Annotated in this window: 50 protein-coding genes and 2 pseudogenes (2 of these 52 only partly in view); 17 read left to right on the top strand and 35 right to left on the bottom strand. The window is 63.3% G+C overall.

Features of this window, described 5'->3' with window-relative positions:
* The 9 genes from F2P46_RS12700 to F2P46_RS12660 all read right to left on the bottom strand — a co-directional run.
* Window positions 1–733, bottom strand: the 5' portion of a protein-coding gene (locus tag F2P46_RS12700; RefSeq protein ID WP_166889756.1) for a hypothetical protein. Its footprint begins 476 nt before the window's first position; 733 of the gene's 1,209 nt are visible here — the first part of the coding sequence; it begins with the start codon at window positions 731–733; its stop codon lies off the left edge, out of view.
* Window position 734: 1 nt separating this feature from the next.
* On the bottom strand, window positions 735–2,156 hold the full coding sequence (locus tag F2P46_RS12695) for an MBOAT family protein (protein WP_166889753.1): 1,422 nt from the start codon (window positions 2,154–2,156) through the stop codon (window positions 735–737).
* A 99-nt stretch (window positions 2,157–2,255) separates the two neighbouring features.
* Complete coding sequence (locus F2P46_RS12690; protein ID WP_166889751.1) at window positions 2,256–3,458, bottom strand: hypothetical protein; 1,203 nt, start codon at window positions 3,456–3,458, stop codon at window positions 2,256–2,258.
* Between the two features lies 1 nt (window position 3,459).
* Window positions 3,460–4,884, bottom strand: a complete 1,425-nt coding sequence (locus tag F2P46_RS12685; RefSeq protein ID WP_166889748.1) for an MBOAT family protein — start codon at window positions 4,882–4,884, stop codon at window positions 3,460–3,462.
* 133 nt (window positions 4,885–5,017) lie between these two features.
* On the bottom strand, window positions 5,018–6,220 hold the full coding sequence (locus tag F2P46_RS12680; RefSeq protein ID WP_166889745.1) for a hypothetical protein: 1,203 nt from the start codon (window positions 6,218–6,220) through the stop codon (window positions 5,018–5,020).
* Window positions 6,217–7,962, bottom strand: coding sequence for a hypothetical protein (locus F2P46_RS12675; protein WP_166889742.1), 1,746 nt, complete (start codon window positions 7,960–7,962; stop codon window positions 6,217–6,219). Before F2P46_RS12675 ends, F2P46_RS12680 begins: the two co-directional genes overlap by 4 nt.
* A 20-nt stretch (window positions 7,963–7,982) precedes the next feature.
* On the bottom strand, window positions 7,983–8,375 hold the full coding sequence (locus tag F2P46_RS12670) for a GtrA family protein (RefSeq protein ID WP_166889739.1): 393 nt from the start codon (window positions 8,373–8,375) through the stop codon (window positions 7,983–7,985).
* Window positions 8,376–8,423: 48 nt separating this feature from the next.
* Window positions 8,424–9,368, bottom strand: coding sequence for a glycosyltransferase family 2 protein (locus F2P46_RS12665; RefSeq protein WP_166889736.1), 945 nt, complete (start codon window positions 9,366–9,368; stop codon window positions 8,424–8,426).
* Window positions 9,369–9,523: 155 nt separating this feature from the next.
* Window positions 9,524–11,041, bottom strand: coding sequence for a DEAD/DEAH box helicase (locus F2P46_RS12660; RefSeq protein WP_166889734.1), 1,518 nt, complete (start codon window positions 11,039–11,041; stop codon window positions 9,524–9,526).
* A 475-nt stretch (window positions 11,042–11,516) separates the two neighbouring features.
* Between F2P46_RS12660 and F2P46_RS12655 the strand changes: the two genes are divergently transcribed.
* Window positions 11,517–14,681 carry a ligand-binding sensor domain-containing diguanylate cyclase gene (locus F2P46_RS12655; protein ID WP_166889731.1) on the top strand — a complete coding sequence of 1,055 codons (3,165 nt, stop codon included), beginning with the start codon at window positions 11,517–11,519 and terminating at the stop codon, window positions 14,679–14,681.
* Between the two features lie 533 nt (window positions 14,682–15,214).
* Here F2P46_RS12655 and F2P46_RS12650 read toward each other — a convergent pair.
* Window positions 15,215–15,970 carry a hypothetical protein gene (locus F2P46_RS12650; RefSeq protein ID WP_166889729.1) on the bottom strand — a complete coding sequence of 252 codons (756 nt, stop codon included), beginning with the start codon at window positions 15,968–15,970 and terminating at the stop codon, window positions 15,215–15,217.
* Window positions 15,971–16,079: 109 nt separating this feature from the next.
* Window positions 16,080–16,697, bottom strand: a complete 618-nt coding sequence (locus F2P46_RS12645; protein WP_166889726.1) for an LON peptidase substrate-binding domain-containing protein — start codon at window positions 16,695–16,697, stop codon at window positions 16,080–16,082.
* Between the two features lie 209 nt (window positions 16,698–16,906).
* Between F2P46_RS12645 and F2P46_RS12640 the strand changes: the two genes are divergently transcribed.
* Window positions 16,907–18,643: a hypothetical protein gene (locus F2P46_RS12640; protein ID WP_166889723.1), complete on the top strand. Its 1,737-nt coding sequence runs from the start codon at window positions 16,907–16,909 to the stop codon at window positions 18,641–18,643.
* Here F2P46_RS12640 and F2P46_RS12635 read toward each other — a convergent pair.
* The gene (locus tag F2P46_RS12635; RefSeq protein ID WP_166889720.1) at window positions 18,618–19,085 is read right to left on the bottom strand and encodes a hypothetical protein; all 468 of its coding nucleotides are present in this window, start codon (window positions 19,083–19,085) and stop codon (window positions 18,618–18,620) included. The two genes, F2P46_RS12640 and F2P46_RS12635, sit on opposite strands and share 26 nt — an antisense overlap.
* 37 nt (window positions 19,086–19,122) lie before the next feature.
* Window positions 19,123–19,302, bottom strand: coding sequence for a DUF6726 family protein (locus F2P46_RS12630; RefSeq protein WP_166889717.1), 180 nt, complete (start codon window positions 19,300–19,302; stop codon window positions 19,123–19,125).
* A 128-nt stretch (window positions 19,303–19,430) separates the two neighbouring features.
* On the opposite strand from F2P46_RS12630, the gene F2P46_RS12625 reads away from it, so the two are divergent.
* Both F2P46_RS12625 and trpS read left to right on the top strand, forming a co-directional pair.
* Window positions 19,431–20,138 carry an amino acid racemase gene (locus F2P46_RS12625; RefSeq protein WP_166889714.1) on the top strand — a complete coding sequence of 236 codons (708 nt, stop codon included), beginning with the start codon at window positions 19,431–19,433 and terminating at the stop codon, window positions 20,136–20,138.
* 261 nt (window positions 20,139–20,399) lie between these two features.
* Window positions 20,400–21,419, top strand: coding sequence for a tryptophan--tRNA ligase (gene trpS / locus F2P46_RS12620; RefSeq protein WP_166889711.1), 1,020 nt, complete (start codon window positions 20,400–20,402; stop codon window positions 21,417–21,419).
* Between the two features lie 27 nt (window positions 21,420–21,446).
* On the opposite strand, the gene F2P46_RS12615 is transcribed toward trpS, so the two are convergent.
* The 5 genes from F2P46_RS12615 to F2P46_RS12595 form a co-directional block, all read right to left on the bottom strand.
* A complete protein-coding gene (locus F2P46_RS12615; protein WP_166889708.1) occupies window positions 21,447–22,163 on the bottom strand; it encodes an ABC transporter substrate-binding protein in 717 nt (238 codons plus the stop codon).
* Window positions 22,130–22,672 carry a hypothetical protein gene (locus F2P46_RS12610; protein WP_166889705.1) on the bottom strand — a complete coding sequence of 181 codons (543 nt, stop codon included), beginning with the start codon at window positions 22,670–22,672 and terminating at the stop codon, window positions 22,130–22,132. Before F2P46_RS12610 ends, F2P46_RS12615 begins: the two co-directional genes overlap by 34 nt.
* Window positions 22,673–22,725: 53 nt before the next feature.
* Entirely contained in the window at window positions 22,726–25,161 is a 2,436-nt protein-coding gene (locus F2P46_RS12605; RefSeq protein ID WP_229509252.1) for a TonB-dependent siderophore receptor, read from the bottom strand.
* A 79-nt stretch (window positions 25,162–25,240) separates the two neighbouring features.
* A complete protein-coding gene (locus F2P46_RS12600; protein ID WP_166889698.1) occupies window positions 25,241–26,191 on the bottom strand; it encodes a FecR domain-containing protein in 951 nt (316 codons plus the stop codon).
* Window positions 26,188–26,706 carry a sigma-70 family RNA polymerase sigma factor gene (locus tag F2P46_RS12595; RefSeq protein WP_166889695.1) on the bottom strand — a complete coding sequence of 173 codons (519 nt, stop codon included), beginning with the start codon at window positions 26,704–26,706 and terminating at the stop codon, window positions 26,188–26,190. The genes F2P46_RS12600 and F2P46_RS12595 overlap by 4 nt, the downstream gene beginning before the upstream one ends.
* Before the next feature lie 188 nt (window positions 26,707–26,894).
* Between F2P46_RS12595 and F2P46_RS12590 the strand changes: the two are divergent.
* The 6 genes and pseudogenes from F2P46_RS12590 to F2P46_RS12565 form a co-directional block, all read left to right on the top strand.
* Window positions 26,895–27,718 (top strand): annotated as a pseudogene (locus tag F2P46_RS12590) (alpha/beta fold hydrolase); the annotation flags it as partial.
* A 105-nt stretch (window positions 27,719–27,823) separates the two neighbouring features.
* A pseudogene (locus F2P46_RS12585) lies at window positions 27,824–29,235 on the top strand (catalase); the annotation flags it as partial.
* Window positions 29,236–29,417: 182 nt separating this feature from the next.
* The gene (locus tag F2P46_RS12580) at window positions 29,418–30,197 is read left to right on the top strand and encodes a hypothetical protein (RefSeq protein WP_166889692.1); all 780 of its coding nucleotides are present in this window, start codon (window positions 29,418–29,420) and stop codon (window positions 30,195–30,197) included.
* 83 nt (window positions 30,198–30,280) lie between these two features.
* A complete protein-coding gene (locus F2P46_RS12575) occupies window positions 30,281–30,691 on the top strand; it encodes a YbaN family protein (RefSeq protein ID WP_166889689.1) in 411 nt (136 codons plus the stop codon).
* Between the two features lie 72 nt (window positions 30,692–30,763).
* A complete protein-coding gene (locus tag F2P46_RS12570) occupies window positions 30,764–31,759 on the top strand; it encodes an Rpn family recombination-promoting nuclease/putative transposase (RefSeq protein WP_166889686.1) in 996 nt (331 codons plus the stop codon).
* Between the two features lie 74 nt (window positions 31,760–31,833).
* Window positions 31,834–32,853: an Rpn family recombination-promoting nuclease/putative transposase gene (locus F2P46_RS12565; protein ID WP_166889683.1), complete on the top strand. Its 1,020-nt coding sequence runs from the start codon at window positions 31,834–31,836 to the stop codon at window positions 32,851–32,853.
* 324 nt (window positions 32,854–33,177) lie between these two features.
* Here F2P46_RS12565 and F2P46_RS12560 read toward each other — a convergent pair whose 3' ends face one another.
* Window positions 33,178–33,888, bottom strand: coding sequence for a GAF domain-containing protein (locus F2P46_RS12560; protein WP_229509251.1), 711 nt, complete (start codon window positions 33,886–33,888; stop codon window positions 33,178–33,180).
* A gap of 295 nt (window positions 33,889–34,183) precedes the next feature.
* Here F2P46_RS12560 and F2P46_RS12555 point away from each other — a divergent pair, with 295 nt between their 5' ends.
* Window positions 34,184–35,725, top strand: coding sequence for a methyl-accepting chemotaxis protein (locus F2P46_RS12555; protein ID WP_166889677.1), 1,542 nt, complete (start codon window positions 34,184–34,186; stop codon window positions 35,723–35,725).
* An 89-nt stretch (window positions 35,726–35,814) separates the two neighbouring features.
* Here F2P46_RS12555 and F2P46_RS12550 read toward each other — a convergent pair whose 3' ends face one another.
* Window positions 35,815–36,195 carry a translational machinery protein gene (locus tag F2P46_RS12550; protein ID WP_166889675.1) on the bottom strand — a complete coding sequence of 127 codons (381 nt, stop codon included), beginning with the start codon at window positions 36,193–36,195 and terminating at the stop codon, window positions 35,815–35,817.
* A 585-nt stretch (window positions 36,196–36,780) separates the two neighbouring features.
* Window positions 36,781–38,154: a hypothetical protein gene (locus F2P46_RS12545; protein ID WP_166889672.1), complete on the bottom strand. Its 1,374-nt coding sequence runs from the start codon at window positions 38,152–38,154 to the stop codon at window positions 36,781–36,783.
* A gap of 126 nt (window positions 38,155–38,280) precedes the next feature.
* Between F2P46_RS12545 and F2P46_RS12540 the strand changes: the two genes are divergently transcribed.
* Window positions 38,281–38,949: a hypothetical protein gene (locus F2P46_RS12540; protein WP_166889669.1), complete on the top strand. Its 669-nt coding sequence runs from the start codon at window positions 38,281–38,283 to the stop codon at window positions 38,947–38,949.
* Window positions 38,950–38,958: 9 nt separating this feature from the next.
* On the opposite strand, the gene F2P46_RS12535 is transcribed toward F2P46_RS12540, so the two are convergent.
* The gene (locus F2P46_RS12535; RefSeq protein WP_166889666.1) at window positions 38,959–40,485 is read right to left on the bottom strand and encodes an FAD-dependent oxidoreductase; all 1,527 of its coding nucleotides are present in this window, start codon (window positions 40,483–40,485) and stop codon (window positions 38,959–38,961) included.
* A 566-nt stretch (window positions 40,486–41,051) separates the two neighbouring features.
* Entirely contained in the window at window positions 41,052–41,942 is an 891-nt protein-coding gene (locus tag F2P46_RS12530) for a LysR substrate-binding domain-containing protein (RefSeq protein WP_166889663.1), read from the bottom strand.
* A 107-nt stretch (window positions 41,943–42,049) separates the two neighbouring features.
* Here F2P46_RS12530 and F2P46_RS12525 point away from each other — a divergent pair, with 107 nt between their 5' ends.
* A complete protein-coding gene (locus F2P46_RS12525; protein WP_166889660.1) occupies window positions 42,050–43,471 on the top strand; it encodes an aspartate aminotransferase family protein in 1,422 nt (473 codons plus the stop codon).
* Window positions 43,472–43,579: 108 nt separating this feature from the next.
* Window positions 43,580–44,056: a helix-turn-helix transcriptional regulator gene (locus F2P46_RS12520; protein WP_166889657.1), complete on the top strand. Its 477-nt coding sequence runs from the start codon at window positions 43,580–43,582 to the stop codon at window positions 44,054–44,056.
* A 24-nt stretch (window positions 44,057–44,080) separates the two neighbouring features.
* On the opposite strand, the gene F2P46_RS12515 is transcribed toward F2P46_RS12520, so the two are convergent.
* Window positions 44,081–44,815, bottom strand: a complete 735-nt coding sequence (locus F2P46_RS12515) for a siderophore-interacting protein (RefSeq protein ID WP_166889654.1) — start codon at window positions 44,813–44,815, stop codon at window positions 44,081–44,083.
* 25 nt (window positions 44,816–44,840) lie between these two features.
* Between F2P46_RS12515 and F2P46_RS12510 the strand changes: the two genes are divergently transcribed.
* Window positions 44,841–45,323 (top strand): MarR family winged helix-turn-helix transcriptional regulator, encoded by a 483-nt coding sequence (locus tag F2P46_RS12510; RefSeq protein WP_166889650.1) that lies wholly within the window; start codon window positions 44,841–44,843, stop codon window positions 45,321–45,323.
* Between the two features lie 47 nt (window positions 45,324–45,370).
* Here the strand turns inward: F2P46_RS12510 and F2P46_RS12505 are convergent, their stop codons facing one another.
* Complete coding sequence (locus F2P46_RS12505) at window positions 45,371–46,339, bottom strand: hypothetical protein (protein ID WP_166889647.1); 969 nt, start codon at window positions 46,337–46,339, stop codon at window positions 45,371–45,373.
* A gap of 279 nt (window positions 46,340–46,618) precedes the next feature.
* Between F2P46_RS12505 and F2P46_RS12500 the strand changes: the two genes are divergently transcribed.
* The gene (locus tag F2P46_RS12500; protein ID WP_166889611.1) at window positions 46,619–47,797 is read left to right on the top strand and encodes a hypothetical protein; all 1,179 of its coding nucleotides are present in this window, start codon (window positions 46,619–46,621) and stop codon (window positions 47,795–47,797) included.
* Between the two features lie 54 nt (window positions 47,798–47,851).
* Here F2P46_RS12500 and F2P46_RS12495 read toward each other — a convergent pair whose 3' ends face one another.
* The 10 genes from F2P46_RS12495 to F2P46_RS12450 form a co-directional block, all read right to left on the bottom strand.
* Window positions 47,852–48,322, bottom strand: coding sequence for a hypothetical protein (locus F2P46_RS12495; RefSeq protein ID WP_166889608.1), 471 nt, complete (start codon window positions 48,320–48,322; stop codon window positions 47,852–47,854).
* A 681-nt stretch (window positions 48,323–49,003) separates the two neighbouring features.
* Window positions 49,004–50,227, bottom strand: coding sequence for a type II secretory pathway protein (locus F2P46_RS12490; protein ID WP_166889606.1), 1,224 nt, complete (start codon window positions 50,225–50,227; stop codon window positions 49,004–49,006).
* Between the two features lie 86 nt (window positions 50,228–50,313).
* Window positions 50,314–51,420, bottom strand: coding sequence for a zonular occludens toxin domain-containing protein (locus F2P46_RS12485; protein WP_166889603.1), 1,107 nt, complete (start codon window positions 51,418–51,420; stop codon window positions 50,314–50,316).
* 4 nt (window positions 51,421–51,424) lie between these two features.
* Window positions 51,425–51,718 (bottom strand): DUF2523 family protein, encoded by a 294-nt coding sequence (locus tag F2P46_RS12480; protein ID WP_166889600.1) that lies wholly within the window; start codon window positions 51,716–51,718, stop codon window positions 51,425–51,427.
* 1 nt (window position 51,719) lies between these two features.
* A complete protein-coding gene (locus F2P46_RS12475) occupies window positions 51,720–53,030 on the bottom strand; it encodes a hypothetical protein (RefSeq protein WP_166889597.1) in 1,311 nt (436 codons plus the stop codon).
* A 174-nt stretch (window positions 53,031–53,204) separates the two neighbouring features.
* Entirely contained in the window at window positions 53,205–53,432 is a 228-nt protein-coding gene (locus F2P46_RS12470) for a major capsid protein (protein WP_166889466.1), read from the bottom strand.
* Between the two features lie 50 nt (window positions 53,433–53,482).
* On the bottom strand, window positions 53,483–53,767 hold the full coding sequence (locus tag F2P46_RS12465; protein WP_208296610.1) for a hypothetical protein: 285 nt from the start codon (window positions 53,765–53,767) through the stop codon (window positions 53,483–53,485).
* A 26-nt stretch (window positions 53,768–53,793) separates the two neighbouring features.
* Window positions 53,794–54,117: a single-stranded DNA-binding protein gene (locus F2P46_RS12460; protein ID WP_166889595.1), complete on the bottom strand. Its 324-nt coding sequence runs from the start codon at window positions 54,115–54,117 to the stop codon at window positions 53,794–53,796.
* A 156-nt stretch (window positions 54,118–54,273) separates the two neighbouring features.
* Window positions 54,274–55,320 carry a phage/plasmid replication protein gene (locus tag F2P46_RS12455; RefSeq protein ID WP_166889592.1) on the bottom strand — a complete coding sequence of 349 codons (1,047 nt, stop codon included), beginning with the start codon at window positions 55,318–55,320 and terminating at the stop codon, window positions 54,274–54,276.
* Window positions 55,321–56,021: 701 nt separating this feature from the next.
* The gene (locus tag F2P46_RS12450) at window positions 56,022–56,225 is read right to left on the bottom strand and encodes a hypothetical protein (RefSeq protein ID WP_166889589.1); all 204 of its coding nucleotides are present in this window, start codon (window positions 56,223–56,225) and stop codon (window positions 56,022–56,024) included.
* A gap of 310 nt (window positions 56,226–56,535) precedes the next feature.
* On the opposite strand from F2P46_RS12450, the gene F2P46_RS12445 reads away from it, so the two are divergent.
* A protein-coding gene (locus tag F2P46_RS12445) for a hypothetical protein (protein WP_166889587.1) crosses the window boundary here: on the top strand, window positions 56,536–56,996 show its 5' portion. 217 nt of this gene lie beyond the right edge of the window; the window shows 461 of its 678 coding nt (coding positions 1–461); its start codon is at window positions 56,536–56,538; its stop codon lies beyond the right edge, outside the window.

Genomic DNA, 56,996 nt, shown 5'->3' with positions numbered 1-56,996 from the left:
GGTCGAGCGGACGCTGCCAGAAATGGCTCAGGCTGGCGCGCGCCACCTGGTCCAGGCCGTCGCCGGTCCAATGGAACCAGGTTTTCGGGAAGAGCAGCGCGCTCTTTTTGATCTCGCGCATTTCGCGCACCGGATAGTACATGTTTTCCCTGGCCGGCTGCTCCAGTTGCGGCGACGCCAGCACGCCCGCAGTCGCCGTGTCGGGGCTGGCGCAGGCGCGCTCCAGGAAGCGCGGCACGTCTTCGGGATACACCACCGGCGCCGAGGGCACCACCATCAGCTTGGGCGCCAGGCCGGCCTGGTGGAAGGCGCTGAACATGCGGTTCAGGTGCGGGATGGTCGAGGCGCGCGCGGGCGTGCCGCCGCAGGCCGCCATCACCGCCTGGAACGGCGGCATGTTGGTGCCGTGCGCCGCCAGGAAGTAGCGGCCGTGGCGCCCGGCCGCCATCTGCACCGTCGGAAATTCGCGGAACAGCTTGAAGCGCATGCGGTTGTTCAACTGGAGCAGGTCGACCCGGTAGCCGAAATGGTCGTTGATCCAGGCGTCGAGCTTGGGCGGCGCTTCCAGCAATTGGGCAGTGGTCGCGGGGCGCGCGGGCAACTGCGCCAGGTTGGGGTCGGGCGGCTTGGTGCGCGCGTTGTACAGCGACATCACGGCCGGCACCGACAGCAGGGCCACCACGGCGAACTTGCCGGCATTGCGGCCAAGCATTGCGAGAACAGGGTTGCGCATATCAGAAGCGGAAATAGATGAAGGGATTGTAGGTGCCGGCCGCCAGGCTGGCGATGCACAGCAGCGCCAGCGACGCGGTCAGCACGGCGTGGCCGCCATGCACCAGCACGGCCGGCAGGCGCGCGGCCGGGGCCGCGCCCGCCGCCCCGGGCGCCGCCGGCTGGGCCGCGCGCCAGCGCCAGCAGGCCAGCAAGGCGCCCACCACCAGCGCCAGCAGCGCGCTGGTGCCGACATCCATGCGCCACGAATGCGCATGGACCTGCTCGACATGGGCGCCGAACATGCTGCCCAGGTAATTGAGCGCGTGCGGCACATCGTTGGCGCGGAAAAACACCCAGCCGATCATCACGCACAGCAGGGTCCAGGCCTGGCCGACGATGGCGGGCAGGCGCGCCAGCAGGGCCGCGCCGCCCAGGCGCTCCAACACCAGCAGGGCGCCGTGCCACAGGCCCCAGATCACGAAAGTCCAGGCCGCGCCATGCCACAGGCCGCACAGGAAGAACACCAGCGCCAGGTTGAAGTAAGTGCGCAGCGGCGCGCCGCGGTTGCCGCCCAGCGGAATGTACAGGTAATCGCGGAACCAGCTCGACAGGCTGATGTGCCAGCGGCGCCAGAAATCGGTGATCGAGGTGGCCGAGTACGGGCGGTTGAAGTTGGGCGGATAGCTAAAGCCGAGCATGTGGCCGATCCCTATCGCCATGCTGGAGTAACCGGCGAAGTCGAACAGGATCTGGATCGAATAGCAGGCGATGCCGATCCAGGCCGCCGGCGCGTCGAGCTGGGCGGGATCGATGGCGAAGACGTGGTCGGCGGCTTGTCCCACCGAATTGGCGATCAGCACCTTTTGCGCCAGGCCCAGCACGAACAGGCGAAACCCCATCCACAGGCGCGCGTTGCTGATGGTGCGCTGGTCGACTTCGTGGGCGATCTGGCGGTAGCGCACGATCGGGCCGGCGATCAGTTGCGGGAACATGGCCTTGTACATGGCGAAGCGCAGGAAGCTGCTTTGCGCGGTGATGTCGCGGCGGTACACGTCGATCAGGTAGGAAATGCCCTGGAACACAAAAAACGAAATCCCCAGCGGCAGCACGATGGCCGGCAGCGCGCCTTCGCGCAGGCCGATGGCGTTCAGGATGCCGGCGAAAAAGCCCAGGTATTTGTAATAGCCCAGCATCGCCAGGTTCAGCCCGATCCCCAGGCCCAGCAACACCTTGCGCTGGCCGCCAGCGCGCGCGATCAGCCAGCCGAAGCTGTAGTTGAGGAAGGCCGAGAGCATCAGCAGCGGCACGAAGCGCGGCTCGCCCCAGGCGTAGAACAGCAGGCTGCCGATCAGCAGGACGGCGTTTTTCCACGGCAGCAGGTAATACAGCAGCAGGAAGCAGGGGAAGAAGTAGAACAGGAAAACGGCTGAACTGAAAACCATGGGTGTCTCGTCAGAAGAAAACCGCAGCGGCGGCGGCCCGCTCGGGACACGCCGCCTGGCATCGGGTGGTGCTAAACATCGACCCGGACGGACCGGGGGTCAGGGCTTGGCCGCCGGCGCGCCCGGCAGGATCGGCTCGGTCCCGAGGCGCAGCACGTCATACATGGCGCCACCGTCGTGATACAGGAGCAGGATATCGGTGTCGGCCCGGTTGCGGTAGATATACGCCTTCATCGCTTCGACCTGTTGCGCCGTCAGCTTGGCGGTATGGCTGGTGCAAAAATGCTCGACCTCGCCGTAATAGCGTGCGTACCACTGCGAGGCCTTCTGGCCGAACGAATCCGACAGGATCAACAGGCGGCGCTTGGGCGCGTTCGGGTTGTGGAAGCGGCTGATGTCGCCCAGCACGCGGCCGACGCCGTCGATCTCCGGATAGCAGTCGGGGCCGAAACAGGGCTTGATGCCGGAGGCTTCAAAGTTCGGCTCGATCAATTCGCTCGTGAGCTTGATGCCGATGATCATGTGCCCGAGGTCCGAGTCGCCGATGTGCTTGTACACCTTCAACGGCGGCTGGTCCAGCGGGGTCTGCCAGAACGCGGTCAGGGACAGGCGCGCGACCTGGTCCAGGCCGTCGCCGGCCCAGTGGAACCAGGTCTTGGGAAACAGGGTCGTGTTCTTGGCGATCTCGCGCATTTCCTTGAGCGGATACAAGATCGACTGGCGCGCTTCGGGCAACAGCTCGGGCGAAGCCAGCACCCGCGCGGCCGCCGTGTCGCTGCTGCTGCATTCCGCCACCAGGCTGCGCGGCACGTCTTGCGGATACACCGCCGGGGACGAGGCCACCACCAGCAGTTTCGGGTCCAGCCCGGCCGCGTGGAAGGTGCTAAACAGCTTGTTCAGGTAGGGAATGGTGGCGTCGGTGGCCTTGCCCTTGCCGCACACCGCCGTCATGGCCTGGTAAGGGCCGGCGTTCTTGGCGTGCGCCGCCATGAAATAGCGCCCGTGCTGGCCGTACGCCACCTGCACCGTGGGAAACTCGTGGAACAGCTTGAAGCGCACGATGTTGTCGGCCATGATGAAGTTGGCGCGAAAACCGAAGTGATCGCTCACCCACGCCGTCACCTTGGGCGGCAGTTCCACCAGTTCGCCGAAGGTGTGCGGACGCGCCGGCAGCGGCGTCAGGTTGGGGTCGTCCGGCAGGCGCAGGGCGCGCAGCGACAGGCAGGCCGGCACGGCCAGCAGGGCAATAATGATGGCCTTGGCGGTGTGCCGGCCGATGCGCGCAAACACAGTCGGCCGCATGTCAGAACCTGAAATAGATGAAGGGATTGTAGGTGCCCGCCGCCAGGCTGGCGATGCACAGCAGCGCCAGCGCGGTGGTGGCCAGCACGCTGGCACCGTTGACCAGCACGCCGCTGCGCGGTGCCACGATGGCCGGCACCGCCTTCGCTTCAGCCTTCTCGCCCGCCTTCGGACGCAGGCGCCAGCAAGCGAGCACGATGCCGATCGCCAGCGCGCACGCTGCGGTGCGGGTGAGGTCGTGCTGCCACGGGTGCAGCACGGCCACGCCATCGTAGGCGCCGAACATGCTGCCCAGGTACTTGAGCGCGTACGGCACGTTGTCGGCGCGGAAGAACACCCAGCCGATCATCACGCACAGCATGGTCCAGGCTTGTCCCACCACACCAGGCAGGCGCGCCAGCAGGGCCGCGCCGCCCAGGCGTTCGAGCACCAGCAGGGCGCCGTGCCACAGGCCCCAGATGACGAAGGTCCAGGCCGCGCCGTGCCACAGGCCGCACAGGAAGAACACCAGCGCCAGGTTGAAGTAAGTGCGCACTGGCGACGCGCGGTTGCCGCCCAGCGGAATGTACAGGTAATCGCGGAACCAGCTCGACAGGCTGATGTGCCAGCGGCGCCAGAAATCGGTGATCGAGGTGGCCGCATACGGACGGTTGAAGTTGGGTGGATAGGTAAAGCCGAGCATGTGGCCGATGCCGATCGCCATGTTGGAGTAACCGGCGAAGTCGAACAGGATCTGGATCGTGTAGCAGGCGATGCCGATCCAGGCGCCGGGCGCGTCGAGCTTGGACGGGTCGACGGCGAAGATGCGGTCGGCCGGCAGGGCGACGTAATTGGCGATCAGCACTTTTTGCGCCATGCCCAGCACGAACAGGCGAAATCCCATCCAGATCCGTTCATTGGTGAGCGAACGCTGGTCGACTTCGTGGGCGATCTGGCGGTAGCGCACGATCGGGCCGGCGATCAGTTGCGGGAACATGGCCTTGTACATGGCGAAGCGCAGGAAGCTGCTTTGCGCGGTGATGTCGCGGCGGTACACGTCGATCAGGTAGGAAATGCCCTGGAACACGAAAAACGAAATCCCCAGCGGCAGCACGATGGCCGGCAGCGCGCCTTCGCGCAGGCCGATGGCGTTCAGGATGCCGGCGAAAAAGCCCAGGTATTTGTAATAGCCCAGCATTGCCAGGTTCAGCCCGATCCCCAGGCCCAGCAACACCTTGCGCTGGCCGCCGGCGCGCGCGATCAGGTAGCCGAAGCTATAGTTCAGGAAGGCCGAGAGCATCAGCAGCGGCACGAAGCGCGGCTCGCCCCAGGCGTAGAACAGCAGGCTGCCGATCAGCAGGACGGCGTTTTTCCACGGCAAAACGTAATACAGCAGCAGGAAGCAGGGGAAGAAGTAGAACAGGAAGACGGCCGAACTGAAAACCATGAGATGTCTCGTCAGATAAAAACGGCGGCGATGGCGGCGCCGGATAAGCGCGCGATTATAGCATCGCCTTGTTGTAAAAAATCAAAAGTTGCCAAATCGCAATCAAAAAAATTACACGCCGGCAAGCTTGATGTCAGCCCTGCTTCGGCAGCGCCGCCGGCAGCATGCTGTCGGTCCCGAGGCGCAGCGTGTCGTACATGGCGCCGCCATCGTGGTACAGGATCAGGATGTCGGTCTGGGCCGGATCGCGGTACAGGAAGGTTTTCAAGTCGGCAATTTGTTGCGGCGAGAGCTGGTCGACCCGGTTGGTGGCCATGTGCTCGACCTGGCGGTAGTAGCGCGCATACCAGGGCGCGATCTTCACGCCGAAGGAGTCGGAAATGATCAAGAGGCGGCGCGCCGGCGCCTGGGGATTGTCGAAGCGGCTGACGTCTTGCAGGATGCGCGCGGCCGCCACTTCGGGAAAGCAATCGAGCCCGAAACAGGCCTTGATGCCGGACCCTTCCATGTCGGGCTCGACGATCTCGCTTTTCAGGGTGATGCCCTCGAACAGGTGCGACACGTCCGACTGCGCCACGCTTGAGCGGGTGCGCAGCGGCGGCCCCTGGTCGAGCGGGCGCTGCCAGAAATGGGTCAGGCTCAGGCGCGCCACCTGGTCCAGGCCGGCGCCGGTCCAGTGAAACCAGGTGTTGGGGAACAGGGTCGCGCTTTTCTTGATCTCGCGCATTTCCTTGAGCGGATAAAACATATTGCCCGAGGCCTCGACTGCCAGTTCCGGCGCGGCCAGCACGGTGCTCACCGCGGTGCGCTCGCTGGAACACTCGGCCACCAGCGCCGCCGGCACGTCTTCCGGATACACGGCCGGGGCCGACGGCACCACCAGCAGCTTGGGCTGCAGCCCGGCCGCATGGAAGGCGCCGAACATCTTGTTCAGGTAAGGAATGGTGGTGGCGTTGGCCACGCCCTTGCCGCACACCGTGGTGATGGCCTGGTATTGGGCCACATTGGTGCCGTGCGCGGCCAAAAAGTAGCGCCCGTGCTGGCCGGCCGCCATCTGGATCGTCGGAAATTCATTGAACAGGTGAAAGCGCACGAAGGTGCCGAGGCGGATGAACAACTTGCGTCCGCCGAAGTGGTCGTCAACCCAGGCGGTGAGCTTGGGCGGCGCGGCGGTCCAGTCGGCCAGGGTGCGCGGCTTGGGCGGCAGTTGCGTCAGGTTGAGGTCGGCCGGCTTGTTCAGGGCGCGCTCGATCGACAGCACCGCCGGCAGCGCCAGCAGGAACACGATCACGATCTTGGCCGCGTGGCGGCCCGGGCGGGGGGAAATGGCGCTCATGGCAGATGTCCTACTTCGCACAGTTGATAAGCATCGCTGGCGCCACCGCCGAAACGGGCGTCGTACACGACGCAGCTCGCTTCGTTGAAGGTGAGCCGGTAGCGCTGGAGGATCTTGTGGCCGGCGTCGTACAGGCGGCGCTGGCGCTGTTCGGTGTCGGCGTCGGGCGCGGCGGCGCCGCTGCGCGGTCCCAGCGGCAAGCCGCCGGCGGTGAGCATCACGAACAAGGGACCGCGGCGCGCGGCCACCATCTGGGCGACGCGCTCGGCGAAGGCGGGCGACTCGGGAAAGCCCGAACCGAGCGCGGCAAACGCCAGGCGGTTCGGGAAATTCGGCACCAGCCACGACATCGGCGGGTCGCCATGGACGGTAAACACCATGCTCTGCTCCGGCTCGGCAAACGCCGGCACCTGCACCGTGAAACTTTTCTCGCCATTGTAGTGATGCCCCCAGTCCACGCGCGGCAGGCCGGCAATGGCCGAGAGCACGATGCACCAGGCGCCGATCGCGCGCGCCACCGGCAAGGTGCACACGCGGTGCAGCAGCAGCCACAGCACCAGCGGCGCGAGCAGTTCGAGCGGCACCATGTAGCGGTAAATGCCGAACAGCTTGAGCCAGATCAGGTAGGAGAGCGCGAAAAACACCAGCAGCAGGCGCGCGCCGGGGGCCTCGCCGTGCGCGACGATGCTCGTGGCGGGCCCGGGCGCGGCCAGCCACAGGCGGCGCAGGTGCTGCGCGATCAGCGCGAGGAAGGCGATGTAGACCAGCGGCCAGATGATCTGGGTCATCGGCAGCTCGATCACGCGCTTCGAATTGAAGGTGAAGATGAAGGGCCACAGCAGCGCTTCGAGCGCGCTCTTGGGCACCCAGCCCATGTCGGCCACGGCGATCGGCGAGGCCAGCGGCGCCTTGAAGATATTGTTAAATTGGGGGAACAGGGGATTGCCGAACTGCTTCCACATCAGCCAGTACCAGTGGCCGGCGGTGGCGCCGATGCCGGCCAGGGTGCCCAGGCCGAACACAAAGGCCGTGCTAAAGCGCCGCCACAAGGAGACGCGCAGGGTCAGCAGCGCCAGGCACAGGGCCAGCGCATAATTCGCATTGGTCAGCTTGAGCCCGGTGCCGGCGCCGATGATCAGGCCGGCGAGAGCGGCGATCAGCGCGGCGCGCACGCCGCCGGCCAGCAGTTGCGGCCACTGGCGCAGCAGCAGCGCAATGGCGCCCAGCACGGTGAGCGAGGTGAGGTTGTCGCCCATGGTGTTGCCGAGCTGGGTCAGGAAAGAAAAGCCCATGCAGCCGGCCACGCCCAGCAGCAGCGGCAGGCGGTAGCGCGCGGTGGCGAACGCGGCCGGCTCGCCAGCCACCAGGACCTGGCGCACGATCACGATCAGCAGCACGAAATTGAGTCCGTGCAAATAGCCCATCACAAACCCGGTCACCCGGGTCGGAAAATGCGAGGCCAGGCCGTAATACAGCAGGTCGATGGTGGGATTGAAATAGCTCTGGAACTGGCCCGGATTGAGGTCGAAACCGATCTTGTCGTTCAGGAAGGCGTACGGGTTATACCAGTGATAGTTACGCAAATCCCAGTTGGCGTCCTGCCCCAGCAGCACCGACACCAGGCCGGCCAGCAGCGGGCCGAACCACATGGACAGGCGCAGCAGCTTGACACGGTCGAGCCCATCCCACAGGCGCAGCACGCCGGCGTCCACACGCGAAATTGCCCGAGTCACGACATTCATGCGATTCCTGCGATAAGTAATTACGATTTACGTTGAAAAACAAACCAGCGCGCGCCGATGAAATTGACCGTCATGCCGGCCAGCGAACCGGCGCACACGCCCCAGTAGGGGCTGTACGGCAAGGTGGGAAAACACCAGACGATGGCGCTGTAGGTGGCAAAATTGACCAGCCCGCCGCCGCTCATGGCCAGCAGGTAACGCCACCATTCGGTCCACAGCGAGATGCCGGCCGGATGGAAGGTGTAGCGACGGTTGATCTGCCAGGTGGCGAACACGGCGCACAGGAAGGAGAGCACGCGCCCGGCATACGGATCGAGGCCGGCGCCGCGCGCCAGCGCCAGCACGGCCAGGTCGACCAGCAAGCCCGCCACGCCGGCCACGCCGAAGCGCAGCAGCTGGACCCCGAGCTTCATGCCCGAGGCGCGGCGGCGGTGGCGAAGGCGCCGCCATGGGCGCCCCGCTCAGACATGTTTGACACGCGGCCCCGAGATGGCCAGGTAGGCGAAACGCTTCTGTTCGATGCGGCCCTTGGTCACGGTGTCGAGGATCAGGCCGCAATTGAGCGAGATCACGCCGAACAGGCTCAGCGCGACCGACAGGATCGCGGTCGGCAGGCGCGGCACCAGGCCGGTCGCCAGGTAGGTCTGCAACAGCGGGACGGCAAAGCCGACCGCCGCCAGCATGAAGGCGAAAAACGCCAGCGAGAAAAAGGCCAGCGGCTTTTCGGTCTTGAACAGCTTGATGATGGTCCACAGGATGCGCACGCCATCGCGGTACGTGTTGAGCTTGCTGACCGAGCCTTCCGGACGCGAGCGGTAGATGGTTTCGACCTCGGCCACCGGCATGCGCAGTTCGAGCGCGTGCACGGTCAGCTCGGTTTCGGTTTCGAAGCCGGCCGAGTGCGCCGCGAAGGACTTGGCGTAGCGCCGCGAAAACACGCGGTAGCCCGACAGCATGTCGGTGAAGGTATCGCCGAACACCGCCGCGACCGAACCGGTCAGCAGGCGGTTGCCGAAGCGGTGGCCGAAGCGGTAGGCTTCCTGCTCGGTCGACACGCGCGTGCCGACCACCATGTCGAGGCCTTCGTCGACCAGCTTTTCGGCCAGCTTGGGCGCCACGCTGGCGTCGTAGGTATTGTCGCCGTCGACCATGATGTAAATGTCGGCGTCGACATCGGCGAACATGCGCCGGATCACGTTGCCCTTGCCCTGCAGGGGCACATTGCGCACCACGGCGCCGGCTTCGCGCGCCAGGCGCACGGTGGCGTCTTTCGAATTGTTGTCGAACACATACACCACCGCCTGCGGCAGGCAGGCGTTGAAGTCGCGAACAATCGCGGCAACCGTCAGTTCCTCGTTATAACAAGGCACGAGGATGGCGATGCTTTGATTAATTAATTTGTTCATCGTTATACAGTGATAAAAAAGAGAAACGCCGCAGCGCGTGACCGGGGACCACACGCAGGGCGGCATTACATTTGGGCAAATTATACATCCAGGCAACACTTTGAGGGGCCAGGCCGGGACGCGCCATGCTGGCGCGGCCGCCTCGGCCCCGGTGCTTACTGCTTGGGCGAGCCGCCGAGCAGCACGGCGATTTTCTGCTTGGGCTTGGTGCTGGCGCTGACCTGATCGGCCACGACCGGCGTGCTCTTCTTGGCCGGTTCGTACGGGGTCAGGAACCAGGGATCGACTTTTTCGCGGCGCGGATACGGACCGGAGCGGCCCGGCGCGCCGCTGCCGGAACTGCGCTCGGCACTGAAACTGCGCTCGCCGCCGCGTTCGCGCTCGGGCGGACGGCTCGACGAACGCGGAGCGCCGGCGCCGGCGCTGTCATCGCGGCGCGGACGGCGTTCGGCGGACGACTCCAGGCGCCCCGCGCCGGTCGTGCTCGCTGGCACAAAGCCAGGCAGCTCGCCGCGCGTGATGGTTTGCTTGATCAGTTTTTCGATATCGACCAGCAAGCGCTCGTCCTTGTCCGAAAACACCGACAAGGCGTCGCCCGAGGCGCCGGCGCGGCCGGTGCGGCCGATCCGGTGCACATAATCTTCGGCGTTGTACGGCAGGTCGAAGTTGATCACGCACGGCAGGTCGGAAATATCGAGCCCGCGCGCGGCCACGTCGGTTGCGACCAGCACGTCGATCTCGCCCTTTTTAAAGGCGTCGAGCGCGGCCATGCGTTCCTGCTGGGTCTTGTCGCCGTGGATCGCGGTGGCCTTGATGCCGCCCTGCTCCAGGTGGCGCGACAGGCGCGACGCGCCGATCTTGGTGTTCGAAAACACCAGCACTTGCTTGAGGTCGCGCCCGCGGATCAGGAATTCGACCACGTCGCGTTTGGCTTCGTCGGCCACCTTGTAGACGATCTGGGTGACCTTGTCGGCGGTGGCATTGCTGCGCGCCACTTCGATGGTCACCGGGTCGGTCAGGAAACTGTTGGCCAGCTTCTTGATCTCCGGCGAGAACGTGGCCGAGAACATCAGGTTCTGGCGCTTCTTCGGCAGCAGGTTGATGATGCGCTGCAAGTCCGGCAGGAAGCCCATGTCGAGCATGCGGTCGGCTTCATCCATGACCAGCATCTGGACCTGGCCCAGGCTGACGTTTTTCTGTTCGATATGGTCGAGCAGGCGGCCGGGGGTGGCGATCACGATTTCCACGCCGCCCTTGAGGATGATGGTCTGGCCCTTCATGTCCATGCCGCCGAACACCACGGTCGAGCGCAGCGGGGTGTGCTGGGCGTAGGCCTTGACGTTCTCGGCCACCTGCACGGCCAGCTCGCGCGTCGGGGTGAGCACCAGCGCGCGCACCGGATGGCGCGCCGGCGACATGCTCGGGCTGGCGTGCGCCAGCAGCAGCTGGATGATCGGCAGCGAAAAGCCGGCGGTCTTGCCGGTGCCGGTCTGGGCCGCGCCCATGACATCGCGTCCCTGCAGCACGATCGGAATGGCCGCGGCCTGGATCGGCGTCGGATGGATATAGCCCTGGTCCGTCAGTGCGCGCAGGATCTCCGGCGCAAGGCCGAAATCGGCGAACTTGACGGTGGGTGCACTGTCGGCTTCGATGGTAATCGGTGTTTCAGACATAAGTTTTCCGGGCGTAAGTTCAATCTGCTCTACGCCCGGACAGGCCGACGCGGGGAACTTCCAGGATGGACGGGGACGAGCCGGCTGGCAGCCTGTCAGGCTTGGGGAGTCGAAGCGAAAAAATAGCTGGGCGAGACCCTATTTCGACGATTTCGCAGTGCCAATAGCGAGCTATTGGCCGAGAAAGCGGTGAGATATGGCCCGTCCAGATATTTTTGCAGCCGACGATCCCAAGTCTGGCAGGCTGCCAGTGGCAAGACCGATGGCCAGCTCGAATAGTGCCACGACAGCGTCGGCAGAACCGGGCGTACGGACGTAGATGCAATAATAGTGCCGTAAACGATACCCTAAATCCCGGCAACTGTACATCGATAATACATCTTGAAAGAGGTATTGCCGCACAGCCAACTTGGTTTACACTGCCCGGGTTCCCCGGCATTCCCGGGGTGGCCGGTACTGTAGACACCTATTTGCCATGCTCAGCGTATTTACCGCCTTCGCGCGTCACCCCTTCGCCCTGCCGCGCCTGCTGCTGTGCGCCCTCCTGTGCCTCATGTCGGTCGCCGCCCTGCCCGGCGTCGCCCAAGCCGGCACCGCCCCCACCTCGGCGCTGCGCTTCAAGCGCCTGCCCTCGTTCGATTCGAGCGAGCTGTCGATCCTGGCGCTGCTGCAGGACCGCCAGGGTTTCGTGTGGATCGGCACCCACAGCGGCGGGCTGTACCGTTACAACGGCTACCACGCGGTCAAGTACGTGAGCAACGCCAACAGCGGCGGCAACCTGCCGCACGACCGCGTCTCCGACCTGTACGAAGACCCGGCCGGCGCGATCTGGGTGGCGACCCAGAACGGGCTGGCGCGCTTCAATCCCGAGACCAACAATTTCACCCGCTTCGTGCCGGCCCCCGGCCCGGCCTCGCAGCGCATCGTCAAGAAGATCATCGGCGACGGCAAGGGCGGCATGTGGCTGGCCACCTGGGGCGGCTTGCAACACTTCGATCCGGCCAGCGCCCGCTTCACCCTGCACCTGCACGACGCGGCGCGCCCCGGCAGCCTCGCTTCGAACGACCTGAACGCCATCGCCCTGGACGCCGGCGGCGGCCTGTGGGCCGCCACCTGGCCGGGCGGGCTCGATTACCTGGCGCCCGGCGCGCGCGATTTCACGCACTTCCGGGTCGACCGGCCGGAGGCGCCCGATCCCAAGCTCAACATCGTGCGCGCCCTGCACTTCGCGCCCGACCAGACGCTCTGGATCGGCACCGAGACCGGGGTGGTGAGCTGGCGCGCCGGCCAGCCGTGGAACACGCGGCGCCAGGTGGACTCGCCCGCGACCCGCATCAACACCTTGTACGGCGACCGCAACGACACCGTCTGGGCCGGCACGCTCGGCGCCGGCCTGCTGCGCTGGGATAAACAGCGGGAGCGGCAGGAACAAGCCGGCGCCCAGGCCGTGCATTACGTGCACCGCGCCAACGATAGCTACAGCCTGCCGTCGGACGATATCCGCGCCGTCATGCACGACCGCAGCGGCATGCTGTGGATCGGCTCGATCACCGACGGCATCAGCCTCGTCAACCTGAACAGCGAAGGCTTCCAGCGCTTCATTCCCTTCGACGTCGATGCCAACAACCTGCGTCCCAACAATGCCATGCGCGCCATGGAAGGGGCGCCCGACGGGCGCTTGTGGCTGGCCAATAACGCCGGCCTGTCGCTGTTCGACAGCGCCAGCGGCGCCGTGCTGCGCAGCTACCGCGCCGACCCCAGGGCGGGTCCGGGCGCGGCGGCACCGGGCGCGCCTGGCGGCGCCCTGAGCAGCAATATCGTCTACAGCCTGTACCAGCAGCCGGACGGCCCCTTGTGGATCGGCACCTCGGCCGGCCTGAACCGCCTCGACGCGCTCGACGCGCCGCTGCGGGTGGTCAGTTTCGGCTCGGTCGGCAGCGACTTCATCAACACCATCGCCCCGGCCGCCGGCGGCGCCCTGTGGATCGGCACCGGTCTGCACGTGCTGCGCTACGACCCGGCCAGCGGCCAGAGCACGCCCTACCCGTCCGACCCGGCGCGCGCGGACAGCCGCAGCGTCAGCGGCACCACCAGCATCGTCGAAGACCGGCTCGGGCGCGTGTGGATGGGCTCGGAATGGGGCGGCGGCGGGCTCGACGTGCTGGACCAGGCCACGGGGCGCTTCCGCCACCTGCGCCAGCGCGCCGGCGATGCGCGCTCGCTGTCGGACAACAACGTGGTCGCGTTGTACCAGGACCCGCAGGGACGGCTGTGGGCCGGCACCGCGCGCGGCGTGAACCAGGTCATGACGGACGCGGCCGGGGCGATCAGCTTCCGCCGCTACGACGGGCCCGACAGCGTGGGGCCGCTGAAGATCCTGGCGATGCGCAGCGACCGCGCCGGCCAGTTGTGGCTGAGCACCGCGAACGGCTTGCTGCGGCTCGACCCGGACAGCGGCAAGGTGGCGCGTTTCTCCGCCGCCGATGGCATGTCGGAAGGATTTTCCTCGGGCGCCGCGCACGCCGCGCCGGACGGGCGCCTGTATTTCGGCGGAGTCAAGGGGATCACCGGGGTCAGTCCGCAAGCGGTGCGCAGCGTGTCCTCGCCGCCGCAAGTGGCGATCACCGACATCAGCGTGTTCAACCGCTCGCTGCGCGACGGGCGCGCGGTGCCGGGCCTGAAACTCGACGGCCCGGTGACGGCGCCAAACAACCTGACCCTGGCCGGCGACGGCTCGGTGTTTTCGATCGAATTCGCGGCCCTGCACTTCACCGATCCGGTGCGCAACACCTACGAATACCGGCTCGACGGTTTCGACCGCGCCTGGGTGCAGACCGACGCGGCGCACCGCAGCGCCACCTACACCAACCTCGATCCGGGCAGCTACACGTTTTCGGTGCGCGCCGCCAACCACCAGGGCGTGCGCAGCGAGAACGCGGCCAGCATGACGGTGACGATCCTGCCGCCGTGGTGGAAAACCTGGTGGTTCCGCACCATCCTCGCGCTGCTGGCGCTGGGGCTGCTGAGCGCGGCGTACCGCGCGCGGGTGCGCGACCTGACCCGGCGCCAGAAGCAGTTGCAGCACATGGTGGCCGAGCGCACCGCCGAACTCGAAGCGAGCAACGCCAAGCTGGCGGCGCTGTCCTCCACGGACGGGCTGACCGGCATCGCCAACCGGCGCGGCTTCGACCATGCGCTCGAAGCCGAATGGCGGCGCGGCGCGCGCAACGGCTATCCGGTGGCGCTGGCGATGCTCGACGTCGACCATTTCAAGAGCTACAACGACCATTACGGACACCAGGCCGGCGACCAGTGCCTGCGCGCGGTGGCCGGCGTGATCGCGGCGCACGCGCGCCGTCCGTCCGACCTGGTGGCGCGCTACGGCGGCGAGGAATTCGCGCTGCTGGCGCCGGCCACCAGCGTGGCCGAAGCGCACGAACTGGCCTGCGCGCTGTGCCTGGCGCTGGAACAGCTGGCGCTGCCGCACGCCAAGTCGCCGTACGGGGTGGTGACGATCAGTATCGGGGTGGTGTCCTTGATGCCGGACGAGAACGGCGCGCCGGAGCAACTGGTCGAACATGCCGACCGCGCCATGTACCGCGCCAAGACCGAAGGGCGCAACCGGGCCTTGTGCGCCTGAACAGGTGCATCGCTGAGCGGATTGGGAAACCAGATTTGGCTTAGCGCATTCGGGACCGGGCCAGGATCACGATCTACAATGGTTCCTATATGACTGAACATAAACGAACAGTTCATTTTGCCTTGAATGTGCAGCTTACCCCTGCGGGAGTGTCGCACCCACGCAAAGCGACACCGCTGGCCGCCGTCCTGGCGCGCCGCAGCAAGGAAGAGATACTAAGCTCCCTTGAAGCGCGAACGAAAAAGCGTGCCGCCACAAAGTAGGAGCGCTTACGCCATAGTCGCAGTACGGCCGGGCTTTCACAGCATTTTTGTTCCTGACCGCCACTGGCCCTGCGACGATTGTCAGTAAACCCCATTTGATACGGCACGAAGCCCTTGTTGTCGGGTCGCGTATAGCTCGCACATATTGGTCGACTTACACTATCTGGGGCGTTGACATTGAGACGCGTGCGTGCGGCGAGCCGGATCGCTACGCACACGAATCACGAGCAGTCTGATTTTCCCGATGTCCTGGCAAGCTTGTTGCCGCCCTCAGCGCTTCCAGCTGCGGTCGCGCGCAGCGCGTTCCGCGAGCGGGTCGAGCGGCTCGTCGGCGCGGCGCGCGATCGCGCTGGCGAGCGCCTGCGGCATGCCGTCGCCGGGGCTGCGGTACTCGCCCGGCGCGCCATCCATGCTGGCGAACAGGTCGATCTGCCAGCCGCCGCCATCGATGCGGCAGGCCAGCCCGCCACCGTTGGCAACCCGGAAACTGCGGCAGTAAGCGCCTTCTTTGGACAAGTAACTGCGCTCGATCCGCACCGGGGCGTCGGCCGCCGGGGCGCCCGACAATTGCTGGGTCAGCGCCAGCGCCAGCGCGCCGCGCGCCATCAGGGCCGCGCCGTCGCCGTCGCCCAGCACCAGCGGGACCGGCTGGATTGCATAGCCGAGGCCGGCGCCGGCCAGTAGCGCGGCCGACAGCATGCCGCCCAGCTTGGCCCAGGCCGGCCACGACCAGATCTGCGGCGTTTCTTCGGCCACCGGCGCGGGCGTGCCGGCCACGCGCGCATTGCGCACCGCGTGCAGGTGCACCACCTTGGCCGAGCGCGGCGCCTGCGGCTGGCGCTGGGCCGCACCATCGGCGCTGCCCGGACCGAAACCGGCAAAGGCGTTGCTGTGCTGGGTCAGGAGCAGGCGCACCCGTGCCGCCAGCAGCGGGTCCTCGCGCAGGGCCGCCTCGACCGCCTGGCGCGTGTCCTCGCCCAGCGCGCCGTCGGCGTAGGCCTTCAGGATTTCATCGGAAAAGCTCATACTGCCATCCTCGTCTGATCGGGGCGCCCGTGCGGCAGGGGCAAAAGTCGCTTCCTGCTATCTTAGCATTGCGCCATGGCCGCGCAAGAGGCGGACTCCGGAACACGGTTCAGGACGTGATCAGGCCATGTTCGTCCAGCATATCGTGCAACAATTCGAGCCGGATGACCGGGTTGTCCAGCATCAGCAAGCGGTATTTCTGGTCGTTCGGCAGCGGCAGCAGGTCGCACCAGCGGTTGGCGACCCAGCCGCAGTCGTCCAGGCGGAACGGCGGCAGCACCGGCCAGCGCTGTTCGGGCACCTCGTCGAGCGAGGCCAGCACGCGGTCGAGCGCGTCGGCCGCGCCCTGCAGCTCGGACGGCACCGGCACCGGGTGGTCGTCTTCGAGCAGTTCGGTCTCGGCCATCCACAAGCCGTTCGGGCGGCGCTCGCTGGCCAGGATGCGAAAGCGCGCGCCGCCGCGGCAACTGACCTGCATCAGCCCGGGCGCGCTCATGGCGCTGTCCTGCACCGAGGCCAGGGTGCCGGCCGGGTGGAAACGCTCCTGTCCCTCGGGCGTGCGCACCTCGTGGCCCTCGGTCAGCAGCACCACGCCGAACGGACTGCCGCTGGCGATGCACTTGCCCACCATGTCAAGATAGCGTACTTCGAAAATCTGCAAAGGCAGCACGCCGTCCGGAAACAGGACCGTACCAAGAGGAAACAGAGGGAAAGAGAGGGTCGCCATCACCCCATGATGCCAGAATCCGGGCCGGCAGCGAAGCACGATTGTCCGGCCGCGTGCTGGCGTGTGTGTATCGCCATTTTACTTTTTTTACATCAAGCAACCCCTTTTTGGGGCCGCTTCCGTTACATTCCATGTCCCGCCAATGCGCAATAGTCGCTGCGGGAAAATAACAAGAGACAAAAAAAGACAACCACCAGGAGAGCCACCCCATGTCGCACCTTTTCGCGGCCGGACTGGCGTTGCTGCTGCTCGCGGGCTGCCAGCAGCGCACCAGCGAGCCGGCGCCACCGAAAACCCTGCACGCGTTCGAGGACGACGCGCAGCTGGAGGCGTTTTTCAAGGACCATCCGGCAGCGGCCGCGCCGCTGCCGGATGACCCAGCGCCGCCGGCCGGCAGCGCCCTCGCCGCCGAGCACGGGCGGCACCTGGTGCTGCTGCGCCACGGACGCCTGTTTACCGTCGAGATCGGCAAGGACCAGCTCAAGCCGGTCGGGGCGGTCGATGCCTTCGCGCCCGGCGCCGCCGCCATGAGCCGCCATGACGCGCTGATCGTGTCGGATGACACGGTGGCGCTGATCGGTTACAGCGAGCCCGAGCGCAGCACCGGGATCAACCTGTTCGACATCGACGCCGGCGGCCGCCTGGCGTTTCGCGCCAGCTACCTGCTGCGCGCCGGCGATGGCGGCGCGCCGGGCACGGTCGCCGTCAGCCAGGTCGACAGCAAGCTGGTGCTGTACGCGGCGCGCCCCCCCGATGCGCCCGGCGCCGACCCGCTGGCCGCGCTGCCGGCGCTGCGCGCGGGGGCGGCGCCGTTCCAGCGCATCGCCCCGGCCAGCCGCGTGTACCGCCTCGACGCCGCCATCGACAGCGGCCTGGCCTTGCACAGCGTCACCGTGTGCGACCTGGCCACGCGCGCGCTGCGCTGCGACGCCAGCGTGCTGCTGGCGCCGCGCGCGCGCGCCTTTTACATGGCGCCGCAAGCGCTGTACGTCTGGACGCTGCCGTACGCGGGCGACGCCGGCGCCGGCCTGGTGCGCATGCCGCTCAACGGCGGCGCCCCAGGCGCGCTGCGCGTGGCCGGCGCGCCGTACGACCAGTTCTCTTTCCACGAAAGCGCGGACGCCCACCTGAACGTGCTGGTGGGCGCGGACGGAGCCACCCGTTCCTGGCGCGGCCAGGCCGGCGCCAACGCCCTGGCCTTGCTGCGCCTGCCGCTGCAAGCGTTTTCCGACGGCAGCGAGCGCGCGCCCATGGCCAGCTACAAGGACTTGCCCGATTTTTCCTCGGCGCCGATGCGCAACCGCTTTATCGGCCCGTGGCTGGTGTATGGCGGCGCGGCCAGCACGGCCGACGGGCGCGCGCCGCTGTTCGCGCTGCGCTGGGATGGCAGCGGCGGCTTGCAGCGCCTGCAACTGGCGCACCCGGTCGAGCGCATCGCGGCCATGGGCGTCGATGCGGTGGTGGCCGGCCAGGCGCGCAGCGCGCTGCACCTGAGCAGCATCAGGCTGGGGCCGGGGCCGGACCAGCAAGCCACCCTGGCCAGCACCTATGTCCATCCGAACGCGCGGGAGACGCCGGCGCGCGTCCAGGAGCCGTATTACGCTACCCAGCGGCCCGGCCAGGGCACGCTGAGCCTGGCGATCGTGGAAGCTGCGCAGCCGGATCGCAGCGAGGGCGCGGTAGCCGGCGCGGTAGCCGACGCGGTAGCCGACGCGGCCTCGGTGCTGTACCTGCGCAACACCGCGCTCAAGCTGCGCGAGCTGGGCGCGCTCAAGGCCGGGCACGACGCGCCCGGCGGCGCCGTCGTGTGGTACGGCAACGCCCGTCCGCTGTTCGCGCAGGGACGCCTGTTTGCGCTGCTGGGCGATGAATTGGTGGAAGGCAAGCTGAAAAATGGCCGCCTGCGCGAAGCGCGGCGGATCAACTACGCTCCGGCGGCCCCTTGATGGCGTAAGCGCGCAGCGCTTGTTCGAGCGCGTACAGGCGCCAGCGCAGGCGGTCCGGCCCGGGATTCGGATGGATGCTCACGAGCACCGTCAGTTCACCGCTGACGCGCGCGCTGCACGGCAGTTGCAATTCGGTGGCGCGCTCGAAGGGCAGGCGGAATTCCTGGCCCGGCATCAGGCGCAGGCCGCCGACCTGGTGCGGCACGCTGTCGCTGTTCCTGAGCAGCAGCACGTCGCGCAAACCCACGGTCAGGCGCACCACCGGCGGCAGCACCTCGGCCTTGTCACCGGCGCGGCGGCGTTCGGCGGCGTGTTCGGGAATGTCGAGCAAGAAATCGCGGCTGCCGGGGCGGATCGGCGCCATCGCGGCCCAGACCAGCGACAGCAGGAATGCGGCGAGCAGGAGCGAAGCGAGCCAGTGGCGGCGCAGGTGCTGTTCCATGCTCAACGGCCCGCCGGCGGGCTCGCCCGGCGCAGCGTCAAGGATCGATCACCGCAGCGCAGGCGTCGGTCGGCAGCGCCGCCACATGCCCGACCACGGGAACCATCTTGATCACGGCCGAACCGACGCGGCAAGGCGCCGCCATCACGCCGCAACCGCTCAGTACGGCAGGCAGCAGGAGGATGGTGGCGATACGGCAAACCAGGCGGGCATTCATCGTGAAATCCGGGAAAAGTGAGGGTGAGAAAGAATTGTAAATGGCGCGCTACAATGGCGACAACCATTTAGAGGTAACAAAACGTTTGTGCGCCACATAGTGCGCCACATAGTGAAAGGATGGAATCGATGACGTCAACCACCCGGGAGCGACATATCGGCATCGTCGCCTGCTCTGCCGAGGGGGCGGCGCTGTGCTACCGCACCATCTGCCACGAGGGCGCGCGCCAGCTCGGCCCCTACGAGCATCCGCAACTGACCATGCATTCGCACGCGCTGGCCGCCTATATGCGCTGCATCGACGCCGACGACTGGGCGGGCGTGGGCGAACTGATGCTCTCGTCGGCGCACAAGCTGGCCAGCGCCGGCGCCGATTTCCTGATCTGCCCCGACAACACGATTCACCAGGCGCTGGCGCCGATCCTGGCGCGCTCGCCCCTGCCCTGGCTGCACATCGCCGACGTGGTGGCCGACGAAGCGCTGGCGCGCGGCTACAAGCGCATCGGCCTGACCGGCACCCGCTGGCTGGTCGAGAGCGAAGTCTACCCCGAACGTTTCGCCGCGCACGGCCTGGCCACGGTGCGTCCCGGCCTGGCGGCGCGCATGGAAATCAACCGCATCATCATGGACGAACTGGTCAACGGCGAATGCAAGCCGGCGGCGATCGCCTATTTCCAACAAACCATCGCTAAAATGAAAGATGGCGCTTGCGACGCGGTCGTGCTGGGCTGCACGGAAATTCCGCTGATCATGAACAACGGCAATTCGCCCCTGCCCACGCTCGACTCGACCCGGCTGCTGGCGCGCGCCGCGCTGCGTCATGCGATCGGGCAATAATGACAGGCGGCCTGCGCGGCCTGCGCGGCCTGCGCGGCCCGACCCGACCTGCGCGGCCCGACCCGATTGACACGACCGCTTAAAACTGCGACGATACGAGCATGACAACGTTTAACTCACATGCCCGGTATTTGAATTGGTGGCTGCGCTGACATCGCGCGGCGCTTGCACCATCATGTGTTTTCCATGAACGCCGCCTCGATTGGGCGGCGTTTTTCATGAGCGTTTACCGATAGGGGCACCCACCCAAGGACTATCGAAATGTCTTCACCCGCATCGACCGCAGCACCCATCATCCTGACCGGCGACCGCCCGACCGGCCCGCTGCACCTCGGCCACTACGTCGGCAGCCTGCGCAACCGCGTCACTTACCAGCGCGATTACCGCCAGTTCATCATGCTGGCCGACGCCCAGGCGCTGACCGACAATATGGACGACCCGTCCAAGGTCCAGCGCAACGTCATCGAAGTCGCGCTCGACTACCTGGCGACCGGGATCGACCCGGCCCAGTCGACCATTCTGATCCAGTCGCAGATTCCCGAACTGGCCGAACTGACCTTTTACTACCTGAACCTGGTGACGGTGGCGCGCCTCGAGCGCAACCCGACCGTCAAGGAAGAAATCCGCCTGCGCGGCTTCGAACGCGACATCCCGGCGGGATTTTTGACCTATCCGGCCAGCCAGGCGGCCGACATCACCGCCTTCAAGGCGGTGCTGGTGCCGGTCGGCGAAGACCAGGTGCCGATGATCGAGCAAACCAATGAAATTGTGCGCCGCTTTAACCGCATCGTCAATAAAGAGGTGCTGGTCGAAGCCAAGGCGCTGGTGCCGGAAATCGGCCGCCTGCCGGGCATCGACGGCAAGGCCAAGATGAGCAAGTCGCTCGGCAACACCATCAACCTGTCGGCCAGCGCCGACGAAGTGCGCGCCGCCGTCAAGAAGGTCTACACCGACCCGCTGCACCTGCGCGTGGCCGATCCCGGGCATATCGAAGGCAATATCGCGTTCGCCTACCTGGACGCCTTCGATCCGGAAAAGGACGCTTTGGCCGAGATGAAGGCGCACTACCAGCGCGGCGGCCTGGCCGACAGCATCGTCAAGGCGCGCCTGGAAGCGTGCCTGCAAGAGTTCCTGGCGCCGATCCGCGCGCGCCGCGCCGAGCTGGAAAAGGACCGTGGCCACGTGATGCAGATCCTCAAGGAGGGCACGGCGCGCGCGCGCGAAGTGGCGGCGCAAACGGCCGATGAAGTCAAGCGCGCGATGGGCCTGAGCTACTTCTGAGTTACTTTTAAGCTGCTGGCGCCGCCCTCAGCGGTAGCGCGCCAGGATGGCGTCCACGCTGCCATCGTCGATCAGGCCGTTGATGGCCTGGTTGACCTGCCCGAACGGCACCCCGGCCTTTTTCGAAAACGCGCACTGCGCCTTGAACGAGGCGAACACCAGGTCCTGGCGCAGCTTCAGGGCATGGTTGGTACGCATCTGGTAGGCCAGCGTGGCCTGCCCGATCACGGTATGGAGCACCTTGCCGGCCATCAGTTTGCGTAAATTCTCTTCCATGGTGGCCGATTCGCTGCGCTGGAAGCGCAATCCCAGCACTTGCTCGACACGCGGATAGCGGTAACCGGCCACCGTGCCGACCGGGCGGTCGCGCAGGTCGGCCAGCGAGCGCACCGGCGGCGCGTCCAGCTGCGAGGCGACCACTTCGGCGTCGGCAATGAACGGACGGCTCCAGTCGTATTGCCCGTCGATCCAGAACGGGCGCACATAACAGATCCCATCGGCCATGCCGGCAGCGAGCGCGTCGCTCACTTGCTCGCTGGCCACGCTGACGTAGACGACGCCGCGTCCGAGCCGGTGCCCGATGGCGTCGCCGAGGTCCTTCAGGATGCCGCCGCTGAGCTTGTTATTTTGAAACTGGGCCAGCGGCATGTTCTGGTTCAGGGGCGCGATCATGACCAGGTCCGGGGCAGCGGCGGCCGCGAGCGGGACAGTCAGTGCGAGGAAGCAGGCGGAGCGCTTGAACATGGGGTGGCCAGGTGGTCGGACGGTGTGTCCAATGTACCATCGGCATCACGCTCGCACGCATCATCCTGATGCAATTTAGCAATATTTATCGCATAGAAGCGGCGAATATGCCACAAGCGCCCCAGCGCCAGCAACAGCAGGCAGGCGGGGCCGCCACAATAGGTCAGCATGGACTGGGCGTCGCGCACGCTCGGCAGCGGGCGCGGTAGTTCGCGCAGCATCAGGACGAACACCAGCGCGCAGAACAGGTAGCCGGCCAGCACCCAGCGCGGCGTCGGGCTGATGTAGGCGTCAAAGTGGCGCGCGGTCCAGAACAGGGACGCCAGGCTGACCCAGCCCATCAGCAGGATGACGCCCATGACGGCGCCGGGCAGGAGCTGGGGGAGCCAGGGGTTGGCGCCGTGGGGAAGTAGCAAAGCCACGGCGATCATGGTGCAGAAAGCCCAGCCCGCCACTGCCGGGATGGTGAAGATAGCCATCAGGATGGCGAGCGGGCGCAGGATGTGCATGGAGAGAGGAAAACGGTGTAGCCCGGGATCATATCGCACATGCACGCACGCGCTCAAAAGTCGCGCGCCGCCGACAGCACCACGCTGCGCGGCGCGCCCGCGATCAGGGTGCCCCAGGTCGAGGCGCCCGCCCAGTAATCCTTGCCGGTCGCATTGCGCACGCCGGCGCGCAGCACCAGCGGCTTGCCCGCCGCCGTGGCGCGGTAGCGCGCCCCCACGTCGAGGCTGGTCCAGCTGTCGAGACGCTGGGTGTTGGCCTGGTTGGCGTATTGCGCACCGCTGTGCTGCAGTGCGCCGCTCAGGGTCAGGCCCGCCAGTTGCGCCACGTCCCACTCGGCGCTCATGGTCACATGCAGTTTCGGCACGCCGACCGCCGTCTTGCCGAGCGTGGCAGCGCTGTTGGTCTTGACCAGTTTGGCATCGGTCCAACTGGCGCCGCCGAACAGGCGTACCGCGTCGCCCAGCTTGCCGTAGGCGTTGACTTCGACGCCGCGGTTGCGCTGCTCGCCATCGGCGGCGTACCGGTTGGCGGTGAGCTGGCCGCTCGGACGGGTGATCCGGAACAGGCTCACGCTCGTCATCAGGCTGCCATGATCGACCTTGGCGCCGATCTCATTCTGCTTCGCCTTGTACGGCGCGAAGGCTTCGCCGGCGTTGACGGCGCTGTCCGGCGCGCTGTCGCCCTTGCTCAAGCCGCCGATGTGGTTGGCGTACAGCGACACCTGGCGCCACGGTTTGAGCACCACCCCGGCCATCGGCGTGAGCGCGCTCTGATCGTAGCGGGCGGTGGTCGCGCCGGACGTGCCGAAGGTGTCGGCGCGGATGGTTTGCCGGCGCAGGCCGAGCATCACTTGCAGGCGCTGGTCGAACATGGAGAGCATGTCGGCCAGCGCCACGCCGCCGAGGCGGTTGGTGGAGCGCTTGCTCGCCAGCGCGGGCGAGGCGACGTCCTGGGCCGACTGCTGCACCGGCAAATACATGTTCGACGCGTACGCGCGGCCGGCCTGGGTGCCCATCGCCAGCCGGTCCTGGTACTGGCTCCACTCCAGCGTGAGTTGGTGCTTGATGGCGCCGCTGGAAAGGCGCGCGCGCAGCCCGGCGCTGGCCGAACCGCGCTCGACATCGAACACGGCGCGGGTCGGCAGCACGCTGGTGTCGCCGGCGGCGTTGACGATCGAGGGCGTGTTGAACAGGCGCTCGACATCGCTGCGGGCCGCGCCGGCGCTGGCGAACACGGTCAGCTGTTCGTGCAGTTGGTAGTCGGCGCGCAGCAGGGCCGAGCGCTCGCGGCTGTCGTACCATTCCCAGCGCTGGGTCAGGTTGGTGCGGCCGTCGGGCGCGCGCGGCACGGCCAGGCCGGCGCCCAGCCAGGGCCGGCGCGAGGGCGCGTCGACGTCTTCGCGCTGGTCGATCAGGTCGAGCGTGGCGCGCAGGCGTTCGCCCTGGTAGTCCAGCGCCAGCGCGCCCAGGGTCGCTGTGCGCGACTGCTGGTCGATGGCGGTGTCGCCGCTGCGGCCGCTGGCGTTCAGGCGCACGCCGAAGGCGCGGTCAAGGCCGAAACGGCGCGCCAGGTCGGTCTTGAGGCCCGCTTGCGCGCTGCCGGCGTACTCGGCCTGCACCCGGGTCAGGTCGGCGCCGGCGCGCTTGGGCACGACGTTGATGCTGCCGCCCACGCCGCTGTTGGGCGACATGCCGTAGACCATGGCCGCCGGCCCCTTGAGAATGTCGACCCGTTCGGCGTAGTCGGCCAGCAGGCGGTAGTTGGGGGCGACCCCGTACAGGCCGTCGAAGGCGATTTCGCCGATGTTGTTGTCGCCGATGGCGAAGCCGCGGATGAAGAAGGAATCGGCCACATCGCCGCTGGGGGCGGTGCTGCGCACCGAGGGGTCGCGCGCGACCACGTCGGCAATGGTGGCGGCCTGCTGGTTATCGATGGCCTGGGCGGTGAAGCTGGTCAGGTTGAACGGCGTGTCCATGGCGTCGACGTTGCCGAGCATGCCAAGACGCCCGCCGCGCGCGACCTGGCCGCCGGCGTAGGCGTCGGGCAGGTCGAAGGGCGCGCTGTCAGCGCTGGCGGTCACGGTCACCCCGGGCAAGGTGGCCGCCGCCGCTGTTGTTACCGCCGATGCCGCCGCCACTGCCGGCGGCGCCGACTTTTTTAGCGTGTAGCTGCCGTCGGCGCGCGCGGCCAGTTCCAGGCCGCTGCCGGCCAGCAGGCGCGCCGCCGCCTCGCGCGCCGGATAGCTGCCGGCCAGCGGGGCGGCCATCAAGCCCTCGGTCAGGGCCGGGTCGAACGAGAGCGCGATGCCGGCGTTGACGGCGAAGCCGGACAGGGCCCGTCCGAGCGGGCCGGCGGGCAGCTTATAGCTTTGCACGGGAGCGCTGTCGAGCGTGACCGGGCCGGCATGGGCGAGCGGCGCGGCCAGGGCCAGGCCGAGGCAGGCGATGCGGATGGCGTGATGGAGGCGGGTCGGGCGTGGGTGCGGCATGGCGGTCATCCTTTGCGTGAAAATGGTGGGTTCACGAGGCAGGCCAGCCGAGGCGGAAAAAAGTATCACCATCCCCCGATTATTTTTTCACGGGCACCAGGGTGGTCCACCAACCGCCCAGGCGGGCCTGGACTTGCAGCGGATAGGTGGCGGCCAGCATGGCCAGTGCGCGCTCCGTCTCGGCCGGGCCGCCGACCGGGAACGCGCCGGACACCGGCAGCGCCGCCAGTTGCGGGTCGCAGCGCAGCACGCCGCCGCGGTAGCGCGCCAGTTCGGCCAGCAGCTCGGCCAGCGGCATTTTGTCGGCCAGCAGCATGCCGCGCGTCCAGGATGCGGCGTCGACCGTGTCGGCGGGCGGGGCGGCCGCGCTGGCGGTAAACGCCGTTTGCTGGCCGGCGCGCAGCGTCAGCGCGGCGCCGTGCGCCGGCTCGATGCGCACCGCGCCATCGAGCACAACCACGCTGGTGCGGCCCTGGTACGCGCGCACGGTAAAGCGCGTGCCGAGCGCTTCCATGCGGCCATGGGCGCTGGCCACGCGAAAAGGCCGGTGAGCGCCGGCCTGGTCCGGCGCGGTGCGGACCAGGATCTCGCCTTCCCGCAGCAGCAGCAGGCGCTGCGCGGCGTCGAAACGCACATCGATGGCGCTGGCGCTGCCCAGGGTGACGCGGCTGCCGTCGGCCAGCAGCAGTTCGCGCCGCTCGCCGCCGCCGGTGCGGTGCGCGGGCGCGCTCATGCGCCAGCCGAGCCAGCCGGCCGGCAGCAGCACCAGCAGGGCGCCGGCGCCGCCGAGGGCCTTGCGGCGCGTGCGGCTGGGGCGGCGCTCGAGCAGCGGCAGCGCCAGCGCCGGCGGCAGGCCGCCCAGCTGGTTCATCAGCGCTTCGGCGCGGGCCCAGGTGCGCGCATGCTCGGGATCCTGCTCACGCCAGCGGGCGCAGGCGGCACGCTCGGCGTCGCTCGCCTCGCCGCTGTGCAGTTGCGCCAGCCAGGCGGCCGCTTGTTCCAGGATGCGCGGGGCGATCGGCGTGCTCACGCGCCGTCCTGGTCGGCCAGCAGCAGGCAGTGCAGGAAAGCTTGTTTCATGTAGCGCTTGACGGTGATGGCCGATACCCCGAGTTCGACGGCGATGGCGTCGTAGGTCATGCCATCTAACTGGGACAGCAGGAAGGCGCGCCGCACCAGCGGCGCCAGCGCGTCGAGCATGGCGTCGACCCGTTGCAGGGTGTCGAGCAGCAGGTAGCGCTCTTCGGCCGAAGGCACGCTCGCTTCGGGCAGTTGGGCGATGGCGTCGAGCCAGGCCCGCTCGAGCGCCTGGCGGCGGTACCAGTTGACCAGGATGCCGCGCGCGACGGTGGCAAGGTAGGCGCGCGGCTCGGCGATGCGGGTCACGTTGCGTGCCGCCAGCACGCGCACGAAGGTGTCCTGCGCCAGGTCGGCGGCCTGGGCCGAACAACCGAGCTTGTGGCGCAGCCAGCCGGTCAGCCAGCCGTGATGGCCACGGTAAAGCGCGTGCATGGCTTGCTGTTGTACGAGCTCGGCTGTGGACATGAGATTTAAATGCAAATGAGAATTGTTCTCATTTTAACCCATGCGGAATAATGCCGCCAATCATCGCCTGCCACAACATGGACCTGGCGGCCATCCCTCTTTCCGGTGATGCGCCTTCGCGCCCGTCGCTCTATCCTGCCGCGGCGGGCGCATCCCGCGCTTCCCGACCACCCCACGGAGAACCAGCGATGAGCACATTGACAACCAGCGACGGCGTCGAGACTATTACAAGGACTGGGGCCACGGCCAGCCCATCGTGTTCTGCCACGGTTGGCCGCTCAATGCGGACAGCTGGGAGTCGCAGATGATCTTCCTGGCCGGCCAGGGCTACCGCTGCATCGCCCACGACCGGCGCGGCCACGGCCGTTCGAGCCAGCCGTGGGACGGCAACGACATGGACCACTACGCCGACGACCTGGCCCAGTTGCTCGACAAGCTCGACGTGAAAGATGCCGTGCTGCTCGGCTTTTCGACCGGCGGCGGCGAAGTGGCGCGCTACATCGGCCGTCATGGCGGCAAGCGGGTAGCCAAGGCCGGGCTGATCTCGGCGGTGCCGCCGCTGATGCTGCAAACCGAGGCCAATCCGGGCGGCCTGCCGATCAGTGTATTCGACGGCATCCGCGCCGGCGCCCTGGCCAACCGCGCCGAGCTGTACCGGGACATCGCCGGCGGCCCGTTCTACAACTTCAACCGCTCCGGCGCGACCCGCTCCGAGGGCCTGGTGCAGGCGTGGTGGATGCAGGGCATGATGGGCGGCCACAAAAATACCTACGACTCGATCAAGGCGTTCTCGGAAACCGACTTCAGCGAGGACCTGAAAAAGTTCACCATGCCGACCCTGATCATCCACGGCGGCGACGACCAGATCGTGCCGATCGAGGCGGCCGGCAAGGCGGCGGCCAGGCTGATCAAACATGCGACCTTGCTGGTGTATCCGGGCGCCCCGCATGGCCTGACCGACACGCACAAGGACCGGGTCAACGCCGACCTGCTGGCGTTTATCCAGTCCTGATTCGTTTTTGCCGGCGCCCGGCTGACAAGCTTCATCCATCAAAACATCGGCCGGCGCCCCGCGATGGCGCCGCCATTGCTGTCCACTCCTCTGAAAGAAGCTTCCATGAACAAACTGACCACGGCCGCGGGCGCCCCGGTGCCCGACAACCAGAACACGCAAAGCGCCGGCCCACGCGGCCCGCTATTGCTGCAGGACGTATGGCACCTGGAAAAACTGGCTCACTTCGACCGCGAAGTAATCCCGGAACGGCGCATGCACGCCAAGGGATCAGGCGCATTCGGTACCTTTACCGTCACCCACGACATCACGCGCTTCAGCAAGGCCACCCTGTTTGCCGAGGTGGGCAAGACGACGCCGCTGTTCATGCGTTTTTCGACCGTGGCCGGCGAGCGCGGCGCGGCCGACGCCGAACGCGACATCCGCGGGTTTACCGTCAAGCTCTACACCGAACAAGGCAACTGGGATATTGTCGGCAACAACACCCCGGTGTTTTTCATGCGCGACCCGCTCAAGTTCCCGGACCTTAACCACGCGGTCAAACGAGACCCCAAAACCAATCTGCGCAGCGCCGAAAACAACTGGGACTTCTGGACCCTGCTGCCGGAAGCGCTGCACCAGGTCACCATTGTGATGAGCGAACGCGGCATTCCTGCCTCGTACCGCCACATGCACGGCTTCGGCTCGCACACGTACAGCGTCATCAACGCCGCGAACGAACGCTTTTGGGTGAAGTTCCACTTCGTGTGCCAGCAGGGCATTAAAAACCTGAGCGACGCCGAAGCGACCGAACTGGTCGGGCGCGACCGCGAAACCCACCAGCGCGACCTGTTCGACAGCATCGAGAACGGCGAGTTCCCGCGCTGGCGCTTCCAGGTGCAAGTGATGCCGGAACGCGATGCGGCGACCTATCACATCAATCCCTTCGACCTGACCAAGGTATGGCCGCACAAGGACTACCCTTTGATCGATGTGGGCGTGCTGGAGCTGAACCGCAACGCCGAGAATTACTTTGCCGATGTGGAACAGGCGGCATTTACGCCCGCCAACGTGGTGCCGGGCGTGAGTTTTTCGCCGGACAAGATGCTGCAATCGCGCCTGTTCTCGTATGGCGACGCCCAGCGCTACCGGCTCGGCGTGAACCACCACCAGATCCCGGTCAACGCGCCGCGCTGCCCGGTGCACAGCTACCACCGCGACGGCGCCATGCGGATCGACGGCAACCATGGCGCCACCATCGGCTATGAACCCAACTCCAAAGGGCAGTGGCAGCAGCAGCCCGATTTTCCGAGCCGCCGCTGGCCATCGACGGCGCCGCCGCGCACTGGGACCACCGGGTCGACGAGGACTATTACAGCCAGCCGGGCGCCCTGTTCCGCCTGATGACGCCGGCCCAGCAGCAGATTTTGATGGACAACACGGCGCGCTCGCTGGGCGGCGCTTCGCACGCGGTGCAGGAACGGCATATCGCCAACTGCGCCCGGGCCGATGCGGCCTACGGCGGCGGCGTTAGCGCGCGGGGTGGCGTCGGCGACGCCGAACAAGGTGCTGTAAAGACGTCGATAACATCCGGACAGCAAGGGCGGCGCGACGTTTTGCCTCCGATTGTCTCAATCGCGCCACGCCGCTACGCGCTTCTTCCGCGCCAGGCGCCAAATGGCATACACTACGCGTTTCCTCTAAGCATCAATATTTTCGGATGAGCTACATCTTGAAAGTGGTGGTCCCGCCAGTGCCTTCCGACAATCTGTCAGTCCGGGGGTTTGCCAACACGCTCGCGCATACCTCGATGGACTTGCCGCCGTCGGCGCGCCTGCTGCAGTTTTACGAGGCCATCACGGCGCGCTATCCGTGCGCTTCGAGCGGCGCCTACAGCCGCGCCAGCGCGGCGGCCTGTCCGTGGGGCGACACGCCGCTGCTCGACTGCCTGACCGGCGACATCGGCGTGCTCACCCTGTCATACAAAAATATCGAGGTGCTCTCGTTCGTGCTGCGCCGCGCCGGCGCGCTGTCGCTGACGGTGATCGACACCCAGGCCGGCCTGGTGTACCGTCCGGCGCGCTTTCGGGTGGTGCTCACCAGCATCCAAAAAAACGTGAATACGAGCGCCCTGCTCGACAAGCTGGCGCCGCTGCTCAAATGCACGCGCGAACAGGCGCTGGCGATGCTGGGGTCGCCGAACGCCGTCGTACGCAGCCGGCTCGACCATATGACGGCGCAGCGCCTGGTCGCCACCATGCACCTGCTCGGCTGCAACTGCAGCGTCGAGAAAGAACCGTCGCGCTCGGCGCAGAAAGCGGCGGCCAAGGTGGCCATCGCTTCACCGGCGCCACGCGCTACGGCCCCGCGTGCGCGCATAGCGGCGCCGTCGGGCTTTGCGCTGGCGTACAAGTCGGTGGTGAACCGGGCCGTATGCTTCATGCACGGGCTGCTCGAACGCCTCTGGGAACGCATGACGGCCACGCGCCCGTATTCTTAGCGCGCCGGCCAAGTGGTAGGATGCGCGCTCGCGGGCGGTTCGACAGCGGCCGCACCCTCCTCCACGGCAACCCAGGACCCCACATGAAACTGCTGCTGAACATCATCGGTTGCCTTGCCGTGCTGCTGGGCATCCTCGGCATTTTCCTGCCGCTGTTGCCGACCACACCCTTCCTGCTGCTCGCCTCGGCGTGCTTCGTGCGCGGCTCGCCGCGCCTGCATGGCTGGCTGCTGGGGAACAAAGTCTTCGGCAAATACCTGAGCGATTTCGAGCAAGGGCGCGGCATCCCGCGCCGCGCCAAGATCACCATCATCGTGCTGATGTGGGCGTCGCTGGCGTATTCGATGCTGCGCCTGCAGCGCACCGGCCTGACCGTGCTGCTGCTGTGTATCGGCGCCGGCGTGACCATCTACCTGCTGCGCTATGTGCCCACCGGTGCGCCGCGTGTCGCGCGCCTGGAGAGGCCCGGCCAGGAGAGGCCCGGCCAGGACTAGCACCTGCCCGGCGGCGCCGCGCACGCCTGATGCAGCGCAAAGGTTCAGCGGGTTCGCTGGCTAGAATGCCTCATGCCTACCTATCACGACCTCGGTTACCGTTCGCTGTTCACCCATCCGGAGCTGGTGCGTGAACTGGTCACGAACTTTACGCCGTTCAAGCTGTTCGACAATATCGCGCTGTCCTGCTTCGAACCGGCCGATCCGGTGTATGTCAGCGAAGGCTTGGCGGCGCGCCAGAACGACATCGTCTGGCGCGTCAAGATCGGCGAGCAATTCCTGTACGTGTACATCCTGCTCGAATTCCAGTCCGGCGTGGACCGCTGGATGGCGCTGCGCATGCAGAACTATGTGGGTTTGCTGTGTCAGAGCCTGGTCAAGCGGCATGCGTTAGCGCCGTCTTTGCACTTGCCGCCGGTGCTGCCGCTGGTGTTCTACAACGGCGTGCCGCATTGGAGCGCCAGCACGGACCTGGCCGCTCTGTTCATGGACGCGCCCGCCGAACTGGCGCCGTTCCAGCCATCCCAGCGCTACTTCCTGATCGATCAGCAGCGCCTGGATGCCGAGACGCTGGAAAGCAATTCCACCTTGCTGGCGCTGCTGTTTCGGATGGAACTTTCGAGCGCTTCCGAGGTCAGAAACACCATCTTGCCCGCGCTCGTCACCTGGTTCAACGATGCACCGCAAGCGAGCTTGATGCGCTCGGTGGAGGTATGGATTGAATGCCTGGCGAAGCGGCGCGGCGAGCCGGCATCGTTCACGTTCGACAGTATAGAGGAGGTCACCGACATGGGACGTAAATATGCAACCTGGGCCGAGGAATTCGAAGACATCGGTTTTCAGAAAGGAAGCGAAAAAGGCAAGGCGGAAGGCCGGACGGAAGGGCAACTGAGCGCACTACGCGGCGTGCTCACGCATCTGTTGCACAAGCGCTTCGGCGACCTGCCGGAAGCGGCGGTGCAACGTATCGCCGCAGCCACCCAGGCGGACCTCGAACAGTGGTGCCAGCGCAGCCTGGACGCGCCGGGTCTGGATGCCGTCTTCGGTGACAGAGCGACGTCGGCCTAATGCTGACTAAAGGAAACGCCGCGCACGACTGATGCAGCGCAAAGGTTCAGCGGGTTCGCTGGCTAGAATGCCTCATGCCTACCTATCACGACCTCGGTTACCGTTCGCTGTTCACCTATCCGGAGCTGGTGCGTGAACTGGTCACGAACTTTACGCCGTTCAAGCTGTTCGACGATGTGGCGCTGTCCTGCTTCGAAGCGGCCGATCCGGCGTATGTCAGCGAAGGCCTGGCGGCGCGCCAGAACGACATCGTCTGGCGCGTCAAGATCGGCGAGCAATTCCTGTACGTGTACATCCTGCTCGAATTCCAGTCCGGCGTGGACCGCTGGATGGCGCTGTGCATGCAGAACTATGTGGGTTTGCTGTGCAAGAACCTGGTCAAGCGGCATCAATTGCCGCCGTCCTTGCTGTTGCCGCTGGTGCTGCCGCTGGTGTTCTACAACGGCGTGCCGCATTGGAGCCCCAGCACCGACCTGGCCGCGCTGTTCATGGACGCGCCCGCCGAACTGGCGTCGTTCCAGGCATCTCAGCGTTACGTCCTGATCGACCAGCAGCGCTCGGATGCCGAGGCGCTCGAAGCCAATTCCACCCTGCTGGCGCTGCTGTTTCGGATGGAACTTTCGAGCGCTTCCGAGGTCAGAAACACCATCTTGCCCGCGCTCGTCACCTGGTTCAACAATGCGCCGCAAGCGAGCTTGATGCGCTCGGTGGAGGTATGGATTGAATGCCTGGCGAAGCGGCGCAGCGAGCCAGCGTCGTTCACGTTCGACAGTGCTGAGGAGATCACCGACATGGGACGTAAATATGCAACCTGGGCCAAGGAATTTGAAGACATCGGCTTTCAGAAGGGAAACGAAAAAGGGCAGGCTGAAGGCTGGGCCAAGGGCAGGACAGAAGGCAAAACAGAAGGACAACTCAGCGCCCTGCGTGGCGTGCTGACGCAACTGTTGCGCAAGCGCTTCGGCGACCTGCCCGAAGCGGCGGCGCAACGTATCGCCGCGGCCACCCAGGCGGACCTCGAACAGTGGTGCCAGCGCAGCTTGGACGCGCCTGGTCTGGATGCCGTCTTCCACAGTGAAGCAGCATCAGCCTAGCAGCCTGTCGGACTTGGGGAGTCGAAGCGAAAAAATAGCTGGGCGAGGCCAGATTTTGACGATTTCGCAGTGCCAATAGCGAGCTATTGGCCGAGAAAGCGGCGAAATATGGACCGTCCCAGGTATTTTTGCAGCCGACGATCCCAAGTCCGACAGGCTGCTAGCCAGCCCATAGGAGTCCACGCGGCAGAAGAAACGGAAATCACGGTTCATTTTTTCGACCTTTCAGAACGCTCCAGAATCGATTTTCTCGACCTTGGGAAGGGGTCAAGCACCCCTGAAAATGTCGGAAACTAGCCTGAAAACGTTCTGCCGCGCAGACTCCTAGCCGCGCGGCGGCGTGTTCAGTTCGCGCATGGCCATGTTGGCCAAGTCTTCCAGCCCCTGCAGTTCGCGGCTCTTGAGCCGGCGCGGCTCGCGGTCGATCACGCACAGCGTACCGAGCGCCAGGTCATTGACACCGACTAAAGGAAACGCCGCGTAAAAGCGGATCTCCGGCGCGCCCGTCACTAGCCGATTATGGCGAAAGCGCGGGTCCTGCAAGGCGTCTTCGACGATGAACGGCTCACGCTGCAGGATGGCGTGCGTGCAGAACGCCCATTCACGCGGCGTCTCGGCCGCTTTCAAACCAACCCGTGCCTTGAACCACTGGCGCTGCGCCGTCAGCAAGGTAATGAGCGCGATCGGGCAATCGGTCACCAGCGACGCCAGGCGCACGATGCGGTCGAAGCGCTCCTCGGGGGCCGAGGGCACCAGCTGCAGCGCCGCCAGCGCGGCCAGGCGCGCCTGCTCCTGTCGCGGCACCGGATACGGCGGGTCGGCCAGCAGGGTGAATTCGGGCGCCAGCGGCGCAGCGGGGCTGACCTGCGCCGTGGCGGCGGATGGAGCCGGCCGGGTCATGCGCAGCACCGAACTCATCAACGCACGGCGATGTCCCCCCGGGGTCTTCCACGAGGCAATCGCCCCGCTTTCCATCCACAGCTGCACCGTACTGGTGGCCACACCCAGGAGGCGGGCGGCGTCGCTGGTAGTCATGACGGGATCGGAGGTCGCTGTTGATGGGCCAGACATGGTTAATTGCTTTGAAGAAAAATTCAGTGTAACGCGCAAATGTCATTTGCCCAAGCGCGTATTTATCGAAATTGACGAACGTTGCTCAAAATCCATCAGATGAACGACCAATCGTCATTATCGTCAAATGTTTATTGATTATAAGAAAGTTTCGGTTCAGAATATTAACAGATTCAGCAATTTTCCCGTGCTCACACTGTTGCCTGGTTGAGCGACGCCATCGATTCCCGACCGCTCGACCTTGCTCACCTTCCCCACCATGAAAATTGCTACCAAACTCTACAGCGCCTTTGCCTTGATGCTCTTCATCACCTTGGGACTGGCCATCTTTGCTGTCGTGCAAATGCACAGCGTCGAAAATGATGTTGTCAGTCTCAACAAGGTGACCGCCGAGCAACTCGATCCGCTGTACGTGGCGCGCGAAGCGCTGGACCAGACCGGCATCGCCGCGCGCAATGCCTTCATCTTCGTGGACAACGGCGCCGCCACCAGAGAGCTCGACATCGTCGACCAGCAGAAGGCGCTCTACCTGGACGCGCTGGCACGGCTCGATAAAGTGTTCGGCGCCGATACCGACTTCGCCAAGGTCAAGGCGGGCTTGCAGGCGATGGCGAAGGAACTCGAACGCCCGCGCCAGTACCGCGCCAAAGCCGAGATGGATGCCTTCGGCCAGTTCCTGGTCAACGAGTGCAGCCCGCTGCGGCGCCAGATCGTGGCCGACATCGACGTTCTGCTGAAAAAAGTCCAGTCGCAGAGCAATGCGGCCAGCGGCCAGGCCAGCCGCCGGGCGGCCAGCGCGACGCTCTGGATCGGCGCGCTGAGCATCCTGGCGGTGCTGGTGTGCACGAGCGTCGCCTTTCTGATCGTGCGCGGCCTGCTGCGCCAGCTCGGCGGCGAACCGGCGTATGCCACCGAAGTGGCGCAGCGCATCGCCGAGGGCCAGTTGCAGCATGCGGTGAATGTGCAATCGGCCATCCCATCGAGCCTGGTGTTTGCGATCAAGACCATGCGCGACAGCCTGAGCGGGATCGTCGCGCAGGTGCGGCAGGGCACCGAATCGATGGCGCTGGCATCGAGCGAAATCGCGGCCGGCAATATCGACCTGTCCAGCCGCACCGAGCACCAGGCCTCGGCGCTGGCCGAGGTGGCGGCCTCGATGGCCCAGCTGGTCGGCTCGGTCGAACGCAATGCCGGGTACGCGGCCAGCGCCGGCAAACTGGTGCAGGCGGCGTCGGAAGTATCGGTACGCGGCGGCGAAGCGGTCGATGGGGTGGTGGCGACAATGGGCGTGATCAATGCTTCCTCGCGCAAGATCGTGGACATTATTGCGGTGATCGATGGGATTGCGTTCCAGACCAACATCCTGGCGCTGAACGCCGCCGTAGAGGCGGCCCGGGCCGGCGAACAAGGGCGCGGCTTCGCGGTCGTGGCAACCGAAGTGCGCAACCTCGCGCAGCGCTCGGCGGCGGCCGCCAAGGAAGTCAAATTGCTGATCGACGATTCGGTGGCCAAGGTCGGCACCGGCACCATCCTGGTCGAGCAAGCGGGCAACACCATGCGCGAAGTGGTCGCGGGGGTGCAACGCGTGAGCCAGATCATGGACGATATTTCATCGGCCACGCGCGAGCAGAGCGCGGACATCCGCAGCGTCGACCAGGCCATCGTCAAGCTCGACGAAATGACCTTGCAGAATGCCGCGCTGGTGGAACAAGCGGCAGCGGCGGCCCAGTCGATGCAGAACCAGGCGGCCCAGTTGGCCGACGTGGTGCGCGTGTTCAAGCTCGACGCGGCGCACGCCTGAGTTGCCCGACCTTCGGCGGACGTAAAAAAACCGGGAGTGCCCGCTAACGGCGCTCCCGGTTTTTTTACGTCATGCTCAATGCGCCATGCTTAATGCATGATGCCTTCTTTGACAAAATACTTGCGCGCGAAGGCGAGCAGTTGGCCATCGTTCGGATGGTCGACCGTTTCGACGCTGACGACCTTGGCGGCGATAGCGGCGTGCTGCTTTTCCAGGTGCTTGATGAAAACCAGCTTTTCCTGGCCCGGGCCGACGATCAGGATTTCCTGGGCGGCTTCGATGGCGGCGGCGATCTCGTTCAGGTAATCGGGATTCTGTTCCGATTGGACGCTGGCATCGACGCCGGCTTTTTTATGCTGCGAATGGACGGAGGCGGTCTTGATGACTTCCGACTCGGCGGCATCGCGCGTGAAATGGATAACGTGAGCTTCGACCTGGTCGAGCCAGACGACGACGTGATTAAATGACATGGTGTATTCCTTGATAAAGCGTGATCGTGCGCGGACGGCGGCCGGGAATGCAAGGCGCGACGCTAAAAGACGGCGCGGCTCTTGAGGCCGCGCCTTAAACGGAAAATGCACCGGCTGGGGGCCGGGCATTGCAATCGAATGAAGCCATTGTGCCCGCAGGGAGCGAGGCCGTCCGTTCGGAAGCGCACGTAGCCGGGATGACAATCTTTTTGGCGCGTGGGCACACCGCATTGCACTACGCGCCGGCTGGCTGCCGCTATCCCGGCTTGCGTCTTCCCGCCAGATCGCTGATCCGATAGCCTCTGTACAAGATATGCATCTACCAGATCCTTGAAAGTACGACTTTTATGATCGCGTACGTGGGCAGCACCCGGCGCGCCATGGACAGCGCAGGTCGGGTGGAGTCCGGCATTGATGTAGGCGCGGTAGTTGGCGCCGCGCCTTGATGAAAAACACACCGGCCAGTAGGCGGGCCATTGCATCGGAATGGCGGCATGTGTGCTCGCGCCTGGCGGGCCCGTCCCTACAGAATGGTGCGCGGCCGGAGTAGCGAACTGGAGCCATCAGCACGCGTGGTGCGCACCGTCAGTTCAGCTTAGTTCGCCCGAGTTGCACGGCGATGTCCCTCTTTTTGATGAACAGTTCTTCTACCCGCTGAAGGCCCGCGACGTCGCCAGCCCCATAGCAATTCCGTTGAAAAACAATCTCTTGCGGGGTAGCGCGCGCAAGCTCGAATTTCCCGGAACAGTCATTGTCCTCGGCCCGATAGCCAGTGCGTACAACAAATACCTGCCAGAGAAGCTTGCCTTGCGCATCGTAACGGCTAAGCCAATGCCGTTTCGCCGGATCGAAGATATCGGGTCTCACATAAAAGCCCCGGTCGCCCGCCTCCACATGAAACTGTGGGCGCTCGATGTGGGAACCAGGTACTTCGGGTGCAATGCTCAGATCCAGGTTCCAGCGTACACCGCTGGCTTGCTCAAGTAAGTCGCCGTGATGATCACCCCACCCTGTTGTACGCGCTTCGGTAACGGCCTTCGGCCAATCTTCACTACTCAGAAAACCAGTCTTGGGTTTGGTGTAGAACAAGCGACGCGTCGACACCGGTACATCGGCCCCGCTCTTGCCGGAGAGTTGCGGATCCGGGTGGGCCGATGCGACAACGATACGCTTCATGTAAAACCGGTCGGACGGCGGCCCGGACGCGTCGCTTCGATTAGCCAGAGCCAGCAACGCTGTGTGTGGTGCTCGGGAATCGAACAAGCGCAGTTCTGTGCCGGGCCCTCGCGTCACTGACGTGTTATCGGTACTCAACGATGCCAGGACCTTATTGCCTGCCGCTTCAACAAGCTCCCACCGATTAAAGCGCATGTCGCCGTCCCGCTCGCGCAGCCGGATGCTATGAGTGGCCGTGCTGACAGGTGAAATCATCATTGCAAGACAGGTGTCCGCCACGACCGGGGGCCGCTCGATCGCTCTACTCAGCTCGGACGGTAATTTCGCATCGTCGAGACAGCTTGGATCACCCTTGGGTGCCAAGCGCAGCTGCACGAATTTGAATAGCGCAACCGGCATGTGCCAAGTGCTTTCGCCATACGTGAGCGCTGCGAGCTGGGGATCGTAGCCTGAACGTGCCGGTTGGATTTCCAGCATCTTCAAATTTCGGTCGCTGAGCAGTTCAATAATCCATGGCGCTCGCAAAAAATCGCCACTGACCGACAAGGATTCGACAGCAATCCCGTCAGGCAGCGTCGTCTTTTCTTTCTCGATTTGAATCCATACCACCGGGGTGCGCGGGGTCGAACAAGCCGCGAGCGCAAGGCAGAGGGAGGCCAGCAGCGGAAGACGGGCAGCCAGTCCGAAACTATTTATCGTTGAAGTCGCCAAACCGATTTCCTCTGCCAAAAGTAGCGAAATGCCGTTTTCGGTATCTGACCGAAAAGGAAGAGGCGCGAGCATACCCCGGCGCCACAGGTTGAATCCGCCTAGACGAACGGTATCGGAAAACGATACGAGAAGACGCGGATAGTACGTCTGTCAGGCTTGCCGTAGTATCCGCACCAGATCAAATTGTGGACCTGCCCTATGCCTGCCAAAACAAACGAATCAAGAAGAAAACTACTGTTTGCAGGTGCCGCGATGCCATTCTTTATGATGGCCGGATGTGTATCTGAGGAGCAACAAGAGCCCGGGTCTCAGAGCAGGCGCAGATTCGGCTACGACGAAAAAATCGAGAATATCCTGTTTTCGCCGAAGGCCGGAAAGCTCATTGTGCTCGGCGAACGCTACCACTATCTGTTCGACGACATGCATGCGCTTGGCAAAGCATTGAATGCCAGCTTCAAGAAGGAGTTCACAGGGTCCTTCGGCAACTTTACGGTGAATCCGGACAATAGAATCACCGGAAGTTACCGCATTCGCACCGGCGGCACGCTCGCTCCCCAACAACGCGAGGAAGCGCTACGACTCGGACTCATCGAGTCTGGGGATGGCGGCTTTGAATTAAGAGCACATATTACCGGTGAACGCTTTGAGAGTGTGGCGCTCGCGAACGAGGCGACCACCCGGACGCTGAACAAGCCCTACGTCGTCGCAGTCGACGTGGTTGGCGTTGCGCGTAAGATAGACAAGGAGGGCGCCTTGGACACAGCAAAGCGCGCCAGTGGGGTCGTCTTGATGCTGCTGGCAGCACCGTATATCGTGTTGTTCCTCATATTCAATCCGCCTTGTCTGGTGTGCGGTAACGGTGCTTAGCGCAGCACCTTAACGCCCCTGCAAAATCGCCTCCAGCGCCAGTTCGGAACTGTTCAGCGCCCCTTCCACGAACCCCTGGTAGTCGGAATAGGCTTCGCCGACGATGTGCACGTTTTTCGCGCCGCTGCCGAAGTCGAAGGCCTTGAAGGCATCCATCACTTTCCATGAGCGCACGCCCGGCTGCCAGCCGTGGTTGGCGGCCCCATACGGCGCCCGAGCCCAGTCGCGGATGCCATAGGTGATGATCGAATTCTTGATGTAAGCCGTGGCCTGGGCCAGGGTCTGGTCGCGAAACACCGCCTTCGAGTGGTCGTTGAGCTTGAGGTGCGATTCGTTCGTTTCCAGCAGGCGCTTGACGTCGCGCGCGACGAACAGGGCGAAAGCGTCGACGATGCGCGCATCCTGGTCGACTTCGGCGCGGTCGTGCTTGTCCGGCTCGCTCAGGTAATGGCGCCAGAACTCGGTCGAAGGGCGGTCCATGTACAGCAGCACCATGCCGTGGCCGTCAAGATCGCGCCCCTGCGGACGGCGGAAGTAATGCACTTCGCGGGTCGGCAGGCAGTTCGCGTACTGCTGCGGCGGCTGGTCGTAATCCCACCAGGGCGCGTTGCTGACGAAGAAAATCTTCAGCATCGGAAAGCCGTTGACGGCATCCAGATGGGTGGCGATGTGCTCCGGCAGATGCTGCGCCAGCTTGACCAGCGGCATGCGCGGCAATGCCAGGATCAGGCGCGCCGCCGGCAGCTTGATGGTGTCGTTCTTGGTGCGCACGTCCAGCTCCATGCTGGCCTGGCCCAGGCCGGTCGGACGGAAGCCGAGCAGGGTGTGGCCGCCGGCCAGGGTGATGTTGGGCAGGCTGTGGATCTTGGCCATCAGGCCATCGGTCAGCTTGGCCGAGCCGCCAGCGATGCTGGCCAGCTTCTGGCCCACGGTTTTCAAGGCGCGCAGCCACCAGATGATCCATTCGATCGCGTTCAGGTTCTCGGGAATCATGTGATAGAAGGTGCCGGTGTCGCGCAGCTTGACCAGCGCCCGGTGGCTGAGGATGCCCTGGCCCGACATCACGTTCCAGAAACCGGTGGCCCACAGCGGATGGCCGTGCAGTTGCGCGTGGCGGCGCAGGCGGTTGTAGTCGGCTTCGGTCAGGCCATCGATCCAGGCCTGGTCGGCCGGGTCGCGCCCCATCACCAGCATGATGCCGCGCTTGAGCAGTTGCAGCGAGTTCAGGCCCTGTTCTTCGGGCGGCAACTGGCTGTCCGGTACGCTGATTTCATCGGCCGAGGGGCCGGAAAAATCGACTAGGCCCACGCCCAGTTCGGCGCACAGCTGGGCGAAGCGCGGCTGCAGGGTCGGTTCGAAACGCATCGGGCCGTATTCGGCGATGAAGCCGTCCATGTCTTCGGTTTCGATGCGCCCGCCCCAGCGGTCGGACGAGGCTTCCAGGATCAGCACCTGGTGCCCGGCTTCGGCCAGGCGGATGGCGCAGTACAGGCCGGAAACGCCGCCGCCGGCGATGACGATTTGTTGTTCAGACATGGGAACCATTCACGCGGATGTTGTGCCTTTGGCACCGAGGGCGCGATTGTGCCATGTAATTGATGAGCTTGGCAGGGGCGGAGAGGCTGCGGCAGGGCCGGCTTGGGTTGCTGTTGTAGTTTGGCATCACCTGATCATGGATTGCTATTGGGCAATGCTTGCAATGCGTAGCGCTTGCATAGTTGAACGGATCAATCTCCCAGTCCGCCTCTTACTCTGCAGGAGCGGATGCATGATTGCCCCCCCCCACCCGTCGCCAGCTTGAGCGAAGCGAACCGCGCGATTCGCTTGCGGCTCCCCGGTGGACAATGTCGAATCGCTGAACCTTCCGCACATTGCGGCATACCGGGCGCCCGGCGTGGGCGACTGCCGAGAAGGACGCGTTTGTCGAGGCGCACCTGAACAAATACAAGAACAGTCAGTAGTGCTGAACGAAGTCTGCCATCCGGCCCTTCACGTAACAGCCTCGTGGCCATCGTCGGCGATGCAGGCTATCAGAGCGCGGAGGATGGCATGCAGCCATACCGATCCGCTTGCGGCCAGCCACGCCATTCCCGCCCCTGATGTTACGGCACGCCCGGCGAGCGCGCCGCTTCGGCCTGGATCCAGTCCACGAAAGCGCGCGTGCCCGATGCGGCAAAGCTGTCCGGCAAACCGACCAGGTAATACCCGAACTGCGTCGGCCACTGCCCCTCCAACGCCTTGCACAAGGACCCCTTCTCCAGGTCGGCGCCGGCGTAGATATCGCGCACCAGCGCCAGCCCCTGCCCTTCGCTGGCGGCGCGCACGAGCATATGTTCGTCGCTGAACGACAGGCCGCGCCGCGCCTTGGGCGATGGGCTGCCGTTGGCCTGCAGCCACAAGGTCCAATCCTGGCGTTCACGGTCATGCAGCAGGGGGTAGGCCAGGCAATCGGCCGGGCAGCGAATCGGCGGCCCCTGGCGCAATAAATCCGGCGCGCCGACCACGATCATGGCAGGCGACATCAACCAGCGCGCTTCGAGTCCGGGATAGTGTCCCAGGCCATGCCGGATGGCGAAATCGACTGCCTCGGTTTTCAGGTCGACCACGCGCGCATCGCTGTCGATCGAGAGCGAGACGGCCGGATGGCGCCTGGCAAAGTCGCCCAGCCGCGGCAACAGCCATCCGGACGCGAACGAGGGCATCACGCTCACCACCAGTTGCCGCGCAGCGTCGTCCGCCACGTCGCGACGCGCGACGGTTTCGATCTGCTGGAACGGCGCCCGGATATCGGCGTACAAGGCCGCTCCGGCAGCCGTAGGCGTGATGCCGGCCCGGGTGCGCTCGAACAGGCGCTGGCCGTGCCGTAACTCCAGCTCGCGGATGCGCTGGCTGATCGCGCCGGCCGTGACATGCAACTCGCGCGCGGCGTCCTTCATGCTGCCGGCGCGGCAGACGACAAAGAAGGTGTAGAAGCTCTGAAGCGGGATGTGCATGGCTCACTTTAGCGCAGCTAAAGTGAAACCGGCAACTGATCGTTTGCGGTGAGTGCGCGCCGGCTTTACGCTCGGGGCAATACTCCATACAAGGTCCCCCCACCACCATGCATGCCATTTCCCCGTTTCGCCCGGCACTGGAACGTGCCCTGAGCCACGCACTGGACCATCTCTATCATCTGGAGCAACAGCCGGTCGGCGCCCGCGCCAGCCTCGACACGCTGCGCGCCCGCTTATCCAGGCCGCTAGCCGACGCCGGCCTGCCGGCCGCGCAAGTCATCGACGAGCTGGCCGCCGACACGGCCGGCGGCATCAACGGCAGCGCCGGCGGACGCTTCTTCGGCTGGGTGATCGGCGGCGCCTTGCCGGCCGCGCTGGCGGCCGACTGGCTCACCAGCGCCTGGGACCAGAACGCCGCCACCTACGCCTGCGCACCAGCGGTCACCGTGATCGAAGAAGTCTGCGGCAGCTGGCTGAAGGACTTGCTCGGCCTGCCGCGCGAGGCCAGCTTCGCCCTCACCAGCGGCTGCCAGATGGCGCATGCAACCGCCCTGGCGGCGGCCCGCAATGCGCTGCTGGCGCGCCGCGGATGGGATGTCGAACGCGACGGCCTGTGCGGCGCTCCGCCGATCCGCATCCTGAGCGGCGACCAGCTGCACGGCAGCATTGCGCGCGCGGCCCGCTTGCTGGGCCTGGGCACGGGCGCCGTGCGCGGCCTGCCGGTCAACCCGGCCGGCCAGCTCGCGGCGGCAACCCTGCAACAGGCACTGGTCGAGAGCGCCGGCGCCCCGCTCATCGTGGTGCTGCAGGCGGGCGACCTGAACATCGGCGCCTATGATTGTTTCGCCGAGCTCATTCCGCTGGCGCACCGCTACGGCGCCTGGGTGCACGTGGACGGCGCCTTTGGCCTGTGGGCCAACGCCAGCGCGCGTTACCGCCATCTGCTGGCCGGCGTCGCACACGCCGATTCCTGGGCGACCGACGGTCACAAGTGGCTCAACGTACCCTACGACAGCGGATTCGCTTTTATTGCCCATGCGGATGCGCAGCGGCGCGCCATGTCCTACGAAGCCAGTTATGTTGCCCACAACGATCATGTGCGCGAGCCCAAGGACTGGAATCCGGAATGGTCGCGACGCGGGCGCGGCGTGGCTGCGTATGCCGCCATGCGCGAGCTCGGGCGCGATGGCGTCGCCGCCATGGTCGAGCGCTGTTGCGCGGCGGCGCACGCACTCGCGACCGGCATTGCCGCCCTGCCCGGCGTTGAACTTGTATGGGAACCGACGGTCAATCAAGGACTGGTGCGCTTTCTCGATCGCGCGCCGGGCGCAAGCGAAAGCGATCACGACCGCTGGACGGATGCGGTCAGCAACGCCGTGCTGGCCGGCGGCGAGGCCTTGTTCAGCAACACGACCTGGCGTGGAAAGCGCTGCATGAGGATATCGGTATGCAATTGGCAAACCGGCGAGGCCGATGTCGCGCGCGCCGTCGCGGCCGTCGCGCAGGTGCTCGAAACGCATCGAATATAGCGAGACCAGGGGCATGGCGGCCATTGTCGGGCCAATGTCGGGTGCTTTTCGTCACCGACACGGCTAGAATCGCGGAATACTCGTGGTTCACCAGCATCGGGAGAGAGCATGATTCTTAAACAACTTCGCCTCAGCCGCCATCTTTCTCAGGAACAATTAGCCCAAATGTCGGGCTTGAACGTGAGAACGATCCAGCGCATCGAAAGCGGCCACAAGGCCAGCGTGGAGTCGCTTAAATGTCTTGCTGCAGCGCTTGATGTGGAGGTGTCAACCCTGAACGAGGAGAACTTCGTGATCGACAAACATGCGCACAACTGGCAGGCGCTGCCGCTGTGGCTGCGCTGCTGGTTCGGCTTCGGCTTGTTGCACATTCACCCGACCCGGCGCGTCGCCAAACGCATCGAAACCATGTCGCACGCCACCGGCTTCCTGTTTTGCTTGCTGGGTTTCGTGAGCGAAGCGGCGCTGGCGGGCGGCTTGATCATGCTGGCCACGGCGTATCTGTTTTACTTGTTTTCGTGGCAAGGCGACCGCTATGGGATCTGGTTCGATACCCCCGCGGCGGGCGAACGGCAGAGCGCCTGACGAGAGCGCGCAAGCCGCGCCGGCTTACTCCAGGTTCTCATGAAAGCCGCTGCCGCCGCGCTTCCAGTAGGCGGCGGCGCGGATGGCCGTCTTGTGCAGGCCCTTGACGCCGACCAGTTCGTGGCGCACGGCGGCCATGCTTGCCGCTTCCCCCGCGCACCAGGCGTAGCCGTCGCCGGCCGGCAAGGCCCACGCCTGCACGGCGGCCAACAGCTCGGCGTCGCTGCCGACCCAGCGCAGGTCGACCTCGGCGTCGCCGGCAAAGGCGCGGCGGTCGGCCGCATCGTCGACCTTGACGATGACGGTGGCGCGGGCGCCGGCCGGCAGTTCTTCCAGGCGGCGCGCAATGGCGGGCAAGCCGGTTTCGTCGCCCACGAGCAAATGCCACTCGTAATCGACCGGAATGATCAGCGAGCCTTTCGGACCGCCGATGATCACCTGCTGGCCGGGCTCGGCCTGAGCCGCCCAGGCCGCGCACGGGCCGTCGCCATGCAGGGCGAATTCGATCACCAGTTCGCCCGCAGCCGGATCGAAGCTGCGCGGGGTGTAATCGCGCTTGGCGGCGTCAGGCCCATCGCCGAGAATGAACTTGATATGGTCGTCGAACGAGGCGCTGTGAAAATCGTGCAGCGCCGCGCCGCCGAAGCTAATGCTGCGGAAATGGCTGCCGATGGGGCGCACGCTGAGCACCTCGACCCGGCGAATCTTGAGCTCGTGGCGCACACGCTGCACACGGCTGACTGGAGCGTCTATACTCATCTCTTTATCCTTCAATTGATTGACAATGTCCCCTATCATCCACGAATCAAATGACAATGTCAACCATTCCGACGAATCGCGCCGGGATGCCGTGCTGGAACTGATCCATACGATCATGCACCAGTACCGCTCGCAGCAATTCCAGGCCTTGCGCGACGGCCAGCATGAGCTCACGCACATGGAAGCGAAGGTGCTGGCGTTTTTCGGCCGCCATCCGGGCGCGACCCAGAGCGAGCTGGCGCGCCACAGCGGCCGCGACAAGGCGCAAGTCGCGCGCCTGATCACGGCGCTGCGCGAACGCGGCTTGCTGCATGGCGAAGCCGACCCGGCCGACCGGCGCAACACGCACCTGTCCCTGACCGAAGCCGGCAAGGCCATCCAGCAGGCGGCACAGGCCGAAGCGAGCAAGCTGAACGCGCAGGCGGTGCGGGCAATGAGCGGGGAACAGCAACAGGTACTGCTCGGCCTATTGCTGCAAGTGAAGGACAATCTGGACCGGAACGACTGAGGCCGGGCGCAGGCACCCTCCTCCACGATCGCCGTCCCGGGTGAACCTTACTGCTGCACGACCCCTGCCTGATTGCCGCTGCCGCTTTGGGTAATCGCGGCGGCGAAGCCATTGCCCTTCTGGATGATCGAGGCGATGTTGGGCGTGTCGTACTGATTGCCGCCGTTTTGCGTGACGGACGCGATATTGTTGTTGCCCGTCTGGTCAATCAGCGACTGGCTGTAATCGAGGCGCTGCACCACCGTCGCCTTGTTCAGATTACCGGTCTGGACGATTTTGCTGGCGTTATCCTGGCCTTGTTCGTCGGCGCTGGCCACGTTGTAATTGCCTTTCTGAATAATGGTTTGCTCGCGCGTGAAATAGGAATCTTTCTGCTTGACGCTGGCGTTATTCCCATTGCCGCCCTGCTGCACCCACACGCCCGAATACACCGCATTATCCTGGTCGATGGTGACCTTGTTCAGATTGCCGACCTGTTCCACCAGCGGCCCGCCGAAACCCGAATTGACCTGCTTGGCGGTGATGTTGTTGTCATCGCCCTTCTGGTAAGCACGGATACTGAACGGGAACACGTAAAGCTGATCGACATTGACCGCATTGCGATTGCCGACTTGCTCGATCGTATTGCCCACCTCACCGGAATCCTTTTGCTTCACGACCGCCTTGTTATCTGCGCCGATCTGCTTGATGGCCGTGCCGCTGCGGTAGATATTGTCCTGCGAAATGGTCGCGCCATTCTGGTTTCCGGTCTGCACGATGTTCGCATACGCATCGTAAGAGCGGATCTGGAAAATGCCGGGTATTTTTTTGAGCGGGTCGCCGGCGACGTTGTTCGTGCCTGTCTGCTCGATCGTGGCAGTCAGTTCGTAGAATTCCTCCTCGGGCGCCTGCTGCACCACGTACAGGCTGTTGCCTGTGCCCACTTGAGAGGTGGACACCGTGGGCTGGGCCGAGACGGCGCCGCTGGCGAAGGCCAGCGCGACAGCGCTGGCGATGGTCGAGAATATTGTTTTCATGAGGTTTCTCCTTGAGAGTGCTGCGCAAAAAAGTGGCAGCGAAAGGTCCTGATGCCGCCGTGCACCCAGTGCAAAACCGGCTGCTTCAATGGTCGAGTGTATCGGTCGGTTCCCGGCCGCTTTTGATGGTTCTCAAGTGCTGAGACCGCTGCTTTTCGCGAGTGATCTCCTGTGCAAGAACGCGTTGCTCATGCGCCGATCAATGCGTGAGTTCCCGTTACCGGCGCATGCCAGCTCGCCTGTGTTACCCTCGTTTCAATATTTTTGAACGGAAATTACATGGTCAATTTGCGCAGCTTGTTCTTTTGGGGATGGATGCTGATTATCAGCGCGGGGGCGTTTGCCCAAGCGCCGGCGCCAGCGCCAGCGCCACAAGCGCCGACTGCCGGCGCGATCAAGACCGACTTGATCAGGCAAATGCAGAAAGATGGTTATCTGAGCGAGCCGGTCGCGCGCGAAGTCACCGGCAAATACGTCAGTGCGGGCGATTTCCGGCAAGCGGTGAGTGCGCCCGGCCAGGCCCAGGCAAGCGCGCCATCGCTGTGGGCGAAGTATATGTCCTGGGTAAACCTGATCAAGGTCGTCGCGGTCATCTGCTTTTTGCTGGTGTTTTACGACACGCTGCTCAAGATGAGAAAAGCGCTGTGGATTCACGTAAGCAAAGTGCCGACCATCGTTTATCAGCTGGTCTTTTTGAGCTTGACCATCTGCGGAACGCTGCGCCCGCAAGCGATCTGGCCGGCGCAGGCTTTTTACCTGGTGCTGTTTTGCGCCTTTGCCAACCTGATACTGGTGGCGTGGATGATGACGACCTATAAGGTCATCAGAGAAACGCTGAACAAGCTGCCCTTGTACCGGCGGGCGCCCCATAGCGCCGACAGTTTGTTGGGGATGATCTATTTCGGCGCACTGGCATTAAGCTACCAATCTGCTATTTTCGGATTTTTCGCCGCCGTCTGCCTGTCCGGGGTTTTCTCGTTCAGCATGATGTACACGCCCGGCACGCTGTCCCTGGAATTCAAGGAGCGCCTGCTCAAAGCCATGGTATTCGGCCACCTGGTGGTGCTGACAGCGTATTGCGTCATGCGCACCACCGGCATGCAGTGGGAATCAGCCCGCTATTTCGAGGCCGGCATCGAGTACTACTGCACCATTGCGCTGTCGGTCGCCTTGCTGGTGGGCGCCTCGCCGTGGCCGTTCAAAGCGCAGCGCAGCCACTACATGTCTTTGTTTATAGCGCTGGCGATCGTGGCCAGCATGATGTATGTGTTTCTCGACCTGAAAGTCATCGCCAGCATCCTGTTATGTTTTTTCTTCCTGGTGACGCTCGAGTGGATCTGCTACCTGGGATTCAGGACCAACATGCTGGTGGGTGCCGGCGTGCTTGGCGCGCTCCTGTATGGGATTGCCGTGCTGATCGAAAAATACGGCGCGCTGATCGTCCTGGCGCCGGCCTAAGTAAGTGCGCATAAATTCTTGTAATTTCTGCACACTTACTTAGCGTTATGCATTTTATCGGGCGGCGGTCATGTGCGCGAAATACTGCCCATACGCGCCGCGCCCCGCAAATACAGCCCGTGCCAGACCGTGCGGCAACAGCGTACGCGCTCGCGCACTGAGCAATTTCCCGGTAGTGAGCCAGTATTGCTCGTCCCCGCAGAAATACGGGCACAGTTCGGCCATCATGCCGATCACGCAGCAAGCCTCGGGATCGATGCAGTCGGCGCCGCCCAGGGCCGCAGCAGCAGCTTCGAAGACCGGTATCATCGTTTGGTTTTCGGGCAAGCCGGTCAAAAAAGTCGGCTCGGCCTCGGTGTACCACGCCAGGAACGCCAGGCGCAAGGCCGTTTCGCGATCGCGGCAATTGGCAGCCCAGCGCGTTTGCAGCATCTGCAAGGCCGTGCCAAGCGAACGGCTGCCGCCCGGCATGGCATAGCAGTCTTCAACCTCGTTAATAAAGGCGATGGTGGGCAGGATCGGCATGACAGGATGGGTTGGAGAAGTGTCGCGACAGGAAAGCGAAAAAGGGAGAACAGCCGATGCCGCTCCCCCTTCTTCTGTTTGGTAGGCCCGGACGGACTTGAACCGTCGACCAAAGGATTATGAGTCCATAGTCTTAGACAACAATACGCAACTATACGTTACAATACAAGTACTTAGCTTTCATTGCCTACCTATACACCAATGTCATCTACCTATGCTGTTGAACCTTTGTTGAGCCTCAGAGGGCTAATCGACAGACTCAGCTGGATGACATCGTCGCTGGCCGGGACGACCGGCCAAAACGCTCCTACATGTCCCCAGGACACAGGGGGTTCCGTCCCTTCGGGCGGAATCTTGACATTCGTCAAGACTTAAGCCGCCCCCATTCTCAGTAATCGTCAGCTAGCATCGAGCTTACCAATGACTGGGCCACCGTTACGTTACTTCTATACGCTCATTTTGCGTAGTGTCGTTGCTTTTAGCGTGACTTCCCAACATCCTTCAAGGTACACGACCTTATACGCAACCGTTTGAAGCGGGAAATCTGGACTCTACTCCCTACTTTTAGGGAACATTTCGGATTCTAGCAGGTCAAAAAGCTCCCTAAAGCCAGGGACTTACCAAGTACTCCCTGTCACAGGGAGAAAGGTCAAACTTCGGACCACCAACTACCGAATGTAGTTAAATCCTTGTCACCTGGAGCATGAGAATAACTTCGGTGCGCGAATCAGAAACCCCACGTGACCGCATGAATTTTGGTAAAAACGATTGTCCCCCATCGGATGAAGTAGCCTTGTCCTGAGTGAGTCCGCCGAGGACGATCAACTCACCGTCAGCCATGTTGACAGTCGTTGACAAACTACGCTTGGTAAGAGTTGGACTATTGTTGACACCGGTCTCGGTACGGGCAAAATCACTAATCTGCTGGTCAACAACCAGTTGAATGCCACCATCACGAACAGTGGGAACAAGGCCAAACAAAACGCCGGAAGAACGGTATTCGACAGACTGGACCGGGACGCTCGATCCTTGGGCAAAAGTCACCGATCCCAAGGTAGGCACTTCCTGGCCAACCTGCAATTGGGCTCGTTGTCCGGAAACAACTCGCAGACTTGGGGTAGAGACAGCTTTGAATCTGGAATCACCCTTGAAAGCAGACAACACAGCATCAATCGAACCAGTACTGATCCGGACAGAATTTTCAAGCTGCGCGCCGTTGCTGATAGACAAGCCCAGACGACCGCCAAGAACAGAAAGAGCAAGTGAGAAAGCAGACCCTTCGGTCTGACCGGTCGTGACCTCATAAACCACAGCCTTGACCATGACCTGACCAGCGGACAAATCAACCTGCGGAAGAACGGCGTTGATACGCTTGATTTCGTCAGAAGTGCCGTAAAACACCAACGTATCGGAATCCACGTTGACGGACCCGGCAGCGGAATTTCTTGAAGCCTCAACAGAACCGCTATTGCCAAGGGGAGGAACAACAAGGCGCTGCGCAGCAAACGCACCGGGGGCAAACAGCGGACCTAGCAGGTCAACGAGATAACCAACAGACCTGTACTTGGGCCGATACACGAGAACATCGCGGACAACGACAGGTGACTTGTCAGCAGCCCTGACTGAGACAAAATCCACGCCGCCGCGCGTTTGCACCGTGAAGCCCAGGGAATCGAGGAAGGCGCTCCAGAAGCGTCTGAAATCGCCTCGCTCGGAATCGAATCGAAACGACACCAACCGCTCATCGCTAAGCACGGCAGGATCAACCACGTACGGACCGGTAAGAGCCTGACCATAAACTAGCCCTATGATCTGCGACACCGGTACGGCACGAAAATCAAATTTGGCCTCGTCGGCGGAAGGCACCTTAGATGCGGCTTGAACAGGATAGAAAGGCAGGAGCATGACAGCGCCGACGAATGCGCAAACAACGGATTGACGAAGACGAAGTTTCGCGGAGGCGAAACTGTTTATGCTAATCACATGAAGCCTCATTTAGACGCAGGAATCGGAATGGCAGCGGACCGAGCGATGGCGCCACTGTAAATGGTGACCTTAGCGCCGTCGACCTCGCCGACGGTCAGTGACCCACTACCGTTAAAAGCTCCTGGCGACTCATGACGAAGGCGGCCGGCATCATCAGCCACAACAACCCATGAATGACCTCGGGCGGTATAAGTGCCGACAACACGCCAGCGAGCAGAGAATTGGGGGATACCGACAGTGGGAGAAACACCGACAGTACCGGAAGCAACGGACACGCCAGGAGCGGCAACAGACCCTGCGGCCATATCGGCAACACGTCCATTAGCAAGATCTGGGTTGAAAAAACGCCGGGCAAAGACACCGCTCACAAGCGCCATGCAAACGATTCCGCCGAGGTAGAGCCAGAGAACCTTGCTGCGGAAAATGTTCTGCCGATTGTCTATCGGCTGTTCCAATGCCTTGTCGTGCGAATAGCTCTTGTAGAGAGCGTATATCTGGGGCTTGAAGGAATAGGGCCCGTTGACGGACTGCGGCTTCACGGCACCTGTTACCCTAGACCCACGGAAAAGCCGCACCACGTAGCGATTCAGCCCTACAGCCTTGGGTTTATGCGTAATACTGGACAACTCGATCTTGCCCTTTAAAGGACGCGCCAGAAGTGTCAAGTCGGGATCAATCACCACAAGGTCACAGGTATGCCCAAGCTCGTTGGAAAAGTGCCGGTGCTCACGGAAAAAAAACGCAGCCTCTTTACTTACCTTGTCGCCCTGAGGCCAATAACGCGTGGCCTCGTCGATCACTACAAGATCACCGCCAACGACGGTGCTGCATTCGGGATCGGGAAACGCGCAAGGCTTATCAAGCGACAATTCGCCCGGGAAAAAACCAGATTCCCCAGGAGCGGAACGCGAGCAATTGCGGATGTGACCTATGCAAATGATCTTGTCTTTGTAATAGTGCTGCACTACATAGTCGTAGATGGCCTGGACGTTCAAGCCGTCGATGTTTGTGATGATGAAGCGCCCCGCGGCAACGGCTGGGAGAATGACGTGCTCCATGACACCATAGGTCTTGCCGCTGCCTGGACCGCCTCCGAATGCGTTGATAGGCATAGTCTTATCCTATGAAAGGGATACGCCGGATGATGAACCGCGCCAGCATGGCGGCCAGGATCAGCGAAATTCCCTGGGAAACGGCGAACAGATCGAGGAAGTACCAGACGCCGGAAGGGATGCCGCCAAGCGCACCGGAAACGGCGGAAGATGACGGTAACAGGCCAGAGGACTGGAGGACCGAAACGAAACCGGTCACGACAAAGTAGAGCGCAAAAAACACGCCAAATTTAACAACCACCGACTTGAGTACGAACCCAAGGACGGTGTTTAGTGCGGAGAGCAGTATGCCGTACATATCAGGCTTTCAACACAATGAAGGCCGCGCACAAGGCCCAAACAGCGGCCATGACCGCGAACAAAGCGGAACGGTTTTGCTCAGCAAGATTGCACTGGCTATCCATAATGATGTGCTGCGAAAACACCGTGAATTCGGGTTTCGGACAAACTCCACTGTGCGAGGGAACGACGAAATTTTTAAAGCCCGGCATGAGGTCCATAACGGGTTTCAAGATGTTCTCGGCAGTAGGCGTTTCCTCCATCGCTGGAGCGCCTATGTTCGGATCACTGCCCAGGTTTTGCAGCGGATTGGCCGCAGCTGGATTAGTAGCGGTGCCCGGCTTGACGGCGGGGTCTTGCGTGGTCGCGGTCGGAGAAACGGGCATCGACCATGGCAAGTTCGCAGCTGGCTGGGGCGCTACAAAATCGCTGACTGTCGGGTACGTGTTGGGGTTAGCATTCTTCCAGTTCAGGGCGTCGGCTGACGTTATTGGATCAGCGGGTGAATAAGGTATGCCATCGTACCCTGGGGCAGCGGAAGCCTTTTGCCAAGCCAAGTTAGCGGCAGCAGCGAGCAGTTGAGGATTCAACGGCCTGGCCTTTTCAGTATCAGTAAGCGCGTCAATTGCCTGCTGGGGTGTCTGGTTCAAGGCAGGCGGAATGGTAGGGACCGGATAAGCGTAGGGCTTGCAGACGGAACCCGAATAGTAATTCCCACCAGGACAAGTCGCTGGCGGGGCGCTATTACTGTTCTTTGCAACCGTGACGACGGCGCCACCCTTGTAGCACTGTACGGACTGAGCGCCGACGGAACAGGAAGGGATATCGACGGTGCTAACAGTGTCGTAAAACAACTGTCGAGCAAGAGCAAGGCCGTCGCCACCGTAGACCGTGATTCCACCGGAACCAGTACCGACCCAGAAGGGGATGCCAGTGCCAATGCCAGGGATACCGGACGAACTTGAAGAGGTGGAAACATCAATCGCATTGGGCTTGAACAGCCAAGTAAAAAGACCGTCGAGTCCAACGCTAACACCGTACGTAACAATAGTGCCGACTCCCGCGGCCAGCACAAAGGTCACCCACGCCGGAGCGGTAATAGTGCCAACGGCGACAACAGCGGCAGTGCCGGCGATGGTAGCGACTGTAGTTGATACGGCGCTCAGCGTAGCCCCGAAACGCGGATCATTGGCAGCAAAACCGCGAGAAGCAACCTTCTGTTGAATGAGGCCGGACGTCGATCCCTGCATCCTGCTAACAGGCACGGCAGCGGCAAAACACGACTGGTACACCAGCAACCAGGAAAATATCACCACAAAGAATTTACGCACGATCACCTCAACCAGATTTCAAACCGTTGACAACGGACCACCCGCAGACGATGCCCCAGGCGAAGATAAACAAATACCAAAGATCATTGATCGTCACGGCCGACCCTCCAAATAGGACAAAAAAAAGGGCGCGGCACCATTGCCAACGCCCAGGAGATAACTACAGACGACTGATTACGTCGATTTCAACATGCTCAGGACGATCTTGGCACCCTTGATGGCAAGGTAGACGGTAGCGAGCAACCCCGCGATCGCAAGGACAGCGGTGATGACGGTGCTAAAGTCAATGGCACTGGTCAGGGGCGTGAGGTCGGGGCCAGTCCCAACAGCCATTGCCATAGGAGCGGCCAGGACGACCGAAGCGACAACGACCAGTTTTTTAGTCAGCGAAGAAAATTTCATAAAACAACCTTTCAGGTGAAATGCGGGAACCGCCCCGCCACGTACAACAATCAACCCCGGCGCAAAAACCCCAGGACAGTACCAATGCCGTGTGACACGACATACAAACCAACAACCATCGAAAATGCGAACGCCCAAATTGCTGACGCATAGCCGTAGTCGAAAGGTGCCAAAGCTGCATCAATGGCCGCACCGTGAGCAGGATCAACGAGATACGCCGTCACACGCTGGGGCGCATACGCCTGGTTATTAAGGGCCGGACACACTGAGTCCACAGCCGACGCATTCGCTACAGGAACACAAACCACGACCGATTGAACTGAGCCGATAGACATCAAATTCCTCTGCTATATACCAAGACTCAGTCGCCTATTTCCACCAAGTCGAGCGTATGTTCCACCGGCACTACCTTGATGATCTCGCCGGTCTGTTTGTCTTTTGTTTCGTACGCCTTGCGCTGAAAGCCACCCAAAACGCAGGAGCAAGTAATTTCCTCACCCTTGTCGCCCAAACGCGCCTTACTGCGCACCTCCACCAGTTGTGGACGGGAATATGCGTCCGCCGCTGGAGTCATCACTTGGGTGTAGCGCTTCCCTTCGTACGTCTTCGAGCCTTCAATCCGGCCAGCAACCACAACATGCATTGCCTTCGCAGACATATGGCTTTTCTTGTCTTCCATCTTCATTACATTCGCTTCTGCCACAGCAATTCCTTTCACGCCGCACGGCGCATTGTTTCCCGGCTAACCTAGTACTTGTCGCGATTACGCGCCGGTAGAGAACGCAATCACTTGTCCGTTGAAAAGCTTCGCGATTTCGCTCAACCCAACATGTCTTATTTCCTATGCAGCCATCGCGTACCAGTCTGGAACTTCGAGCGCGACAGGTTTAATGACCTTATAGCGTGCCGGCAACGTTCGGAAATCTCGCTTCTCCATAATCGATACGCCGAGCACCTCGCGAACTTCAGTAGCGTAACGGTACAAAGTGGCACGCGAACAGAAGTTATCCCCCAGAAGATCCACGCCCTTCTCCCAGGCCACGAACGCCAAGCGCACCTTACGACTAAGCCTATCGAGCGGATAACCATCCTCGTACTGCTGCGGATGCAGCAGTGGCCCTTCCACCTTTTCATCAAACAGCTTTATCAATTTTCCCATCGTGATCTCTCCAAGTCCTCGCAGTCCATTCTCTTCCAGCAGCTTGCGCCCAAGTTCAATCTCAAGCCTCACGAGTCCCACATCATTACAAAACTGGTACACGCGCTCATGTTCCGATGTCCAGAGCTTCGACTTTACGTGCGCCTTCATTTCATCGGCTTTCAGGTACGCTTTCACCATTTTGCGTCCACCCTTTTTGCCCCAATTGATGGTTGTCGCTCCGGCGCGCGAGCGCTTGACATTCGAGAGCGACTGAGTACCAAGATAATTCATGAACTCCATGCCTTCTTTGCGACCACCAGTCGCATAATTTCGCGTGACGTGAAGCATCGAAACCGTCGCCCCCGGATACAATCTGGACGAAGCGCCAAGTTGAGAACGTTTATCGGCCTCGATCCACCTGGCTGGAGCGGCGCTATACATTGGCAATCCATGCGGGGCAAGCACCCGCCTGTTGATGATGTCAATAGTCTGTTCAAAGCTGTGATTGAACAGGTTGTCCGGCCTGCAAAGGCGACCAGGATTACCACGAACCTCGACTGTGTTCCCAAAAGCGCGGAGCGACACGCTAGTGTCGAAACTTCCCTCGTGCCGGTCAAAGGTACCTACCGTCCATTCATGCTGATACTCCTTGTTCTCGCGGGTCAGATAGCCGCCGCATACAGGCTTGAGAGGTTCACCCTCCAAATGGTTCTGCAATACGTTAATCCAGTCGATGAACGTAGACATTTCAGCGCGAAGGGCGCGCAGCAGAAGCGTTGCGCCCGGTAGGAGCCTGTGAAATCTCAAAATGAGAAAAAAGCCGGGTATTACAGGATTCCCGGCTTTCAACCCCTAACCCCAAACCCTGCTGGCCCAAGGACCAGCCAGCCACAGCCACGGCAACTGCCGAACCCTGGCCCGCTGGCGTCTCAAACACGGCTGTCCTCGCTTCGCTGCGGGCAGGCGTGTTTGAGACGCCAGCGGCACGGCTGCGAACGAGCTGACCGATACTTGGGCCAGTTGGACAGCCGAGTTCCGTACCTGGAGCAGCAGCGTCGAGCACACGAAACGCAGCATCCAGGTCTAATTGCGGGACTCGCTGACGATTCGGGTAGTAAATATGAAGGCGCAAATGGCTATGAGGCAGATTGCCAGCGCAAACAGACATTTTGTCCCTTGCAACCGATAGGCATGCGAGGAAATCAGGGATGGAACCGTGAACGAGAACACCAGCAGTACAAAGGATTCTGTAGTTAATCATCGAAGATGGGTGGCCTTGAGAATGGTTTGATACACACCAGACCACTGCGGATCGTTACGCATGGCGTGACGATCAGGATGGCCCCACCAATCAAGGCGACTAGCAGTATCCACGGCCGCATAGGCAGCAATCCTCGCCAGTGCATCGACGTGTAAGAGTTGGACTGACTGGCCAGGGGAAGAGAACATCAAGACTTGTCCTCTAGAGTCGTTTGGATCGCGGATTGCACCACAACACGCGTATAGGCTTGGTGAAGCGGACGAACGATAACGCCCGAACTGGAGTTGGCATATTGCTGAATCGCTCGCACAACTTCAAGTTCCTCACGGAAACCGGGAAGGCTTTGGGCCATCCATTCCAGCCGTTCAGCTAAGGTTTTCGGGTAGTTCATGCGAACTCTTGAGCTATGCAACGGTTTTGCAGCAGTGCAACATTGATGAGACTATATTTCCCGATTGATACACACGGGACCAGTCCTTTGTTACACCAGCCAGTGATGACGCCCACCGGAAGACCACACATCTCTGCAAAACGCTCACGTGTCACTAGCGGCGGAACCGCACCAGACGACAAAGGCATGACAGTAGGCTTAGCATCGCTCATAATTGGATTCAAGTTGCAGTAATTAGACCATTTTTCCCGAAACCGGAAAGGGCTTCCGATTTACGGAATATAACGTAACAACGATGGATTGTCAAACAATGGAAAGAATTTCTGATCGGATACGCACGATCATCGAGCACAAGCTTGATGGAAAGAAGCGTACGCAGACTCTTGAGGCCTATACCGGCATCGCGGGGGAGACGTGGAGAAAATTGCTTAGCGGAAAGCAAAATGGTACTTTGCTCATGCTTGAGGCGGTTTGCAAACAATGGCCTGAGTACGCATTTTGGCTAACCACTGGAATACCAGATGAAAAATTAGGGCACCGACAACCGAAAACGGATTTTTCCAAACACGGACAAATGGCAGAATCCCCAATTTCTTCGAGGCTGTTTAACGAACTTATAAAGATTTCCGATGATGCGGCAACGGGCAAACTGGCAACACTTGACGAGCTGAAAACGCTTACCGAGCTTGACATGATTGTTACGGACGAAGAGAGGCCGCGTGCACCGATAAGCAAGATCGAAGTCCTTGAAAAAATTCGTTGGGTAGAGAT

The organism is Massilia sp. CCM 8734 (genome assembly GCF_011682155.1).
Classification (GTDB): Bacteria; Pseudomonadota; Gammaproteobacteria; order Burkholderiales; family Burkholderiaceae_D; genus Telluria_A; species Telluria_A rubra.
The sequence above is the reverse complement of the archived record's forward strand: the minus strand, read 5'-3'. Positions and strand labels throughout refer to the sequence as shown.

Excerpts from the sequence above, each read along its gene's own strand:
- F2P46_RS12695 (WP_166889753.1), bottom strand. The coding sequence starts at position 2,156 with ATGGTTTTCAGTTCAGCCGTTTTCCTGTTCTACTTCTTCCCCTGCTTC.
- F2P46_RS12690 (WP_166889751.1), bottom strand. The coding sequence starts at position 3,458 with ATGCGGCCGACTGTGTTTGCGCGCATCGGCCGGCACACCGCCAAGGCC.
- F2P46_RS12685 (WP_166889748.1), bottom strand. The coding sequence starts at position 4,884 with ATGGTTTTCAGTTCGGCCGTCTTCCTGTTCTACTTCTTCCCCTGCTTC.
- F2P46_RS12680 (WP_166889745.1), bottom strand. The coding sequence starts at position 6,220 with ATGAGCGCCATTTCCCCCCGCCCGGGCCGCCACGCGGCCAAGATCGTG.
- F2P46_RS12675 (WP_166889742.1), bottom strand. The coding sequence starts at position 7,962 with ATGAATGTCGTGACTCGGGCAATTTCGCGTGTGGACGCCGGCGTGCTG.
- F2P46_RS12670 (WP_166889739.1), bottom strand. The coding sequence starts at position 8,375 with ATGAAGCTCGGGGTCCAGCTGCTGCGCTTCGGCGTGGCCGGCGTGGCG.
- F2P46_RS12665 (WP_166889736.1), bottom strand. The coding sequence starts at position 9,368 with ATGAACAAATTAATTAATCAAAGCATCGCCATCCTCGTGCCTTGTTAT.
- F2P46_RS12660 (WP_166889734.1), bottom strand. The coding sequence starts at position 11,041 with ATGTCTGAAACACCGATTACCATCGAAGCCGACAGTGCACCCACCGTC.
- F2P46_RS12655 (WP_166889731.1), top strand. The coding sequence starts at position 11,517 with ATGCTCAGCGTATTTACCGCCTTCGCGCGTCACCCCTTCGCCCTGCCG.
- F2P46_RS12650 (WP_166889729.1), bottom strand. The coding sequence starts at position 15,970 with ATGAGCTTTTCCGATGAAATCCTGAAGGCCTACGCCGACGGCGCGCTG.
- F2P46_RS12645 (WP_166889726.1), bottom strand. The coding sequence starts at position 16,697 with ATGGCGACCCTCTCTTTCCCTCTGTTTCCTCTTGGTACGGTCCTGTTT.
- F2P46_RS12640 (WP_166889723.1), top strand. The coding sequence starts at position 16,907 with ATGTCGCACCTTTTCGCGGCCGGACTGGCGTTGCTGCTGCTCGCGGGC.
- F2P46_RS12635 (WP_166889720.1), bottom strand. The coding sequence starts at position 19,085 with ATGGAACAGCACCTGCGCCGCCACTGGCTCGCTTCGCTCCTGCTCGCC.
- F2P46_RS12630 (WP_166889717.1), bottom strand. The coding sequence starts at position 19,302 with ATGAATGCCCGCCTGGTTTGCCGTATCGCCACCATCCTCCTGCTGCCT.
- F2P46_RS12625 (WP_166889714.1), top strand. The coding sequence starts at position 19,431 with ATGACGTCAACCACCCGGGAGCGACATATCGGCATCGTCGCCTGCTCT.
- trpS (WP_166889711.1), top strand. The coding sequence starts at position 20,400 with ATGTCTTCACCCGCATCGACCGCAGCACCCATCATCCTGACCGGCGAC.
- F2P46_RS12615 (WP_166889708.1), bottom strand. The coding sequence starts at position 22,163 with ATGTTCAAGCGCTCCGCCTGCTTCCTCGCACTGACTGTCCCGCTCGCG.
- F2P46_RS12610 (WP_166889705.1), bottom strand. The coding sequence starts at position 22,672 with ATGCACATCCTGCGCCCGCTCGCCATCCTGATGGCTATCTTCACCATC.
- F2P46_RS12605 (WP_229509252.1), bottom strand. The coding sequence starts at position 25,161 with ATGCCGCACCCACGCCCGACCCGCCTCCATCACGCCATCCGCATCGCC.
- F2P46_RS12595 (WP_166889695.1), bottom strand. The coding sequence starts at position 26,706 with ATGTCCACAGCCGAGCTCGTACAACAGCAAGCCATGCACGCGCTTTAC.
- F2P46_RS12580 (WP_166889692.1), top strand. The coding sequence starts at position 29,418 with ATGAGCTACATCTTGAAAGTGGTGGTCCCGCCAGTGCCTTCCGACAAT.
- F2P46_RS12575 (WP_166889689.1), top strand. The coding sequence starts at position 30,281 with ATGAAACTGCTGCTGAACATCATCGGTTGCCTTGCCGTGCTGCTGGGC.
- F2P46_RS12570 (WP_166889686.1), top strand. The coding sequence starts at position 30,764 with ATGCCTACCTATCACGACCTCGGTTACCGTTCGCTGTTCACCCATCCG.
- F2P46_RS12565 (WP_166889683.1), top strand. The coding sequence starts at position 31,834 with ATGCCTACCTATCACGACCTCGGTTACCGTTCGCTGTTCACCTATCCG.
- F2P46_RS12560 (WP_229509251.1), bottom strand. The coding sequence starts at position 33,888 with ATGACTACCAGCGACGCCGCCCGCCTCCTGGGTGTGGCCACCAGTACG.
- F2P46_RS12555 (WP_166889677.1), top strand. The coding sequence starts at position 34,184 with ATGAAAATTGCTACCAAACTCTACAGCGCCTTTGCCTTGATGCTCTTC.
- F2P46_RS12550 (WP_166889675.1), bottom strand. The coding sequence starts at position 36,195 with ATGTCATTTAATCACGTCGTCGTCTGGCTCGACCAGGTCGAAGCTCAC.
- F2P46_RS12545 (WP_166889672.1), bottom strand. The coding sequence starts at position 38,154 with ATGCTCGCGCCTCTTCCTTTTCGGTCAGATACCGAAAACGGCATTTCG.
- F2P46_RS12540 (WP_166889669.1), top strand. The coding sequence starts at position 38,281 with ATGCCTGCCAAAACAAACGAATCAAGAAGAAAACTACTGTTTGCAGGT.
- F2P46_RS12535 (WP_166889666.1), bottom strand. The coding sequence starts at position 40,485 with ATGTCTGAACAACAAATCGTCATCGCCGGCGGCGGCGTTTCCGGCCTG.
- F2P46_RS12530 (WP_166889663.1), bottom strand. The coding sequence starts at position 41,942 with ATGCACATCCCGCTTCAGAGCTTCTACACCTTCTTTGTCGTCTGCCGC.
- F2P46_RS12525 (WP_166889660.1), top strand. The coding sequence starts at position 42,050 with ATGCATGCCATTTCCCCGTTTCGCCCGGCACTGGAACGTGCCCTGAGC.
- F2P46_RS12520 (WP_166889657.1), top strand. The coding sequence starts at position 43,580 with ATGATTCTTAAACAACTTCGCCTCAGCCGCCATCTTTCTCAGGAACAA.
- F2P46_RS12515 (WP_166889654.1), bottom strand. The coding sequence starts at position 44,815 with ATGAGTATAGACGCTCCAGTCAGCCGTGTGCAGCGTGTGCGCCACGAG.
- F2P46_RS12510 (WP_166889650.1), top strand. The coding sequence starts at position 44,841 with ATGTCCCCTATCATCCACGAATCAAATGACAATGTCAACCATTCCGAC.
- F2P46_RS12505 (WP_166889647.1), bottom strand. The coding sequence starts at position 46,339 with ATGAAAACAATATTCTCGACCATCGCCAGCGCTGTCGCGCTGGCCTTC.
- F2P46_RS12500 (WP_166889611.1), top strand. The coding sequence starts at position 46,619 with ATGGTCAATTTGCGCAGCTTGTTCTTTTGGGGATGGATGCTGATTATC.
- F2P46_RS12495 (WP_166889608.1), bottom strand. The coding sequence starts at position 48,322 with ATGCCGATCCTGCCCACCATCGCCTTTATTAACGAGGTTGAAGACTGC.
- F2P46_RS12490 (WP_166889606.1), bottom strand. The coding sequence starts at position 50,227 with ATGCTCCTGCCTTTCTATCCTGTTCAAGCCGCATCTAAGGTGCCTTCC.
- F2P46_RS12485 (WP_166889603.1), bottom strand. The coding sequence starts at position 51,420 with ATGCCTATCAACGCATTCGGAGGCGGTCCAGGCAGCGGCAAGACCTAT.
- F2P46_RS12480 (WP_166889600.1), bottom strand. The coding sequence starts at position 51,718 with ATGTACGGCATACTGCTCTCCGCACTAAACACCGTCCTTGGGTTCGTA.
- F2P46_RS12470 (WP_166889466.1), bottom strand. The coding sequence starts at position 53,432 with ATGAAATTTTCTTCGCTGACTAAAAAACTGGTCGTTGTCGCTTCGGTC.
- F2P46_RS12465 (WP_208296610.1), bottom strand. The coding sequence starts at position 53,767 with ATGTCTATCGGCTCAGTTCAATCGGTCGTGGTTTGTGTTCCTGTAGCG.
- F2P46_RS12460 (WP_166889595.1), bottom strand. The coding sequence starts at position 54,117 with ATGAAGATGGAAGACAAGAAAAGCCATATGTCTGCGAAGGCAATGCAT.
- F2P46_RS12455 (WP_166889592.1), bottom strand. The coding sequence starts at position 55,320 with ATGTCTACGTTCATCGACTGGATTAACGTATTGCAGAACCATTTGGAG.
- F2P46_RS12450 (WP_166889589.1), bottom strand. The coding sequence starts at position 56,225 with ATGAACTACCCGAAAACCTTAGCTGAACGGCTGGAATGGATGGCCCAA.